This window comes from Sphingopyxis sp. (assembly GCF_025869345.1).
Classification (GTDB): Bacteria; Pseudomonadota; Alphaproteobacteria; order Sphingomonadales; family Sphingomonadaceae; genus Sphingopyxis.
Genome location: NZ_JAOZVW010000064.1, coordinates 1 through 49,358, shown reverse-complemented (window position 1 = coordinate 49,358; position 49,358 = coordinate 1). Strand labels below are relative to the sequence as shown.

The following is a 49,358-nucleotide window of genomic DNA, read 5'->3' as shown; positions in this document are numbered from 1 at the left end:
GTCACCGTCGCTGAGCGGGACCCCGGAGCAAGTCCGGGGTGACGAATAAAGCAAGGTCATCCCTTTCCTTTCACCTGATCGGCCTCCCCTCCTCGACACTCGCCCATTGGCGTCCGTCGTGGCCGAAGAGGATATGGGCGCCGGCGCGGCGGCGGCGGTCTAGGAACTCCATCGTCTTGAGGCCCGCCTCGCGGTCGACCACCGCCTTTTGCAGCACCATCAAATCGAGGTTGCGCTCGGTGTAGCAGCAGTCGGCGGCGAGCAATATCTCGCGCCCGCTCGGCAGCGTGACGATGACGCTCTGGTGGCCCGGCGTATGGCCGTATGTGGGGACGATCCGCACGCTGCCGTCGCCGAACAGGTCGAGTTCGCCGTCGATCGCGCGCACCGGCTGGCCGGTGGCATAATCCTCCGCCTCGTAAAGCCCCGGCTCCTCGACCGCCTGCGCCGCCGCCAGTTCGCGCGACTGGACGATCATCGTCGCATTGGGCAGGCTGGCGTTGCCGCCGCAATGGTCGATGTGGAGATGCGAGTTGATCACCCAGTCGATGCTCGCCGGATCGACGTCGATGCTCTTCAGCCGCGCCGCGATCTCCTGCCCCTCGAACCATTGCAGCCCGAACTTGTTCGGCGGCAGCGCATCGGCGAGCGTGCGGCGGTAGCGCGCGCCCATGCCGCTGTCGAACAGCGCCCGCCCCCCGGGATGATCGATCAGATAGGACGGAACCGGCCCCTTGAGATAATCGCCCTCCTCGCCCTCGATGAAATAGCCCGGCCGGCACTGGAACCAGCCGGTGTTGAAGGCATAGAGGGTGAGCGTGCCGGTCACCGCTCGCGATAGTCCGGCGGCCGCTTGCCGAGGAAGGCGGCGAGCGCTTCCTTATGATCCTCGGTCGCGGACAGGATCACCTGCTGCCGATCCTCGATCGCCATCGCGGCGTCGAGGCTTTGCGCGTCGATGTTGAGGTTCAGCGCCTGCTTCGACAGGCGCAGCCCCCACGGGCTGGTCGCGAGCATCTCGTCGGCGAGCGCGAGACCGCGGCCCAGCAGCGCCTCCTCCTCGACGATCTCGCTGACCAGCCCGGCGGAGAGCGCGCGCTCGGCATCGACGAAGCGGCCGGTCAGGATCATCTCCGACGCGAGGCTGGCGCCGACGAGGCGCGGCAGGAAATAGCTCGACGCCATGTCGCAGCCGCCGAGCCCGATGCGGATATAGGCGGCGTTGCAACGAAAGCTGGGCGAGGCATAGCGCACATCGGACGCGAGCAGCAGCGACAGCCCGCCGCCCGCCGCGGCGCCATGGCCGAGCGCGATGATCGGCTGCGGGCAGGCGCGCATCTTGCGGTAGATATTGCCGATGTTCGTCTGGGTGCGCAGCGTGCGCAGCACCGGCGTTTCGTCGGTCGTGCGGTCCTCCTGAATGTCGAGTCCGGCGCAGAAGCCGCGTCCCGCGCCGCGCAGGATGACGACGCGGACGTCCTTGCGCCCGGCGAGCCCGCCGAAATAATCATTGAGCTCGTCGACCAGCCCTTCGCTCAGCGCATTCAGTCGCTCGGGCCGGTTGAGCGTCGCGATCTCGACCTGCCCGCGCGCCTCGACGAGCAGTTCGCCGCTCACAGCGTCTGCCCGTCGTCGACGGTAATCACGCTGCCGGTGATCCCCTGCGCGGCGTCCGAGCAGAGCAGCAGCAGCGGGGCGTGGAGGTCGCTCGGCGGGCGCAGGCGTTGGCGCGGGAAAGTCGCGACGAACTTCTTGCCCGCCTCGCTATTGAACAGGTCGGCGGTCATCTCGGATTCGAAATAGCCGGGCTGGATGACGTTGACGCTGATCCCGCGCCGCGCCCATTCGCGCGCGAGCGCCTTGCCCAAGTGGCGCACCGCCGCCTTGCTCGCACCATAGACCGAAGTCGCGGGAAAGACCTTTTCGGCGGTGATCGAGCCGATGAGGACGACGCGGCCGTTTTGCCTGTCGCGGCTGCCCGCCGCCTCGAGGCGGCGCGCGCCTTCGGTCGCGGTCAGGAAGACGCCGCGCACGTTCGCGGCGAACAGCCCGTCGACCTCTTCGACGCTTAGCGCCGTCGCCACCTTCTCGGTCGCGACCCCGGCGTTGGCGACGATCGTGTCGACGGTGCCGAATGCCGCCTCGGCGGCGTCATAGGCGGCTTTGGTCGAGGCTTCGTCGGTGACGTCGAGGCTGACCGCGATCGCCTGGCCGCCCGCCGCCTCGATCGCCGCGACCTGTTCGGCGAGCTTGTCGGCGCGCCGTGCCGCAAGCACGACCTTCGCGCCCGCCGCCGCGAGCGCGTGCGCGAAACCGGCGCCGAGTCCCGACGATGCGCCCGTCACGAGCGCGACGCGCCCGGTCAGATCAAAGCGGGGCTGCTCGGCCATTTCCTGTTCCTTTCGCTGTTTCCCTTATCGGCTCTGGCTTGGCTTTGGCGTCAATTGACGTTTACGTCAACCGGCCCGCGCCCGATGCAAAAGAGGGTTGACGATCGATATTTGTTCTCTTATTGTTCTTCTCGTGCACACACAACCTGTTCCCCCGTCGCGGCCACCGAGTGTGGCGGACGGGGGATAAAGGCTCCTCTTTCCCGACATTATCCGGACGGCGTGGATGCGGGTCGCCCGCGTGGCGGCGGCGTCTGATTCTGGATTCCTGACCCTAGATAAGGTTCGCGCGCGCGATCGCGGCGAAATGAAAAGCGCTCGGGCGCGGCGTGCGCTTGAAGCTCTGCCGGTCGACCGCGGCGAGGCCGAAGGGAACCGCATAACCCGACGTCCATTCGAAATTGTCGAGAAGCGACCAATAGATATAGCTGTGTACCGATATGCCTTCGTCTAGGCATTCGCGCACCCCGTCGAGCGCGCGGTCGTTGAAGGCGATGCGGCGGGCGTCATCGGCCACCGCCACGCCGCTTTCGGTGACATAGATCGGCTTGCCGATCGTCCGGTGCGCCCAGCGGATCGTATTCGCCAGCGCCTGCGGATAAAATTCATAGCCCGACAAGGTCAGTTCGGCGCCCTCCGGCGGCGCGACCATGCCATGCTCGTCGAAGCGGAGGCGGGTATAGCATTGCACGCCGAAGAAATCGGCGTGGCTGCGCGCGACGTCGATCCAGTCGCCATAGAGCCGCCGCTCATAGTCGGCGACGAGCGACGGCGCCCCCGCCGACTGGATGTCTTGCGTCGTCAGCGTGATCCCGACCGGCAGTTCGGGCCGTGCCGCCTTGATCGCCGCATAGGCGAGCCGGTGCGCCTGCTGCATGATCGGCGTCGTGGCCGCGGGATCGGCGAAGGCGAGGCGCGAGAATTTCGGCGCGCCGGTCGCCGCGACCAGCGCCGCCTGCGCTTCGCGCTGCAACGCCGCGCCCGCTTCCGATTGCGGGAACAGCGCGACGAGCAGGCCGATATTCGCTTCGTTGAACGTCGTCACCAGATGCATCAGCCCGCCGAGCCGTTCGGCGACGGTGCGGCAATAGCGCGCAAAAAGCTGCGGCGCGTCGCTTGCCTCGAACCCGCCGCGCTTCGCGAACCACAAAGGCACGGTGAAATGGCTGAGCGTGACGACCGGCGCGAGCCCGCGCTTGCGGCACGCGGTCAGCACCCGCGCATAATGGTCGAGCTCGGCGTTGGAGAAATGTCCCTCGCTCGGTTCGATCCGCGCCCATTCGATCCCGAGCCGGTAGCAGTTGAGCCCGAGAGTTTCGGCCAGCGCGAAATCCTCGTCATAGCGATGATAGCTGTCGCACGCGTCGCCCGAGCGCTCCTTGAACAGGGTCGGCCGGATATTTTCGGCGAGCCACGCATCGCTGTTCGTGTTGTTGCCTTCGCTCTGATGCGCCGAGATCGCGGCGCCCCAGAGGAAACCCCCGGGCGCGGGCTTGCGCTGCGTCGCGGCGGATGTGTTCGCCAGCAGCGCGGGCGCGGCCGCCACGCCCGCCGCCGCCTGGATCAGTGCGCGGCGGCCGATCGCGCCATCCCCGCTCATGCCTCGATGTCCCGCTTGTAGGTTTCGGGCAGGAACAGGATGCCGACGACCGCGGTGACCGCGGCGATCACGACCGCATACCAGAGCCCCTGATAGATATTCCCCGTCGCGGCGACCATCGCGAAGCCGATCGTCGGCATGAAGCCGCCGATCCAGCCGTTGCCGATATGATAGGGCAGCGACAGCGAGCTGTAGCGGATGCGCGCCGGAAACAGCTCGACGAGCAGCGCCGCGAGCGGGCCGTAGACCATCGTCGCGAGCAGCCCGAAGGTACAGAGGATCAGGAGCACCCGGCCCTTGTTCACCCGCGCCGGATCGGCCTTGTCGGGATAGCCCGCCGCGTCGAGTTCGGCCTTCGCGGCGGCGTCGAAGGATGCGACCGCGGCGGCGCGGCCTGCCTTGTCGAGCCCCGCCGGGTCGGGAACCGCGAGCGTCCGCGCGCCGATCCGTACCGAGGCGACCGTTCCCGCCGGCGCCGCGACATTGGCATAGTTGATGCCGTTCTTCGCGAGATAGGATTTGGCGATGTCGCAGCTCGTCGCATCGAAGCTGTTGCGGCCGATCGGATCGAACTGGAACGAGCATTCGCCGGCATAGGCCGCGACCTGCACCGGCGCGCGCTCGACCGCCGCCGCCATCGCGGGATTGGCCGCGACGACCAGCGCCTTGTAGAGCGGAAAATAGACGAAGACCGCGATGACGCAGGCGGTCATCATGATCGGCTTGCGCCCGATTTTGTCGCTGAGCCAGCCGAAGAAGATGAAGCTGGGGATGATGATCGTCAGCGCGGCGGCGACGAGGAAATTCGCCGTCGCCCCGTCGACCCGCGCGATGCGTTCGAGATAGAAGAGCGGATAGAGGTGCGCGGCAAAGCCGATCACCGCCTGCCCCGCGACCGCCCCGAACAGCGCGATCAGCACGATCTTGAGGTTGCGCCACTCGCCGAACGCTTCCCTGAGCGGCGCTTTCGAGGTCGCGCCGGCCTCCTTCATGCGCTGGAAGACCGGGCTTTCCTCGAGCTGGAGGCGAATCCACAGCGCGACCGACAAGAGGACGATCGAAAAGAGGAAGGGAAGCCGCCAGCCCCAGTCGTTGAAGCTGTCCTCGTCCATGAACAGGCGCAGCGTGACGACGAAGGTCGAGGCGAGGATCAGCCCGATCATCGCGGTCGTCTGGATGAAGCTGGTGTAGAAGCCGCGCTTTCCGGGCGGCGCATGTTCGGCGATATAAACCGCCGCGCCGCCATATTCGCCGCCGATCGCCAGGCCCTGGAGCAGGCGCAGCAGCATCAGGACGATCGGCGCCGCGACCCCGATCGTGTCGTAGGAGGGCAGGAAGCCGACCGCGAAGGTCGACAGCCCCATGATCGCCATGGTGACGAGGAAGGTGTTCTTGCGCCCGACGACGTCGCCGACGCGCCCGAACACCAGCGCCCCGAACGGCCGCACCGCAAAGCCCGCGGCAAACGCCATCAGCGCGAGGATGAAACCCGTGGTTTCGTTGACCCCCGAAAAGAAATGGTGCGAAAGCACGCTGGCGAGCAGGCCATAGAGATAGAAATCATACCATTCGAACACCGTCCCCAATGACGAGGCGGTGATGACGAGAGTCTCGTTCTGGCGCTTGCCCTCGGCGGGCAGCATTTCGCTGTCGGTTACCATCTTCCTCTCCCTTCAGCCCGGCAGCGGCGGCGGGCTCTTGACCGGCCCGTCCGCCACGCTCCCGGGGAATATCAGCGTTGGACCGCCATCGTCGGCGCGGTGACGCCCGCGCTCGCGAGCTCACGCTCAGCCTGCGTGAAGCCATAGGCCGGCACGCTCTCGCCGCGCCGGTCGGCGATGCGATCCCATTCGGCGGCGACCCGCGTCGCGGCGTCGTCGCCGCGCCCGATGAAGGCGCCGTCCGTCAGCGTGACGTTCGCGGCCGCGAAATGGCCGGCGCCCGCGCACAGGATCGCGCGCGTCGGCGCATCCTCGCCGACGAGCGCGAGCAGGCCCGGGCTCACCGCCTCGGGCGCGAGATACGCGAGCGCTTCGGGCGCGAGCACGCCGTCGGTCATCGCGGTCGCCGCGGTCGGCGCGAGGCAGTTGACGCGGATGCCGTATTTCTCGCCCTCGAGCGCGAGGGTCTGCATCAGCCCGACGAGCGCCATCTTGGCCGCGCCATAATTGGCCTGCCCGAAATTGCCGTAGAGCCCCGACGAGGAGGTCGTCATCACGATACGGCCGAAACGCCGCTCGCGCATCTGGTCCCACACCGCCTTCGAGCAGATTGCGGCGCCCATCAGATGAACCTCGACGACGAGGCGGAAGTCGGCGAGGTCCATCTTCGCGAAGCTCCTGTCGCGCAGGATGCCGGCATTGTTGACCAATATGTCGATGCCGCCCCAGGCGAGCGTCGCCGAATGGACCATCGCCGCGACTTCGGCCTCGTCGGTGACCGACGCGCGGACCGCCAGCGCTTCGCCGCCCGCCGCCGCGATCTCGTCCGCGACGCGCTCGGCCGCGTCGGCCTGCATGTCGTTGACGACGACGCGCGCGCCGTGCCGCGCGAGCATCAGCGCGTGTGCGCGGCCCAGGCCGCCGCCCGCTCCGGTCACGATCGCGACCCGCCCATTCAGTTGCATAGCGTTCCTTCCTCGTCGCATATGATAGTAACTCACTTGTGAGTGAACAAAAACCCGAAAGCGCCGTCCCCCCGCAGGTCCGGCGGCCTGCGTCCGCGGTCAGCCGGCCCTGGCGTCCTTCCTCTGTTCGCAGATCTCGCGGAAGCCCGCCGCCATGAAGCGCGCCATGCGCTGCTTCACCGCCTCATAATCGTCCGAATGGCACAGCCCCTGCGACAATTTGTCGATGCGCCCCGTCCGCGCGAGCGTCAGCATCAGCGCGCCGGTGACAAAATGATAGCCCCAGAAAATATCCTCCGCGTCGGATTCGGGCAGCGCCTTTTTCAATATGTCGATCAGGCGCAGCACCACCGGGTCGAAATATTTGTCCATGAACTCGGCGCCCTCGGGGCTATTCGACGCCTGCGCGCCGAAGGCGCCGTAATTCTTCCAGCCCTCGCCGCCTTGGATGTAAAGGTCGAGGTCGGTATCGAGGAAGGCGTGGAGCGCGCCCTCGACGGTCGGCTTGCCGCCGGCCGCGCGGTCATAATCGTCGAGCGCCTGCATCCGCTTGTCGATCGTCACCACCGCGCGCCGCGCGAACACCGCGTCGAACAGCGTCCGCTTGTCGTCGAAATAATAGTTGAGCAGCGTGTGGTGGACGCCGACCTGCTTGGCGACGTCCTTCAGCGTCACGCCGTGAAAGCCGTGCTTCGAAAACAGGAGTTCGGCGGTGTCGAGAATCTGCTCCATCATTTCGGCGCGCTGTTCCGCCTTCGATGGCCGTTTCACCGCGCTCTTTGCATTCGACGCCAAATTCTCTTCCTTCCGCACCTTCTCAGGCGGCCGCAATCTTAACCTTAAAGCGCCTACACCTGTCCATATTCCGCCCGCAATTGCATTTTGTCGATCTTGCCCGTCGGCGCGAGCGGCATCGCGTCGAGCCGCACGACCGCGTCGGGAATCCACCATGAGGCGACCCGCCCGGCGAGCGGCGCGAGCAGTTCGGCGTCGCTGACTGCGGGCTCGCTGGTTTCGACGAGCAGGATCGGGCGCTCGCCCCATTTGGGGTCGGACCGCCCGATCACCGCGGCAAGCGACACCTGCGGCAACGCGCCGACCAGCGCCTCGATCTCGGCGGGATTGATCCATTCGCCGCCCGATTTGATCAGATCCTTGGCGCGGCCGGTGATGACGAGATTGCCCGCCCCATCGATCCGCGCCAGGTCGCCGGTGTCGAACCAGCCGTCGGCGTCGGTCGCAGGCTCCGCTTGCCCGAAATAGCGTTCGACGACCGACCCGCCGCGCACGCGCAAATGCCCCTCGGCGCCGCGCTGTTCGGGAAGCGCGCGGCCTTCGGCGTCGGTGAGGAGCAGGTCGATGCCCATCGCCGGACGGCCCGAAAGCGACGGCCGCCGCGCGGGGTCGCCCGGCAATGCGGCGGTGCCGAGCGGCGACAGCTCGGTCATTCCCCAGCTCGTCTGCACCTCCACCCCCAGGCATCGCTCGATCCGGTCCATCAGCGCGGGCGGCATCGACGATCCGCCGACGAGGATGCGTTCGAGCGTCGGCACCTCGCCCCCCTCGGCCTCCAGATGTTCGACGAGCCCCAGCCAGACGGTCGGCACACCGACGGCGGCGGTCACGCCCTCGGCCCGGATCAGCCGCGCCAGATGCGCGCCGTCGCTGTGGCGGCCCGGCAGCACCAGCTTCGCGCCGACCGCCGGGGCGGTGAAGGGAATGCCCCACGCATTGGCGTGGAACATCGGGACGACCGGCATCACCGCGTCGCGCGCCGTGATGCCGAGCACATCGGCCTGAAGCTGGCGCATCGTGTGGAGGAAGCAGCCGCGATGGGTATAGGTGACGCCCTTCGGCGCGCCGGTGCTGCCCGAGGTGAAGCAGAGCCCCGACGGGCTGGTCTCGTCGAAATCGCCCCATACGGCATCGGCCGGGGCGGCGGCGACCAGCGGCTCGATCGCGCCCTCGCCCTCTGCGGTATCGAGCAGCAAGATATGGCGCACCGTGCCCAGATTGCGCACCGCATCCTGTGCCAGCGGCAGCAGGTCGGGGCTGGCGAGCAGCACCGGCGCCTCGGACTGGGCGAGCATCGAGCCGAGCTGCGCCGGGGTCAGGCGCGGATTGAGCGTGTGGCAGATCGCCCCCATGCCCATGATGCCGTACCAGGCCTCGACATGCCCCTGCGTGTTCCAGGCAAGCGTCGCGACACGGTCGCCCTTCGCGATCCCGAGGGCCGCGAGCGCCCCCGACACGCGCAGCGCCCGCTCGCGCAGCGCGGCATAGCCGATGCGCCGGACCCGACCCTCCGCCCCGGCCGAAACCACTTCGGCGCCGGGGTGCCATTTCGCGGCATGGGAGAGGAATTTGTCGAGCGTCAACGCATAGGTCTGCATCGATCCGTCGATCATTGGCACCCCGCGGCTTTGGGGGGCAAGGGCGGCGAAATCACGCCGACATTCCAGTTCCAGGCAATATTGCCGGCGGCGCGGCGGCGGCAGACCACCGCTTCGTGGAGGGCAGCGGTGCCGGGGAGGAGATTATGCCCGGCGCGCGGCACGTCGGCGATATGCAGGAAACCGCGATTGTCGGCATAGGCCGGCCAGTCGGGCCAGCCCTTCGCGCGCGGCCAGCCCGCCCTGGCAAAGCTGGCCCAATAATCGCCCATCGCCTCGCTCAGCTTCCGCTCGGCGAGATTGTCCGGAATCTTCGGCCACAGCGGCGGCGTCCGCGTCGCGGTGCCGAACACATAGGGCAATTCGGCGGCGTGAAAGCCATGGAGATTCCATTCCTCGGTCGCCGGATAGCCATGGTCGAAGAAATAGAGATAGGCGCCCTGCCCCAGCGCCGCCTGATCCGACGCCAGCCGCTCCGACGTCCAGCCGTACATCGCGTCGCGGGTCGCGGCGAGCATGCTCTGCTCGATCGCCTTCGCCGGGTAGCGCGCGAGGAACAGGTCGGCGAATTCGCCATAGCCGGCGCGGATCGCGGCCTCATAGGCGGCGGCGTCGGCAGGCGGCTTGGGCAGGAGGAAGCGGAGCGAGCGGATTTCGCCGCTGTTGAAGCCCGCGAGCATCGGCACCGGCGCCTGCTCGCCCTTGTCGAACGTGTCGACGAGCTGGCGCGGCACGACCTTGCCGTCGACATTCGGGAACGGGAAATAGCCGGTCGCGCGCGCCTTTTCGGCGATGTCCGCCGCGGGCAGCGCGCGCAGCGCGGCAAGGTCCGCGACGCCGAGCCTGGCGGCGAGGTCGACGCCCTGCGCCTCGGCGGGGACCATACCGTTGATCGCCTCGCGGAGCGCGGGCGCCGAAACCATATAGCCGCTTTCGGCGATCGCCTTGTGGAACAGACCGCGCGCCGGGGGCGCCGCCATCAGATACATGACGCTGAGCGCGCCCGCCGATTCCCCGGCGATCGTCACATTGCCGGCATCGCCGCCGAACGCGGCGATGTTGCGTTTGACCCATTCGAGCGCCGCAACCTGGTCGAGCAGGCCGTAATTGCCCGAAACATGATCGGGCGCCTCGGCGCTGAGCGCCGGGTGCGCGAACCAGCCGAACATGCCGAGCCGGTAGTTGATCGTCACCACGATCATCCCGCGCCGCGCAAGCGCGCTGCCGTCATAGAGCGGGTCGGCGCCCGACCCCGACGACAGGGCGCCGCCGTGAATCCAGACGAAGACCGGCGCGCCCTTCGCATTCTGCGGCGCCCAGACGTTGAGCGACAGGCAATCCTCGCTCATCGCCGGAAGGTCCCAGGCATAGATGCTGGGCCCGCGCGGCTTCGGCTGCATACAGGCGGCGCCGAACTTCGTCGTATCGCGCGTGCCGTCCCAGCGCGGCAGCGCCGCCGGCGCGCGCCAGCGGCGCTCGCCGACGGGCGGCTGGGCATAGGGGATGCCGCGAAACACCCGCATATCGCGCTCCTGCACCCCGCGCACCGCTCCATCGGGCGCATCGACCACCGGATCGGCGGCCGCGACCGGCGCGGAAAGCAGGGCCGCGAGCAGAAGTGCGAAGGGGCTGAAGCGAGCGATCATCGGCCGGTCCCTCGTCATCCGTCAGAAGCGATAGTCGGCGCGCACGCCCACCGTCCGCGGCCGCATCCGGGCATAGCGCCCGTCGAGAAAGGCTTCGGGGTGGACATAGGTGATCGACTTGTCGTCGAAGAGATTCTCGACATAGGCGGTCAGGTTGAGCGCCCCCAGCTTCGTGCCCGCATAGAGGTTCACGTTGGTCCACGCCTCGGTATAGTCATAGGTCGGGCTGACCGCGTCGGGATTGCCCGGCACGTTGGGGAACTGGTTCGGGAACGACCCCGCGTGCGATACATTGACCGCCGCGAACGCGGTCTCGCTATCGCCGACGGGGAAGTCATAGCGCAGCGTCGCCGAGCCCTGGAAATGCGGCGACGCAAGCCGGGTGCCCACTTCGGCGCCCGAGATCGCTGCCTCGATCGCCGACAGCTTGGTCACCTTCGCTTCGTTGAACGAGCCGTTGAGCGCGAGGCTGAGCCCCGCGAGCGGCCGCGCCATGAACTCGAATTCCAGACCATAGCTTTCGGCCGCGCCGATATTGGTCGCGAACTGGATCGAATCCGACACGCGGTTCGCCTGGACCTGGATATTCTTCCAGTCGATATAATAGCCGGCCAGATTGGCGGTCAGGTCGCCGCCGAACCAGCGCCCTTTCAGTCCCACCTCGTAATTGGTCACGCTGTCCGATTTGGCGCCGTCGGGGATGACGATGTCATTGGGGTTGATCGTGCTGACCAGACCGGCGCGCGCGTTGACCACCGGGGTGCGGAACCCGGTCGAGACGGTGGCATAGGTGGTCAGGCTGTCGACCGGCTTCCACGACGCGCTGGCCTTCCACGACAGGCGGTCGTCGGACACCTTCAGCCCTGCGGCATAGGGGATGGGCGTCGTGCCGCTGAACGGCGGGATGAAACCGAGGCAAAGCTGGGTGAAGGCGCGGCAATAAGCGACGGTCAGATAATTGCTGTTGTAGCCGCCGCCGCGCGTGAAGCTCTGCACCTCGGTATTGCCGTAGCGCAGCCCGCCGGTGATCCAGAATTTGTCGCTGAAGCGGAAGGTCAGCTCGCCGAAACCGGCGATCTCGCTCTGATCGGTATAGCTGTTGAAGCGCTGATAATATTCGTCGGGAAGCCCGACGATATTGTTCGCCGCCAGATATTCGGGCGTCGAGCGATAGGCGAAATCGACCGTCCGGCGCTTGTCGTAATAAAAGAAGCCCGCGACCCATTGCAGGGGGCCATCGTGGCGCGACACCAGCCGCGTCTCCTGCACGAACAGGTCGTCATAGCCATAGGCGTCGAGCGCGAAGGGAAAGGCCTGCGCATAGGTGCCGGCCAGATCGACATAGAAGGAGGCGTCGTAATTCGACAGCGTCGTCGAACTGATCAGCTCGGCGAAGTCGAACTCGTAATTGACCGTGAGGTTGTAGTTGGTGAGCTTGCCCTGGAACAAGTCAGGGCGATCCGAATTGCGGACGAATTTGCCGAGCAGCGGATTGGTCAGGCCCGAATCCGCGGGCTTGCTGTTTTCATAGGAGACGAGCAGCTTCACTTTCATCCGGTCGCTCGGCTGGAGGAGCAGGGCCGCGCGGCCGCCATAGGCCTCCAGACTGTTCGAATCCTTGATGCCGGTGCCGATATTGTCGATCCAGCCGTCTTCGTTGCGATAATAGCCCGAGACGCGAAGCCCGATCTCGTCCTTCATGATCGGCAGGTTGATCATCGCATTATAGCGCTGGCGTAGCGAATCCGAGCCGGTGAGGCCGAGGTCGACGCTCGCCGACGCTTGGAATTCGTCGAGGTCAGGGCTCTTGGTGATGATCCGCATCGCGCCCGCGAGCGAGTTCGACCCGAACAGCGTCCCCTGCGGCCCGCGCAGGAACTCGACGCGCTCGACGTCATAGAGATTGGGGTCGAGGATCGTCGAATTGCCGTTCGCCGAGATCGGCAGCTCGTCGACATAGATGGCGACCGCGCTTTGCAGCCCGGCCGAATAGCCGTTGGTGTTGATGCCGCGCGCGGTGAAATTGTTGAAATTCTGGGTCGGCCGGTTGACGACCACGCCGGGGGTATTCTGCGCGATCCCCTCATAGCCGACGATCCCCAGGTCATCGAGTTCCTTCTGACCAAAGGCGGTGACGCTGAGCGGAACATCCTGAAGCCGCTCGGTGCGGCGCGTCGCGGTGACGATGATGTCCTTGCTGTCGTGGGTGTCGGCGCGGACGCCGGTATCGGCGGGTGCGTCGCCATCAGTGGATTGGGCCATCGCCGAAACGGGTAGCGCGAACAAGGCGGCCGCCGATGCGGACGCGAAAAGCTGAGCCTTCATACAAACTCTCCCTCCCGTCGGCGGTCGTTGCCACCGATCTGGGAGGTTTATCCGTCACATTCACGGAGGAGTCAATATTCACTATCGTGTGTGTGAATAAAATTCCTAATGGCCATCGAGCAGCGATGCGCCCGTCGCGCGTGGCCGCAGAAATCGCGGAAAACTTGGGCCGTTAGCCCGGAAAAGCGGGGGCCCGGCTCACCATCGCGGGCAGCGGGCGCGCCATCACACCGCCGAGCCAGCCCGCCGCCTCGACCGCCCGCGGCAGGTCCAGCCCGGTCGCCACGCCGCTGCGTTCGAGCAGGTAGACGACGTCCTCGGTCGCGACATTGCCCGCCGCGCCCGGCGCGAAGGGACAGCCGCCGAGGCCGCCGAGCGAGGCGTCGACCGTCGCCGCGCCCTCGTTCACCGCCGCCCAGACATTGGCGAGCCCGCTGCCGCGCGTATTGTGAAAATGCACCCGCACCGGCAGCGCGCCGACCGCCGCGCGCACGCGCCCCACCGTTTCGGCGACCTCCGCCGGGGTGCCGGCGCCAATCGTGTCGGCGAGCGCGATCTCGCGCGGGTCGGCGTCGGCCGCGCGCTTCGCCATTTCGACGACACGGTCGATCGCGACCTCGCCCTCGAACGGGCAACCGAAGGCAGTGGCGACGGTGATCTGCCCGCTGCGCCCCGCCGCCTTCGCCAGACCGACGATCTCGATCGCCGCGGCGAGCGATTCGTCGGAGCTCTGCCCCTGATTGCGGATGCCGAACGAATCGCTCGTCACGCACACCGCGCCAAGCTCGTCGATTCGCCCCGTCGCCAGTGCGCGCTCGGCGCCGCGGCGGTTGAGCACGAGCCCGATATAGGTGACGTCGTCGCGCTCAGGCAGCATCGCCACCAGGGACTCGGCATCGGCCAGTTGCGGCACCTTCTTGGGATTGACGAAGCTCGTCACCTCGATCCGCCGCGCGCCATAAGCTATGGCGCGGCGGATCAGTTCGGCCTTGTCGGCGGTCGAGACGATCGCCGATTCATTCTGCAGGCCGTCGCGCGGCCCGACCTCGACCATTTCCACGCTGCGATTTTTCACCATATCGGTCCCGAACTTTTCCCGAGTCATTTAGCAGGTTGAAAATTACATAGCATTCTAAGTATACAATGGCCATGGGCGGCTTGAGCCTGTTTCTATCAGGCCCCGACCCGAAAGGAACGACATGACGAACGCAAGCGGCGGGGGAGCGCTGGACGGAATCAAGGTGGTCGAGATGGGACAGCTTATTGCCGGCCCCTTCTGCGGCCAGTTGCTCGGCGACATGGGGGCCGAGATCGTCAAGCTCGAACCGCCCGAGACCGGCGACCAGATGCGCCACTGGGGTCAGGGCGACCGCCCAAGCTGGTGGCGCGTCATCGCGCGCAACAAATATTCGGTCGCGGTCGACCTGAGGTCGGAAGAAGGCCAGGCGCTCGCGCGCGAACTGATCGCCAAGGCCGATATATTGATCGAGAATTTCCGCCCCGGCACGCTCGAAAAATGGAATCTCGATCCCGTCGAGCTGCGCAAGGCCAATCCGGGGCTGATCGTCGTGCGCGTGTCGGGCTATGGTCAGACCGGCCCTTATTCGAAGCGCGCCGGCTTCGGCGGCATCGGCGAGGCGATGGGCGGCTGGCGCGGCATCGTCGGCTATCCCGACCTGCCGCCCGCGCGCATGGGGGTGTCGATCGGCGACACACTCGCCGCCACCTATGGTTGTCTCGGCGCGCTCGCGGCGCTCCATCACCGCAGCAAGACCGGCGAAGGCCAGATCGTCGATTCGGCGCTCTACGAAGCGGTCCTGCAGGTCATGGAATCGACTGTCGCCGATTATTCGGCGAGCGGAGTGAAGCGGCGCCGCACCGGGTCGACGCTGCCCGGCATCGCACCGTCGAACGTCTATCCGTGCAGCGACGGCGAATATCTGATCGGCGCGAACCAGGACGGGGTCTTCGCGCGGCTGGCCGAAGCGATGGGGCGCCCCGAACTCGCCACGGACGAACGCTATGCCACGCATCGCGCGCGCGGAGCGCGGCAGGAGGAGCTCGACGCGCTGATCGGCGACTGGACGAAGACGATGACGATCGAGGAGCTCGAAGCGAAGATGATCGCGGCGGGCGTCCCGGCAGGCCGCGTCTACGACGCCGAAGATATGCTCGCCGACCCGCATTTCGCCGCGCGCGAGGCGCTGGTGACGGTCGCTGACGAGGAACTGGGCGAAATTCGGATGCAGGGCGTCTTCCCCAAGCTGTCGGCGACACCCGGCGGCGTCCGTCGCCCCGCCCCGCTCACCGTCGGCCAGGACGGCGCCGAGGTGCTGAAGCGCTGGCTCGGCCGCGAGGCGTGACGCGATGATCACCCTCTATGGCGGCCCCACCCCGAACGCGCGCAAGATCGCGATCGCGCTGCTCGAAATGGAGCTCGCGTGGCGGCTCGAGCCCGTCGACATCCTGGCAGGCGAACAGCTCACGCCCGAATTTCTCGCGCTCAATCCGAACAACAAGACGCCGGTGATCGTCGACGACGACGGGCCGGAGGGGCCGGGCTTCATACTGTGGGAGACGGGGGCGATCCTCCTCTATCTGGCGCAGAAGACCGGCCGCTTCCTTCCCGAGAATCCGGTGAAGCGCGCGATCTGCTGGCAATGGCTGATGTTCCAGGTGTCGGGCGTCGGCCCGATGTTCGGGCAGGAGGCGCATTTCACCCATTATGCCAAGGACCGGCACCCCTATGCGATCGAACGCTATGCCCGCGAGGTCGACCGGCTGATGATGGTGCTCGACAAAAGATTGGGCGAGGCCGAGTGGCTGGCGGGCGACGCCTATACGATCGCCGACATGGCGACCCTGCCCTATCTCCGCCGCCAGTTCATCGACAAGGCGGGCCGCTTTCCGAACGTCGAGCGCTGGGGCGCCGCGATGCTCGCGCGCCCGGCGGTCGCCGAAGGGATGCAGGTCGGCGTCGCGCGCGCCGAGACGATCGAGGGCGGCCTCACCGGCTTCACCGACGAACATCGCGCGATCCTGTGGGGCGACCGGCAGCATGTGAAGCGGTAGAGGACGGCTGACGAATGGCTGCGTTGGGATGGGAAGCAGCCCTTCCCCACCTTTGTCATTCCCGCGAAAGCGGGAACCCAGGGTGGGGTTAGCCGACGCACGCTCTGGGTCCCCGCTTTCGCGGGGATGACAAAGTCAGGAGAGGCCGGGCGTCCGCAATCGGTCGCAACCGCCCTCTCCCTCAATCCCCCTTCACCGCGGCATGGTTCGCATCGCCGAACATATTCGACCATTCGCGCGCGTCGAGCGTCTGGTGCCGCCCGATATATTTCGCCGGAGCCTTCAGATCCTCACGCCCCATCGCGCGCGCGACCGCGGGCCGCGCGCGGATGCGCTCGAACCAGTCGTGCATCGCCGGCCAGTCGTCCAACACCATCCCCATGACGAAGGCCGAGGCGCGGCCGGGCCAGATCGCCATGTCGGCGATCGTATAGTCGTCGCCCGCGACATAGGCGCTCTTTTCCAGCCGCCGTTCGAGGACGGTGAGCAGGCGCGTCACCTCCTTCGTGTAGCGTTCGACCGCATAATCCTGCCCCGCCGGGGCGTAGCGCAGGAAATGGCTCGCCTGCCCGCCCATCGGGCCGAGCCCCGCGACCTGCCAGGTCAGCCACGACAGGGTCGCGGCACGCGCGGCGCCCGATGCGGGGAGGAAGCGCCCGCTCTTCTCCGCCAGATACTGAAGGATCGCCCCCGATTCGAAGACGGTCACCGGCTCGCCGCCGCCCGCCGGATTCTGGTCGACGATGGCGGGCAGCTTGTGGTTCGGATTGATGCGCCCGAACGCCTCGGTCAACTGATCACCGTTGAAGATGTCATAGGAAAGGACGCGATAGGGCGCGCCGATCTCCTCGAGCATGATCGCGATCTTCTGCCCGTTGGGGGTCGCCGAATAATGAAGGTCGATCATCGTCAGAGAATCTCGTGGATCACATGGCGGACCCCGAAGTCGGTGCGCTCGCCGACGCCGACCGCGAGCAGGCCGTTCAGCCAGCCATATTCGACGCTCGCGGTTTCGAACACCGGCGCGATTCGCAGATAGTAGCGCGACGAGTCGGCATCGGGCACCGCGGGATCGGCAAAGGTCGCGCGAACATCGTCGGGAATGACGCTGCGGCCGGTGTAGCTCAGATAGATGAGAGCGCCGTCGTCGGTCTGCCACACCGCGCGCGCGTCGAAGGTGCCGGCCGAGGCGACTTCGCCGAGGCGCCCGCCGCGCGACCAGTTGCCGCCGCCGGGCAAGACGATGCCGTTGATTCGCGGCCCGAAAAATCGCCCGCCGGTGATGTAGCCGAGCCGCCGGTCACCGAAGGGCGAAGCGCCGATCGCGATCAGCCCGCCCCCGACCTCGAACTCGACGGTACACAGAGGACGGCTCGCGAGGGCCGCCGGAGCGGGGTGCTGATTTTCTTCGGTCATATATGCGAATCCTCTTTTCCAGCCTATGGACAAGCATAAAACAATTAGTATACTAAGGGTCAATCAAATTGACGGATCGAAACCGCTTTTCGATACCGCGGCATACACTCAATGGGAGGGTGACCATGAAGACTCATAATCAGATTCTGCTGTCCAGCGTCGCGGCGATCGCAACGCTCGCTTTCGCCGCCCCGGCGATCGCGCAGGACGAGGGCGCTTCGGAAGGCAGCGGATCGGACGACATCGTCGTCACCGCGCGTTTCCGCAACGAAACGATCCAAAATGTTCCGCAGGCGATTTCGGCATTCGACGAGCGGAGCCTGACCGCCGCCGCCGCGCGCGACATCACCGACCTGGCGCCCTCGACCCCGAACATCAGCATCCAGCCGGTCGCGACATTTTCCAATTCGGCGGCGATCTTCATCCGCGGCCTCGGCGCGCAGGGCATCGAATCGACCGAGGAAAGCCCGGTCGGCGTCTCGATCGACGGCGTCTACATCACCCGCCCGGTGGCGACGATGCTCGACACCTTCGACCTCGACCGGATCGAGGTGCTGCGCGGGCCGCAGGGCACTTCGTTCGGCAAGAATTCGCTCGCGGGCGGCATCGCCGCCTATACCAAGAATCCCGGCCGCGACTGGGGCGTGCAGGCCGAGGTGACCGTCGGCAACTATGGGCGGATGGACGCGCGCGCCGCGGTCGACATGCCGCTGATCCAGGACAAGCTCGCGGCACGGCTCGTCCTCAACAAGGAAACCTATGACGGCTATTTCACCAACCGTCTGAACGGCAAGAAGGTCGGCGGCCAGGACCGGCTGACGCTGCGCGGCACGATCGTCTTCACGCCCACCGACAATCTCGACATCAACCTCAAGGCCTTCCTCGTCCGCGACCGGTCGAGCGCGCCGGGCGGCGATGCGGCACCCAACCGGAGCCAGCTGCTCTATACGATATTCGGGTTCGAGGAACCCGACGACGGTGCCTTCACCATCGGCCGCGACTTCCCCACCAACCACGACACCGACCAGCTCGGCTTCATCGGCAATGTCGGGCTCGACCTCGGCTCGTGGCAGGTCAAGTCGATCACCGGCTATATCGAGACCGACGATTTCAACGACAGCGACTATGACCAGTCAGAAATCTTCTTCTTCCCGACCTTCCGCCTGCAGTCGCACCGACAGTTCAGCCAGGAGCTGCGCCTGCAGTCCGATTTTTCGGACCGCAGCGACGCGCTTGCCCGGCTCAACCTCGTCTTCGGCGGCTATTATCTGAAGCAGAGCTTCGAACTGGCGCAGGCGTTTCCGACGCTGCCGGTGTTGCTCAACCCGGCGCTGAAGTTCGGCAGTCAGGATTTCGTGTCGCAGGACAACAGCTCCAAGGCGCTGTTCGCGCAGGCGATCTATGGCATCACCGACCGGCTGAACATCACGCTGGGCGTCCGGCAGAGCTGGGAATCGAAGGATTATTTCCGCGACCCCGTCGGCACCCTGCTGTCGCCGGCCTATTTCACCTCGCGTTCGGTGGTGAAATCGCTCGCCGATATGGAAGAGATCGCCAATGCCAATCTGGCGACCGGCGCGGCTTTCAAACTCGGCTACAAGCGCGACCGCGCGACCTTCAAGGCCGGGATCGACTATCGCCTGACCGACGATGTGATGGTCTATGCAGGCTATAGCCAGGGTTACAAGGGCGGCGGCTTCGGCGCCCGCTCGGCGACGCCGACGACTGCCGGTCCGACGCAGGACAACACGTCCGAACTGTTCGAGGCCGGGCTGAAGGGCGATTTCTTCGACCGGCTGCTCCGCCTCAACCTCACCGGCTTCATCACCAAGTTCAAGCAGCTCGAATTCGGCGTCTTCTTCTCCAATCCCAACGTCGCCTCGGGCCAGGAAACCGCGCAGCAGAATATCGGTGCGGCGACGAGCAAGGGGATCGAACTGGAGGCGACGCTGCGTCCGACGCAGAATTTCCGCCTGTCGGCCAATGTCGGCTATCTCGACGCCAAATATACCGATTTCTGCGCCGACCTCGACGGCCCCGCCAGCTATTCGACAACGCCGACCTCGACCTGCGGCGACGTGACGGCGCTGCCGGGCGGCAAATATCTGGTGGATGAGGATTATACGAGCCTCAAGCTGGTGCGCGCGCCGAAATGGCAGACGCAGGCGAGCGCCGACTACACGGTTCCGATGGGCAGCGCGGGCAATCTGACCTTCCGGGCGGCGATGCTGTATCGCAGCCATTTCGAATCGACCGTGGTCAACGATCCCTTTGGCAAGACCGGGGATTTCATCCTCGTCGACGGCTCGCTCGGCTGGGAAAGCGAGGACGGACGCTTCCGCGCGATGCTGTGGGGCAAGAATCTGACCAACAAGACCTATGTGTCGGCACTGACCCCCACGTCGAACTATTTCACCCAGCGCTTTTACGGCGCGCCGCGCACCTTCGGGCTGACCCTCGGCGCCTCCTTCTGATCGCCCGCAAGGCAGTCCCGCGCCCTCGCTCCGCAAGGAGCGGGGGCGTTTTCGTGCGCGCCTGCGAACCGTAAATCTGTTTGACAGTTAAACTTAAATACCTAAGTATTTTCGACCGATAAGACTCGCGCATTCGGGGAGAGACATGACCGAGGCCACCACTCTCCGTCGCGCCGACGCCGCGCCCGGCAGCGGGCTCGCGCTGCGCCGCAACGTCGCGCTGGCGATGCTGTTCGTGGTCGGCACGATCAACTTCGTCGACCGCCAGCTGCTCGCGATGCTGATCGAACCGATCCGCGCCGATATCGCGCTGAGCGATACCCAGTTCGGGTTGCTGACCGGGCTGGCCTTTGCCCTGTTCTATGCGGGAATGGGTGTCCCGGTCGCCATCCTCGCCGACCGCTGGAATCGCATCAGGCTGATCGGCATCGCCTGCATCCTGTGGAGCGGCTTCACCGCGGCGTGCGGGCTGGTGTCCAATTTCTGGCAGTTGGCGCTGATGCGCTTCGGGGTCGGAGCCGGCGAGGCGGGCGGCACCGCGCCGTCGGTGTCGGTCCTGGCCGACTATTATCCGCCGGACCGGCGCCCCGTCGCGATGGCGCTGTTCACCTGCAACGGTCCCTTCGGCGTATTCGTCGGCGCCGCCTTCGGCGCCTGGGCCGCGGCGACGATCGGCTGGCGGAACGCCTTTCTGACGATCGGCGCGGTCGGCATCCTCGTGGGGCCGTTGCTGATCTGGCTGGTGCACGAGCCGGCGCGCGGCCAGATGGACGAAAGCGCAAACGACGATCCGGTCCCCTTCGCCCGGGCGCTGGGGCTGTTCCGCGAACGCCGCTCGCTGATGCTGGTCCTGCCCGCGACCGCCTTTGCCGCCTTCGTGAGCTATGGGATGCTCAACTGGATTCCGGCCTATCTGATGCGCGTCCAGGCCATGCCGCTCGCCGCGATGGGAACATGGTTCGCGCCGGTCGCCGGCATCACCTTCGCCGCTGGAACGCTCGGCGGCGGATGGCTGGTGGCGCGCCTGTCGCGACACTCGCCGCGCGCCTATGGCCGCGTCCCCGCGATCGCCACCGCGATCCTGATCCCGTCGCTGATCGCCGCGCTGACGGTCGACGGCTGGCCCGCGGCGCTGGCGTTGATGATCGTGCCGCTGACCGCCTGCACCTTCTACATCGCCCCGTCGCTGGCGCTGGTGCAAAATCTGACCCCGCCGCGCGCGCGCGCCACCGCGACCGCGATCCTGATGCTGATGTTCAACATCGTCGGCCTGGGTTTCGGCCCGCTGTTCGTGGGCTTCGTCAGCGACATGCTGAAACCCGGTCACGGCATCGAAAGCCTGCGCTGGGGATTGATGGCGCTCATTCCCTTCGCGGTCGCGGCCTGTGCCGTCCAGATCGCGATGACGCGCCACCTCGACCGCGATTTCGCGGCATGACCGCAAGGAGACCATGATGGCAGAACAGGATGATATCCGCGCGATGGCGCAGCGCTTCTTCGACGCGATCGAGGCGGGCGACATTGCGACGATGCAAAGCAGCTTCACGCCCGACGCCGAAATCTGGCACAATACCGACGAAGCGATCGTCACCCCGGCGCAGACCGCCGAGACGCTGACCGGCATGGTCGCGCGCATCAAGGATCGCGAATATGCCGACCGCCGGCTCACCGCCTTTCCCGGCGGCTTCGTCCAGCAGCATGTGCTGAAGGGCCGCCGCGTCCACGATAACGGCGAGGTCCGCCTGCCCTGCGCGATCGTCTGCAAGGTCGAGAACGGGAAGATCACGCGGCTCGACGAATATTTCGACAGCGCGCATGTCGCCGAGTTCCGCAAATTTGCCAACGCCTGAGGAGTAACCCTATGCCCGTCCTGCGCCAGGTTTCCCGTTCGGAAGTCACCGACGAGATCGTCACCGCTTATTACGACCGTCTGTTCGGCGACCGCGACCCGGTCGCCGAGCCGGGCACCGCGACCGGGACGCCGGGCGACTGGTGGACCGTCTTCGCGCTCGCGCCCGATATCTTCAAACACGCCGTCGACGGCTTCGCAGTCTATCGCCACCCGGCGCGCAAGATCGATCCGGTGCTGCGCGAACTCGGCCAGACCCGCGCCGGCTGGGTGAAGGGCAGCCAGTTCGTCTTTTCGCAGCATTGCAAGTCGCTGCGCGGCCTCGGCGTCAGCGAGGAGAAGATCGCGGGCATCGCCTATTGGCAGGTCGCCGATTGCTATGACGAGCAGGAACGCGCCGTCCTCGCCTATGCCGACTGCCTGAGCCAGGCCGGCGGCCGCGTCCCGCTCGAGATATTCGAAAAGCTCAAGAGCTTCTGGGACGACGAACAGATTTTCGAGTTCACCTACATCACCTGCCTTTACGACATGCACGCCGTCATCACCCGCGCGCTGCGCATGGAATATGACGCGCGCGAGGACCCGATCGTCGAGGTCGCGGCGCCCGAGGGCTTCAGCGCCGCCGACTTCCTCAGCCCCGCGCGTCCGGCAAACCGATGAGCGGGTTCGGCCAGCCCGAGGTCGTCGCGAGCGGCCTTCGCTTTCCCGAAGGTCCTGTGCCGATGCCCGACGGGTCGGTGCTGCTCGTCGAGATCGCGCGCGGCACGCTGACGCGTGTCGCGGCGGACGGCGCCGTTTCGGTCGTCGCCGAACTCGGCGGCGGTCCCAACGGGCTGGCGATCGGCCCCGACGGCGCCGCCTATGTCTGCAACAATGGCGGGTTCCAGTGGGTCGAGGCCGGCCCCCTGCTCTTTCCCGGCCACGCCGCGAACGCCGCGGCGTGCGGTTCGATCCAGCGCGTCGACCTTGTCACCGGCGCGGTCACGACGCTCTACGACAGCTTCGAAGGCGAGCGGCTGAAGGGACCGAACGACATCGTCTTCGACGCGCACGGCGGCTTCTGGTTCACCGACCACGGCCAGGTCCGCGCGAGCGGCCGCGACCATGGCGCGATCTATTACGCCAGGGCCGACGGGTCGGCGATCACGCGCCAGCGCGCCGACATGATGGGGCCGAACGGCATCGGCCTCTCGCCCGGCGGCAACACCCTTTACGTCAGCGAGACGATGACCGCGCGCGTCTGGGCAATGGACGTCGTCGCGGCGGGCGAACTCGCCCCGCCCCTGCCCTGGGCGCCGGGCCGCTTCGTCGGCACCCCGCCCGCTTTTCGCCTGCTCGATAGCCTCGCGATCGAGGAGGATGGCCGCATCTGCGTCGGCACCATGGTCGAGGGCGGGATCACCATCTTCGATCCCGCAGGGGGCGGATCGGAATATCTGCCGCTGCCCGATGTCGGCATCACCAACATCGCGTTCGGCGGCGCCGACCGGCGCGATGCCTATATCACGGCATCGACGACGGGCATCCTCTACCGCGTCCGCTGGCCGCGCCCCGGCCTAACGCTTCAATCGTCAATTTAGTTGACGATTTCGTCAAAATGCCCTAAAAGGCTCGAGGTGAGAGAAGAGACATGAAATTCTATAATAGTGTCGGCCCCAACCCGCGCGTCGTGACCCTGTTCATGGCGGAAAAGGGCATCGAGCTTCCCGAGGTCACGGTCGATCTTCGCGGCGGCGAGAACCGGCGTGCGCCCTATGCCGTCGATGTGAACCCGGCCGGACAGACCCCGGCGCTCGCGCTCGACGACGGTTCGGTGCTGACCGAGATCACCGCGATCTGCGAATATCTGGAAGAGCGCTTCCCCGAACCCGCGCTGATCGGCACCACGGCCGAGGAACGCGCGAACACCCGCATGTGGACGCGCCGCGTCGACCTCAAGATTTGCGAACCGCTCACCAACGGCTTCCGCTTCGCCGAGGGCCTGCCGCTGTTCGAATCGCGGATGCGCTGCTTGCCCGAAGCGGCGGCGGGGCTGAAGGCGGTCGCGCAGGACGGCATCCGCTGGCTCGACCCGCTGATCGCGGGACGCGACTTCATCGCCGGCGACGCGCTGACCCTCGCCGACCTGATGCTCTTCGCCTTTCTCGATTTCGGCGCGGGCGTCGGCCAGCCGATCGATCCCGCGGCCACCAATGTTACGGCCTGGTACGACCGCATGAAGGCGCGCCCGAGCGCCAATTCCAATTGAACTGCGACAAAGGAGACGGATCATGACTGCATCCAACAAGGAGTTCGAGTTCCTCGGCGTCAATCATCTGGCGCTCGTGTGCAAGGATATGGCGAAGACGGTCGAATTCTATCGCGATGTCCTTGGCATGCCGCTCACCAAGACGATCGACCTGCCCGGCGGGCGCGGCCAGCATTTCTTCTTCGACATCGGCAACGGCGACAGCCTCGCCTTCTTCTGGTTCCCGAACGCGCCCAAAGCGGTCCCCGGCATCTCGGCCCCCGCCGCGCTACCGACGAAGGGCAGCTTCGTGTCGGCGCACGGATCGATGAACCATATCGCGATCAATGTCCGCGCCGAAAAATTCGACGAATATTACCAGCGCCTCGTCGCCAAGGGGGTCGAGGTCACGCCGATCCTCAACCACGACAATTCGCCGACCCAGTCGTCGGCCGAGCTCAACGACGACGTCTATGTCCGCTCGGTCTATTTCTTCGACCCCGACGGCGTCTGCCTCGAATTCGCGGCCTGGACGCGCGCGCTCGACGAACGCGACATCACGCATGATCCGGTGCAGGCGGACGGCACCAAGCGCGAGGGCATGATCATGGGCCGGACGCCGGTGCCGGCCGAATAGACATTCCCAAGGGTACCACTGGGAACTCCTCTTGGCCCGGCCCTGCGCCGGGCCATTTTTTTGACGGTCGGCTGGAAGACGACAAGCTGATTCTCCCCGGCACGGGGAGGGGGACCATGCGAAGCATGGTGGAGGGGCACCCTCGGTTTACGCTTCGATCCAGAAAAGGCGCGCCATGACGCACCTGCCCCTCCACCACCTTCGGTGGTCCCCCTCCCCGTGCCGGGGAGGAGCGGCTACGTCCGCCCCCTATCCCACCGCCCTGTCGCGGCCTTCCCAATAGGGCGCGCGCAATTCGCGGCGGAGCACCTTGCCCGACGGATTGCGCGGCAGCGCGTCGATGACGTCGATGCTCTTCGGCGCCTTGTAGGCGGCGATGCGTTCGCGCGCCCAGCCGATGACGGCGGCGGCATCGATCTCGGCGCCCGGCGCGGGCACGACCAGCGCCTTCACCGCTTCGCCCCATTTGTCGTCGGGGACGCCGATCACCGCGACGTCGGCGATGCCGGGGCAGCCCATGATCGCGCTCTCGACCTCGGCCGGATAGACATTCTCGCCCCCCGACACGATCATATCCTTGATCCGATCGTGGACGAAATAATAGCCGTCGGCGTCGCGGTAGCCGACGTCGCCGGTGCGCAGCCAGCCGTCCACCACCGTCTCGGCGGTCGCTTCGGGGCGATGCCAATATTCCTTCATCACGATGTCGCCGCGGATCGCGATCTCGCCGATCTCGCCGTCGCCGAGCGGCTGGCCGCCGCCGCCCAGGATCGCCATTTCGGTCTGCGGCCACGGCTGACCGCACGAGGTGAGCTTGCCCGGCAGGTCGTGCGCCGCGGGTGAAAGGTAGGAGCCGCCGCCCGAACTTTCGGTCATCCCATAGAATTGCACGAAGTCGCAGCCGAAGACCGCGCGCGCGCGGCGCAGCACGTCCTCGGCGATCGGCGAGGCGCCATAGGCGATCGAACGGAGTTCGGAATAGTCGCCCGCCTCCGCGCCCGGCTGCTGGAGCATCATCTGGATCATCGCCGGGGCGAGGAAAGCGTGCGCGACGCGTTCCTCGGTCATCATCCGAATCGCATCGGCGGCAGCGAAATCCTTGACCAGCACGAGCCGCCCGCCCTGCGCGAGGCCCGAGAAGCTGACGTTCGTGCCCGCGACGTGGAACAGGGGCATGACGATCATCACCGTCTCGTCCTCGCCATAAGCGAAGCCGTCGACCTCGGTCGCCATTTCGAGGAAGCGGCGGTAATTCTTGTTCGCAAGCACGACGCCCTTCGGCCGCCCCGTCGTGCCGCTGGTGTAGAGTTGGAGGACGTCGTCGCTTAGCTGCGGTTCGTCGGCGGGCGCGGTCGCCGCCGCATCGCCAAGCCACGCATCGAGGCTCTCGAACGCCGGATGGTCGCCATAGAGCGCGACCAGCCGCGGCGGCGCGGCGAGGTCGGCGACCGCCGCGAGCGCGAGGTCGAAGAAATCCTCGCCGACGAACAGCAGTTTTGGCGCGGCATCGCCGAGAATGAAGGCGATCTCCCCGGCCGCGAGCCGGCAGTTGACCGGGGCGAGGCAGGCGCGCGCCCGCGCGGTGCCGAAGAAGAGCGGATACCAGCCATCGTGATTCTTGGTCAGCGCCGACACGCGGTCGCCCGGCGCGACCCCGGCGGCGAGCAGCGCGTTCGCGACGCGATTCGACCGGGCGTCGAGTTCGGCGAAGCTCGTTTCGCGCTCCCCGAATTTCACCGCGACCGCATCGCCGCGCTTCCGGGCCTGCGCCGCGGGTATGTCCGCCAAGGTCCGGATCGCGTCCAGATCGATCATTTCGCTCTCCTTCGCTGCTGTTTCGCTTGAATTAGATAGAATACTAAGTAAAAACGGACCAGCCCTAAAATCGAGAGGATTGGCCTTGTTCGACCACCCCATATTGCCCACGACGATCGTCGGAAGCTACCCCCAGCCCGACTGGCTGATCGACCGCGAGCGATTGAAGGCCAGCCTGCCCCCGCGCGTCCGCGCCGAGACGCTGTGGCGCATCCCCGAACCGTGGCTCGCCGAGGCGCAGGAGGCCGCGACGCTGATGGCGATCCGCGATCAGGAAGAGATCGGCATCGACATCGTCGGTGACGGCGAGATGCGCCGCGAAAGCTATTCGAACCGGCTCGCGACCGCCTTGTCGGGGATCGACACCGAAAAGCACGGCACCGCGATCGACCGCACCGGCAACGCCAATCCCGTGCCGCTCGTCTCGGGCCCGATCCGCCGCGTCGCGCCGATCGAGGCGCAGGACGCCGCTTTCCTGCGCCGCCATGCGACCAGGCCGGTGAAGCTCACCCTGCCGGGCCCCTTCACCATGACGCAGCAGGCGGAGAACGGCTATTATCCCGATGCGCGGTCGCTCGCGATGGACTATGCCGACGCGGTCAATGCCGAGGTCAAGGATCTGTTCGCGGCCGGGGTCGACGTCGTCCAGCTCGACGAGCCCTATCTGCAAGCGCGCGCGGGTGAGGCGGGCGCCTATGCGATCGAGGCGATCAACCGCGCGCTCGACGGCGTGGGCGGCACCACCGCGCTGCACATCTGCTTCGGCTATGCGATGGTCCACCACGGCGCGGGCGCGACGGGGCCGAAGCCCAAGGCCTATGACTTCCTCGCCGAGCTTGAGGCGTCGGACATCGACGTGATCTCGATCGAGGCGGCGCAGCCGGGGCTCGACCCCGCGATCCTCGCCGAACTGCCGAGCAAGACGATCATGTACGGCGTGCTCGACCTGTCGATCCCAGAGGTCGAGACTCCCGAGGTGGTCGCGGGCCGCATCCGCGAGGCGCTGCGCTATATCGACGCCGAACGCCTGTGGATCGCGCCCGACTGCGGGATGAAATACCACAGCCGCGCGCATTCGCAGGCCAAGCTGAAAGCGATGGTCGACGGGGCGGCGCTGGTGCGGGCGGAGTTGAAATAGCCGTCATCCCCTCCCTGAAAGGGAGGGGTGCGAAGACTTGGCAGCTTGCTGCCTAGTCGTAGCGGGGTGGGTCTGCGTTTCAGGAAGAACGCCTGCGGCCACCCGCCCCCAGCCCCTCCCTTTCAGGGAGGGGAGCTATCGATCGATAAAGTCCGTCAGCAACGGCACCACCACCTCCGGCGTCTCGACCGTCGGCAGATGCCCGGCCCCCGGCACGACCTCCAGCCGCGCGCCGGGGATCGCCTCCGCGATCTCGTCATGGTGCGCGCGGCTGGTGATGCCGTCCCTTTCGCCCCAGATCAGCAGCACCGGCACCGCGATCTCGCCGAGCCGCGGGCGGCTGTCGATGCGCGCCATGATCGCGCGCTGCTGCGCAAGGAAAGTGTCGGCGCCGGTGTCGGCCGCCATCCGCCGCGCGATGCCGAGCAGCCGCGCGTCGCCGCGCTTCTCCTCGGGGAAGAGGATCGGGATGCGTTCCTCGACGACCTGGTCGAAGCGGCCGCTTTCGACGAGGTCTATATAGCCCTGCCGCCGCGCGGTCTGCGCCGGACCATCGGCCGAGGCGAGCGTCGATATCAGCACCAGTTTCGCGACGCGCTCGGGCGCGCGGCGCATCACCTCGAAAGCGACGAAGCCGCCCATCGCATGGGCGATCAGCACGAATTTCGGCGGCGCGTTGTCGAGCAAGCGCTGCGCGAAGCCTTCGATGCTGTCGTCGCTGCGATTGTCGGCGACGATTACGTCGCGGCCAGCCCATGCGTCGAGCAAAGGCTGCCACACGGCGTCGGTCAGAAGCTGGCCGGTGATGAGGACGATGGGGAGAGTCATGATTCAAATTCCTGGCCATCGTCATTGCGAGCGAAGCGAAGCAATCCAGAGCGGTTTATGCACACTCTGGATTGCTTCGCTTCGCTCGCAATGACGGAGGGAGATTCATACGACCCGATGCAGCAGCGCTTCGCCCGCCCCAAGCCGACGGCAATTTTCCTGCGCCACCGACAGGCTGCGTGCTAGCGTTTCGGGGGTCAGCCACGCGATATGCGGTGCGAGCACGGCGTTCGGCAGGCCGAGCAGCGGGTTGCTGCGCGGCAGCGGCTCCTCGGCGAACACGTCGAGCCCGGCGCCGCGCAGATGCCCCGACGCCAGCGCCTCGACCAGCCGCCCCTGATCGACGAGTTCGCCGCGCGCGGTGTTCACCAGCACCGCACCCTTCTTCATCGCAAAGGGATCGACGATGCCACGCGTCTCGTCGGTGAGCGGAATGTGGAGCGACACCACATCGCTCCCCGCCAGCAGGCGGTCGAGCGGCCAAAATTCGTAGGGAACCTCGCGCGCGCTCCGCGCGGTATAGACGACCCTTGCCCCCAGCGCGGCAAGCACCGGCGCCAGCAACTGCGCCGAATGACCGAAACCGACGAGCCCGACGGTGCGCCCCGCCACCTCTCCCACACTGTCGAGTTCGGACGGGTCGGCGGTCCATCCCTCCCCGGCCCGCGTCCGCGCGTCGAAGAAGCAGGTCCGGCGGAGTACCGCCATCGTCAGCGACAGCGCCATTTCGGCGACCGCCTGGCTGTTGGTGCCGGGCATGTTGCAGACGGCGGCCCCGTGCTCCCGCGCCGCATCAAGCGCGATCGTGTTGACCCCGACACCGAGCTTCTGGATCAGCTTGAGCTTCGGCGCCGACGCGATGAAGTCGGCCGTGACCGGCGTCAGCACATGGAGCAGCGCGGTGATTTCGTCCGCGACGTCATCGAGCGGCGCGGCCTCGTCGACATGGACGACGACGCCGGGACCGAAGATCGCATCGACGGCTTCACGGAAACCGGGGCTCGGGCGGGCGTGGAGAACGATCATGCCGTGACCCGGCCGATCGATCCGGCGAAGGCCGAAAAGCCGGCGAACTCCGCACCGGCTCCCATCGCCTCTTCGATCCGCAGCATCTCGTTCCACTTCGCCATCCGCTCGGAGCGGGTGAAGCTGCCGACCTTCAACTGCCCCGCGTCCCAGCCTGTCGCGAGGTGCGCGATGGTGACATCCTCGCTCTCGCCCGAGCGCGCCGAGACGATCGCGCCCCAACCGCGCGCGACCGCGGCGTCGAGCGCGGCCTTCGCCTCGGTGACCGTGCCGACCTGGTTGACCTTGATCAGCGCCGCGTTGCACACTGACGCTTCGCCTGCCCGCTCGACGCGCTCGGCGCTGGTGACGAGCACATCGTCGCCGATGATCTGTACCCGCTCGCCGATCGCTGCGGTCACCGCCGCCATCGCCGTCCAGTCGTCCTGCCCCGCCGGATCCTCGATCGACAGGATCGGATAGCGCTTTGCCCATTCGACAATGCGCGCCGCCATCTCTTCGCTGGTCAGGCGGCCGTCGTCGAGCGCGAGGCTGTAGCCCGAGGCGTCGCCGAGCTCGTTCGCCGCAATGTCGAGCGAGATGAACACCTCCTCGCCCGCGCGGTGCCCGCTCGCCTCGATCGCTTTGGTCAGCGTGTCCAGCGCATCCTCGTTCGACGCGAAATTCGGCCACCAGCCGCCCTCGTCGGCGACCCCCGACAGCGGCCCCTTCGCTTCCATCAATTTGCCCGCGGCGCGATAGACATCGTCGGTGATTTCGAGCGCGCGGCGAAAACTGCCCGCCTTCGGGCACATGATCATGAAATCCTGCACGTCGGTGCGCCGCCCGGCGTGCGCGCCGCCGCCGAAAATCTGGATTTCGGGGAGCGGCACGCGCACTTTGCGTCCCCCCGCGAGATAGCGCCACAGCGGCTCGCGCGCGTCCGCAGCGGCGGCGTGGAGAACCGCCATCGACACCGCGACGACCGCGTTCGCGCCGAGCCGCGCCTTGTTCGGCGTATTGTCGAGCGCACAGAGCGCCGCGTCGACCGCCGCCTGCTCGCGCGCATCCATCCCGGCGATCGCGCTCGCGATCTCCGACCCGATCCCGGCGACCGCGCGATTGACGCCATAGCCGCCGAAGGCCTCGCCGCCGTCGCGCAGGTCGATCGCCTCATGCGCACCGCGCGACGCGCCCGCAGGCGCGATGGCGCGGCCCACCGCGCCCGATTCGAGCACGACCTCGGCCTCGACGGTGGGCCGACCGCGCGAATCCCAGAGCTGGCGGCCGGTGACGGAGGCGATGCGCGACATCATGGAAGAGTCCTTTGCCAATGGGAAACGAGCGCGTCGAGCGGCGTCGGCGCCCGCAGCAATGCGCGCGCCTGGTCGCGCACGATGCGTCGATGATCGGGGTCGGTCAGATAGGGGGCGGGCGACTTGCCCTCGACGCGCGCGAGCAGCAGCGCGGCGGTCAGCTTGCCCGCGCGGAGCAGCAGGCCGGCGGGTTCTTCCCAATCGATGCCGGCACGATAGGCTTCGACAAGCGCCGCCGCCGACTGTCCGAGCCGTTCGTCGTCCAGCCACACCGCCTTGAGCAGCAGATGGGTCGTGCAAAAGGCCAGGTCGAAAGCGGGGTCGCCGTAAACCGCGCATTCGGCATCGAGGAACACCGGCCCCTCGGCACTGACGAGGATATTCTTGGGGCTGACGTCGCCGTGGACGAGCGCGACCTTGCGCGACGTGAGGTCGTCGGCGAGCGCATAAATCGCGGGGGCGAGCTCGGCATCCTTCTGCGCCACGAACAGCAGGAAGGGATCGACGCGCAGCGCGCGGAACATCGCGTCGGTGGGAAAGGCGTCGCGGTCGGCGGCGCTGTTCGCGGTCGCGGCGTGCACCGCGGCGATCGACCGGCCGACCGCGCCCGCGAAATCGACATCGACGCGCCCCGCGATCAACTCGTCCTTCCACACCGGGCAGCCGGGCACGAAGCGCATCGCGAAAGCGTGCCCGACCGGCAGCTCGGCGAGCACCTCGGGCGCGATGCGCGCATCGACGCCGCGCGCACGCCGCAGCCAGCGCACTTCGCTCTGCCCGCGCTCGACCGGCGCGTGCCATTCGGCGGCGACGCGCAATTGTTCGAGCGGCCGCTTGACGACGATCGGCCCGGTCGGCGTCTCGACCTTCCAGACATCGCACGACACGCCGCCGGTCAGCGGCTCGAGGACGACATCGCCCTCACCGACCAGACCGGCGTCGCGCAGTCCCGCAACAATCTCGGCGTCCGCCGTCACGTCAGAGCTTCTCCCGGATCCACGCGCCGACCAGATCGGCGGCATTTTGGCGCTCTTCGATCGAATCCTCGAAATAATGCGCGCCCTTGATCAGTTCGAGTTTCTTGTCGCTGGACCCGAGGAAGTCGAATATTTTCCGCGCGTCGCTGGGAAAGACGCCGGTATCGGCCGTCCCCTGCACGACCAGCGCGGGTGTGTCGTGCTTGGCGAGATGCGGCTGACCCTGGCACGGCGAGGTTTCGAGGCTCCACATGTTGAGCCACGTCTTGATCGTATTGGCGCGCCCGATGCTGGGCGTGCGGTTCGCGATCTTGGGGTCGCCGCGATAGCACCAGTTGGGCTTGCGGTCGGACGGGTCGATCGCCGGATCGACGCAGCGGATGTCGCCCCAGCAGCGGAACATCGGGAAGATGCGGTCGGGAATGCCCGCCGCGTTCAGGCGCGCGAGCTCGGCCTTCGCCCAGTCGGTGATGCGCTGGTTGCGGGCGCGCTGGCCGGCGCGATATCTGGCGATAAAGTCTTCCGAATAGGGCGGGCCGTTGTCGGGGTTGAACGGGTCGAGTTCGGGGTCGGTCAAAGTCGGATCATTCTCGTCGATCACCGAGGCGTCCATCCAGTCGGTCAGCACTTCGGGGCGTCCCTGATGCGCGTTGAAGCTGATATAGAGATCGCCCTTCACCAACTGCGCCAGCGCATCCTGCCCCACCGAAGGCAGCCGGTCGGTCAGCGTCGGCGCGATCGCCTCAGCCTGATAGGCGCCCATCAAGGAGCCGCCGCCCGAATTGCCGAGAATGACGATCTGCTCGACCCCGGCCTCTTCCTTCAGCCATTTCATGCCGACGCCGATGTCGAGCACCGCATGTTCGAGCAGGAACTGATCCTCGACCCCGCGATAACGCGTGTTCCAGCCGAGGAAGCCGAAGCCCTGGCGCGCGAAATAGGGCGCGATATAATGTTCGGAGAAGTCGACATTGTAATGGGTGGCGATGATCGCGACCTTCGGCCGCTTGCCCGCCTCGGTCCAGTAAATGCCCTGGCACGGATGCCCGCCCGCCTGGATGCGCGGCGCCGTCGGCGACACGCGTCCGATGAATTGCACATCCAGTCCTTCGATCCCGTTCGGGTCCATTAGCTTCTCTCCTGCTGGCTATCTCTCACCATCGTCATCCCGGACTTGATCCGGGATCCATATTTTCGACGCTGGTTGAATGGATCCCGGATCAAGTCCGGGATGACGAAAATGGGGAACATATTAACGGCTGACCTCAAAGGGCAGCTTATAGCCCTCCAGCCCGGCGCGGATCGCCTTCTTGTCGATCTTGCCCGTGGGGCCGAGCGGAATGCTGTCCACGAACAGCACGTCGTCGGGCATCCACCATTTGGCGATCTTGCCGTCGAGATACGCCTTGAGATCGTCGGCGGACGCGCTCGCGCCGGGTTTCAGCTCGCAGAGCAGGATCGGGCGCTCGTCCCATTTGGGATGCGCGATGCCGACGACCGCCGCGTTGGCGACCGCGTCATGCCCCATCGCGATATTCTCGATCTCGATCGAGCTGATCCACTCGCCGCCCGATTTGACCACATCCTTGGCGCGGTCGGTGATCTGCATATAGCCCTCGGCGTCGATCGTGCTGACATCGCCGGTGTCGAAAAAACCTTCGGCGTCGAGCACGTCGCCGCCATCGCCGCCATAATAGGCGCCCGCGATCGTCGGCCCCTTGATCATCAGCCGGCCCGGGGTCTTGCCGTCGTGCGGCAGGCGATTGCCCGCATCGTCGACCAGCTTCATCTCCAGCCCGCAGAGTAGGCGACCCTGCTTGAGCTTATAGGCCATCTGCTCGTCGTCGCCCTTCGCCGCGACCGGCGCATTGGGCACCGACACCGTGCCGAGCGGCGAGGTTTCGGTCATGCCCCAGCCCTGGATGACGTCGACGCCATAATCGTCGCGGAAGGTACGGATCAGCGATTCGGGGCACGCCGAGCCGCCGATGGTGACACGTTCCAGCGTCGTGAAGCGCTTGCCGTTTTCCTGCATATAGGTGAGCAGCATCTGCCATACCGTCGGGACCGCGGCCGAGTAAGTGACGCCCTCCGCCTCGATCAGATCATAGATCGATTCGCCGTCCATCCGCTGCCCCGGCAGCACCAGTTTCGCGCCGACCGCGGGCGCCGAATAGACGACGCCCCAGGCATTGGCATGATACATCGGCACGACGAGCAGCACCGTATCGCGCGCCGACAGCGCCAGCGCGTCGCGCTGCAAGGTCATCAGCGCATGGATGTAATTGGAGCGGTGCGAATAGAGCACGCCCTTGGGATTGCCCGTCGTCCCGCTGGTATAGCAGAGCCCGCAGGCGGCATTTTCGTCGAAGCCCCCCCACGCATATTCGATGGGCTGGTCCGCGACCCAGTCGTCGAAGGCGATCGCCGCGAAACTGGTCTTCGGCATCGAGGCCGCGTCGCAGAAGAGGATCACCGTCTCGATCGACGGCACCTGCGGCAGCAGCTCCTCGACCAGATCGACGGTCGCGGGGTCGGCGATCAATAGCCGGTCACCGGCATGATTGGCGATATAGGCAATCTGCTCCAGGAACAGCCGCGGGTTGAGCGTGTGAAGCACGACCCCCATTCCCGCCGCGCCGTACCAGGCGGCCAGATGCCGCGCGCTGTTCCAGCCCATCGTCGCGACGCGGTCGCCAGGCTTCATTCCCGCCGCCGCGAGCGCGTTGGAGACGCGCTTCGCATCCTTGCGGACATCGGCATAGGTCGTGCGGGTGACGCGCCCTTCGGCATCACGCGACACGATCTCGCGCGCGCCATGCCAGTTCGCGGCATGGTCGATGATCCGATCGACCGTCAGTGGCACATTCTGCATCAAACCGTCCATGCGGTGCTTCTCTCCCTCGGCTCTAAAAAGATAGTATACTAAGTATTTTGCTTTGGCAACGCCGCCCTGCCTTGCCTCGCGTCTCCTGCTCTTCTAGCGTGACCCTGCCGGCGCCCGCCGGCGACAGGGGTATATCGTCAGCATCCCATGCGCACCAATCAGCTTATCATCGCTCTGTTCCAGCGCTTCTGCTGGCTCGACGAAGGCCTTCAGTCGCGGCTTCACGATCGCGGCTGGCCCGATATCAGCCGGCCGCAATCGATGGTCATGACCAATATCGTCAGCGGCATCGTGCGCCCATCGGACATCGCGCGCAATCTGGGCGTATCGCGCCAGGCGATCCACAGCACGATCAACCAGATGGTGCGGCTCGGCATGGTCGAACTCACCCCCGACCCCGGCGACCGGCGGCACATGATCGTGTCGCTGACCCCGACCGGCGCGCGGATGCGGCAGGATGCGCAGCACGCGATGGACGCGCTGTCCGATCAGCTCGCCGAGCGGCTCGGCCACGACCGGTTCGACGCATTGCTCGCGGCGCTCGAGGCCGACTGGGGCGACAATATCGAGCGCAAGAGCTAAGCAGCGAGAGCCTTTGCCACCGTGACGAGCCGCGCTGCAGTCATGCCGACCAGCGTCGCGGGCAGCGCTTCGACGAGGTTGCCGTCGGCGTCGAAGGCGGCATGGGCGTTCGGCACCAGCACCTGCTCGGGAATGACCAATGTCTGGATCGTCGACAGAATCTGGCGCAGATGCATCAGGCCGCGCAGCCCGCCGAACGGGCTGATCGACGCCGCCATGACCGCACTCGCTTTTCCGCGATAGGCGCTGAGCGCAACGAGCGATTCGCCGCCGGTCGGGCGCGACGCCCAGTCGATGGCGTTCTTGAGCAAGGGCGATACCGAGCCATTATATTCGGGCGATACGAACAGCAGGCCATCCTGTTCCGCGAACAGCTGCTTCAGCCGTTCGGCATCGGCGGGGAAATCCCCGGCTTCGCGCGCCGCCGAATAAAGCGGCAGATCGAAATCGGCGAGATCGACGTCGGCGACGGCGGCGCCTTCCGCCTCCAGCGCCCCGACAGCGAGCTTTCCGAGCATCCGGTTGAACGACCCCTCGCGCGTGCTTCCCACGACAACCGCAATCCTGGTCAATTTTCCCTCCCGATAAAATGATTAGAATACTAATCTATTTCGGGAAGGCACCGCAACCGCTTTTGACGCCGCGGTCAGGCCTTGATGTCCGACAGCGTCGACAGCTTGGCGGTTTCGTCGGCCAGATTCTCGACGACGCGCCGCATCAGAAGCCGGAGCGTCTCGACCTCCTCGTCGGTCATGCCGCGGGTCGCGACCTTGTGCACTTCGGCATTCAGCGGCGCGAGGATCAGTTCGAGCTTCTTGGCGTGCGGCGTCAGATAGATGAAGGTCTTGCGCCGATCCTCCGCCGTCTTCTTGCGCGTGATGAAACCCGCCTTTTCGAGCCCCTTCAGCGCCACCACCGTCGTCGGCTCGCGCATCCCCACCCGTTCACTGAGTTCGCGCTGGGTGATGCCGTCCTCGCGCCAAAGCTGGCGCAGGAAACGCCATTGCCCCGCCGACACGTCATGGGCCAGCGTGCTGCGTTCGAGCAGGCGCGAAAAGGACCGGAAAACGATGCGCGCGAGATAGCCGATGCTGTTTTCCGGGTTGGTGTAATATTCCGCCGGATACCGGAAAGACTGGTTCTTCTTCGTCAAGGACTGTCCCCTTTGCGCGAACCTTAAGGGTCTATGATTCGCGCGGCAATAGCCACAGCGCACCGATAATATTGGACAGGGGCGCTCTTGCCATATACTTAGAATACTAAGTTATAGAAAGAGATTCGTGGAAAAATTCACCCGGCTGACGGCGGCGGCCGCGCCGCTGCCGCTCGCCAATGTCGATACCGACATGATCATTCCCGCGCGCTTCATGAAGGCGCTGTCGCGCAGCGGCCTCGGCAGGCACGCTTTTCAGGAACTTCGCTATGCGCCGGACGGCACCGAGCGCGCGGCCTTCGTCCTGAACGCCGCCCCATGCCGGAATGCCCAAATCCTGATCGCCGACCGGAATTTCGGCTGCGGATCGTCGCGCGAACATGCGGTGTGGGCGCTCGCCGATTTCGGCATCCGCTGCATTATCGCGCCAAGCTTTGGCGACATCTTCTCGAACAATGCGCGCAAGAACGGACTGCTGCTGATCCGGCTGCCCGACGAGGTTTGCGAACGGCTTCGCGAAGCGGTCGCGCTCGCGCAATTCGCGCCGCTGACCATCGACCTGATCGACCTGCGGATCACGCTCGCATCGGGCGAAGACATTGCGTTCGACGTCGACCCCGACGACCGGCGTACGCTGATCGAGGGGCTCGACGACATCGCGCGGACGATGCGGCACGAGGCCGCGATCGCGCGGTTCGAGCGGATAGCCTAATCGAGGCTCGCCGGGTCGGCGATGCACCCCGCGATCGCGCTGGCGGCGGCGAGCGCCGGGCTCATCAGGTGGGTGCGCCCGCCGCGTCCCTGGCGGTTCTCGAAATTGCGGTTCGAGGTCGCGGCGCAGCGTTCGCCGGGCTGCAATCGGTCGGGGTTCATGCCGACGCACATCGAGCATCCGGGCTCGCGCCAGTCGAAGCCCGCCGCGCGCAGCACGGCATCGATCCCTTCCGCCTCGGCCGCCCGCTTGACCAGCCCCGACCCCGGCACGACCATCGCGCGGACATGCGGCGCGACGCGGCGTCCGCGCACGATGTTCGCGACGACGCGCAGATCCTCGATCCGGCTGTTGGTGCAGCTGCCGATGAACACCCGGTCGAGCCGCGTCCCGGCGATCGGCTGCCCCGGCGCCAGCGCCATATAGGCGAGCGCGCGCCCGGCGGCGTCGCGGGCATCGCCGTTCGGTAGCCCGGCGGGGTCGGGAATCCGCCCGTCGATGCCGATCACCTGCGACGGGTTCGTGCCCCAGCTCACCATCGGCACCACATCGGCGGCATCGACGCGTATCTCGCGATCGAAAACGGCCGCTGCGTCGCTGGGCAGCGCCCGCCAGCGCGCCAGCGCCGCCGTCCACGCATCGCCCGCCGGCGCCGCCGCCCGGCCTTCGAGATAGGCGAAGGTCGTCGCGTCGGGCGCGACCAGCCCGGCTCGCGCGCCCATCTCGATGCTGAGATTGCACAGCGTCATCCGGCCTTCCATCGACAGTCCGCGCACCGCGCTTCCCGCATATTCGATGACATGCCCGGTCGCCCCGTCGACTCCGACCAGCCCGAGCAGGTGCAGCGCCAGATCCTTGGCATGGACGTGCGGCGCGAGGCGCCCCTCGACGCTGATCCGCATATTGCGCGACTTGCGCTGGCGGATCGTCTGCGTCGCGAGCACATGCTCGACCTCCGACGTGCCGATTCCGAAGGCGAGCGCCCCGAACGCGCCGTGGGTCGAGGTGTGGCTGTCGCCGCAGACGATCGTCATGCCCGGCTGCGAGCGCCCCTGTTCGGGGCCCACGACATGGACGATGCCGCCGCGCGGATCGCCCATCGGAAAATTCTCGATCCCGAAGCGGCGCGTGTTGGCGACGAGCGCCTCGAGCTGCGCCCGCGCCGCGGCGTCGGCGACGCCCGCCGGGCCCGCCGCCTGTCCCGCCGTCGGGACATTGTGATCGGACAGCCCCAGCGCGCGCTCCGGCCGCCGCACCGTCCGCCCCGCCGCCGCAAGCCCCGCGAAGGCCTGCGGCGAGGTCACTTCGTGGAGCAGGTGCAGGTCGATGTAGAGCAGGGTCTCGCCATCGTCCTCGGCGACGGCATGGGCATCCCACAGCTTGTCGTAGAGCGTGCGGGGGCCGGACGGCCGCATCGCCCGGCCCGCCTTCCCGTTCGCCGCGTCATCCGCCGGCTCCATATTGCCCTTTCCAATTTTCGATCGCATTTGCACCGTTGCGCCCCGACCGCTATTTACTTAGAATACTAATTATATAGGCCGAACGCAGGGTGCGGGGCAAGAGGCGCGAGGGGAGACGCACGATTTTAGACAGAGGACCGCTTCCGGCGACGCGCACCGCGGGCTTCGCGGCATGAACCCGATCTGGCTTCCCGCCTCGCTGTTCGGGGGCCTGTTCCAGGCGTGGCGCACCGCGCTCCAGCAGCGGCTGCGCGCAGAGCTCAGCGTCAGCGGCGCCGGTCTCGTGCGCTATCTTTATGGCCTGCCCTTTGCGGCGCTCTTCGCGGCCATCTGGCTCTGGGCGCACCCCGTCGCGATTCCCGCGCTCGGCCCCGCCTTTCTGGGCTTCGCGCTGGTCGGCGCGGTCGCGCAAATGGCGGGAACGATCCTGCTGATCCTCGCTTTCGGGCATCGCGGCTTCGTGGTCGGCACCGCCTTTTCCAAGACCGAGGCGATTCAGGTGGCGCTGGTGACCGCGCTCTTCTTCGGCGAGCGGCTGCCGCTGCTCGCCTGGGTGGGGATTGTCGCCGGCGTCGCGGGCGTGCTGACGCTCGCGCTGGCCGGACGCGGGATCACCGCGCGCGAGATACTGGGGTCGCTCGGGCAGCCCGCCGCGCTCCACGGCCTGGGGGCCGGGTCGATGTTCGCCTTCGCGGCGGTCGCGATCAAGTTCGCGACCGCCGAACTGCCCGGCCTCGACCTCGTCGCGTCGGCGCTCGTCACGCTGGTCGTCGTGATGGCGATGCAAAGCGCGCTTCATCTCGCGTGGATCGTCGCGCGCGATCGCGACACGCTCCGCGCCGTTGGGCGGACATGGCGCTCGTCGAGCCAGGTCGGCCTGTTGTCGGCGCTCGGTTCGGCCTGCTGGTATACCGGCTTCGCCGCCGCCCCCGCCGCGCTGGTGCGGATCGTCGGGCAGGTCGAAGTCGTCTTCACCATCGGCTTCGCGCATTTCTATCTGCGCGAACCCGTCCGCTGGCAGGAGGCCGCGGGGCTGTTCCTGGTCGTCATCGGCGTGGTCCTGGCGCTCGTCGCCACCCATTGACGGGCAAAGGGCAACTCAAGCCGCGGCGATATTTCCCCTGATCCCGTCGAAGCAGGCGGCGACGTGGCGAGCGTAAGGCAAGCCGCAATCGCGGATCACCAGCGCCTCCCCGTCCCATTCGATCACGCCCTTCTGCTCGAAATCCGACAGGGCGCCGCGGGCCGAAGCGATCTCAGCGGCGTCCAGATGCGCCCGCCCGTTGCACAGCAGGTCGCGGATATGCGCGGCCCGGCGCTGCTCCCGCGCATCGACGCGGACGCCTCGCGCCGCCGCGAGCCGGCCTTCGCCGACAAGGTCGCGATAGGGGCCCGATTTCTTCTCGTTCTGGACGATCAGGTCGGGGAATTTGCTGATCGCGCTGGCGCCGAAGCCGATGAGGACGGGGGCGTCGTCCTCGGTAAAGCCCTGGAAATTGCGGTTCACCCGCCCCTCGCGCGCCGCCACGGCGAGCGAATCGTCGGGACGCGCGAAATGGTCGAAGCCAACGGGGACATAGCCGGCGGCGGTCAGGCGCCGGTAACCGAGTTCGGCCTGCTCGAAACGCAGCCGCTGGCCGGGTAGCCGGCTCGCGTCGATCCGCCGCTGGCGCGCGATCATCTGCGGCAGATGGGCATAGCCGAAAAAGGCGATGCGGCTCGGCGCCAGCGCCAGCGCCTCGTCGATCGTCGCGTCGACATCGGCGAGCTCCTGCCCCGGCAGCCCGTACATCAGGTCGAAGTTGATCGCGTCGATGTCGCGCAGGCGCAGCGCCGCGACGGCGCGCTCGATATGCGACAGCGGCTGGATGCGCCCGATCGCCTGCTGGACGTGCGGCGCGAAGGTCTGGACGCCCAGGCTGACGCGCGTCACATGCGCCGCCGCGAGCACCAGCGCCCATTCGGACGAGAAACCGCGCGGGTCGAGCTCGATCGAGACGTCGGGGCGGTGCGCGTCGAAGACGGTGAGCAGCAGGTCGAGCAGCCGCACCAGCTCGACCGGCGCGATCGCGTTCGGGCTGCCGCCGCCGAAGGCGATGCGGCGAATGCGCCCGCGCCCGCCGAGCCGCTTCGCGACGAGCGCGATCTCTGCCCGGAGCGCCGTCAGATAATCGTCGAGCCGCTGCTTGCGTCCGGCGGCGCCAGTGTTGCAGCCGCAATACCAGCAGATATTCTCGCAAAAGGGGATGTGGACATAGAGCGAGACCGGCGTCGCCGAGTCCACCGCATCGAGCGCGCGCGCATAATCGTCGGCGCCGACGTCTTCGACGAACTCCATCGCGGTCGGATAGCTGGTGTAACGCGGCACCGGCTTTGCGAGCAGATCGGGATGATAGGTCCACATGTGGGCATCCTATGGGCAAACGTCCGCCGCGACATTGACCGGGATCAATCCTTGTTCGTCATTGCGAGCGAAGCGAAGCAATCCAGAGTAGGCGCAAACCGCTCTGGATTGCTTCGCTTCGCTCGCAATGACGATGCCAACCCAAATCCCCAACTCTGGGGCGCGGCCCTAGCAGCAGCCCTTCGGCCCCGCCCGTTTGCCCCGCCGGTCGCCAATCGCGTGGCAGGCCTTGGCGCAGTCGCGGCGCTGTTCGGGGTCGGCGGGATCGCCGGGGACGATCATCCGGTGCGTCCGGCCGCCGCACGCCGGGATCGTCAGCACATGCGCGTCGGCCACAGGCGGCTGCATCAGCGCCGCCGCGCCCAGCATCAGGACGATAGACCGCACGGTCATGGCGTATCATCCTCTTCCTCTTCTTCGACAAAGATGCGGAGCGCGGCGCCGTCGAGATCGTCGAACTGCCCGCCGCGCAGCGACCAGAAGAAGGCGGCAAGACCGATGAGGCCGAGGCCGAGCGCGACCGGGATCAGGACGAGCAGCCCGTTCACCGCGCCGCGCCCTTCAGCCGCAGCGCGTTGCCGACGACGATCAGCGACGATCCCGACATGGCGATGGCGGCGACCAGCGGCGTCACATAGCCCATGAAGGCAAGCGGCACGGCGATGACGTTATAGCCGATCGCGAGCGTGAAATTCTGCCGTACGATCGCCTGCGTCCGCCGCGCGACGCGGATCGCCTGCACCACCGGCATCAGCCGGTCGCCGAGGAAGATGCAGTCGGCGGCATTCTTGCCCGCGTCGCTCGCCGAGCCCGGCGCGATCGAGGCGTGGCCCGCGGCGAGCGCGGGACCGTCGTTGAGCCCGTCGCCGATCATCAGCACCTTGTGCCCCGCCACCGCCTGCCGCGCGATGGCGGCGAGCTTGTCCTGCGGACTCATGCCGGTCTGGGCGGTGAGGCCGAGCGCGCGCGCGACCGGCGCGACGGCGGCAGCGCGGTCGCCCGACAATATGGTCGGCGCGACGCCCGCCTGTTCCAGCGCGGCGATCGTTTCGGCGGCATCGGGACGCAGCGCGTCGGCGAAGCGGACAGTGATCGCCGGAACGCCGTCGACCGCCAGCTCGGTCGCGAGCGCGCTGTCGTCGGCGGGCTGCGCCGGGCGGCCGAGCGTCACCCGCTGCCCTTCCCACAAGGCCTCAACCCCAAAGCCGGGGGTCTCGCGGATCGCCTCGACCGCCACCGGCATGACGTCCATCACCGTCAGGTCGCGGGTCAGGGCCTCGCTGAGCGGATGGCGGCTGGCGCGTGCGAGCGCGAGCAACAATCCACGCGCGGTCGTATCGGCTTCGTCGAGGTTCGTCGCGACCGGGCGGCCAAGCGTCAGCGTTCCCGTCTTGTCGATCATCGCGCGGTCGACCTCGGCCAGCCGTTCGAGCGCCGATCCGTCCTTCACCAGCACCCCGACGCGCATCAGCGTGCCCGCCGCGACGATCTGCGCCGCCGGCACTGCGAGGCCGAGCGCGCAGGGACAGGTGATGATCAGCACCGCGACCGCGATCAGCAGGCTGTGATGCCAGCCCGCGCCCGCGATCATCCAGCCGGCGAAGGCAAGCAGCGCCAGCGTGTGGACGGCGGGCGCATAGTAACGCGCCGCGCGGTCGGCGATGCGAACATAACGCGACTTGCCCTGCGCCGCCTCGCCCATCAGCCGCGCGATGTCGGCGATCGCGGTGTCGGCGCCCGCCGCGGTCACCCGGACGCGGATCGGCGCCTCGACGTTCAGCGTCCCGGCGTGGACCGGATCGCCGAGCCGCACCTCCTGCGGCGCGCTCTCGCCGGTCAGCAGCGACAGGTCGATCCGGCTGGCGCCGCCGGTGATGACGCCGTCCGCCGACAGGCGCTCGCCCGCCGCGACGAGCATCACCATGCCGGGCTGGAGCGCGGTGGCGTCGACCCAGCGGCTCGTCTCGTCGGCGCCGACGACCATCGCGCCGGTGCCCATGTTGCGGAGCAGCGCGGTCACCCCGCCGCGCGCGCGGTCGCGCATCACGCTGTCGAGCCAGCGGCCGCAGAGCAGGAAGAAAAGCAGCATCACCACGCCGTCGAAATAGGCGTGGGGGCCGTGCGTCGCGGTTTCGTAGAGGCTGAGCGCGGTCGCGATCAGCACTCCGATGCTGATCGGCACGTCCATGTTAGTCCGGCCGTGGCGCACCGCGCGCCACGCCGAGCGGAAGAAGCTGCGCCCGGCATAGGCCACGGTAGGCAGCGCGATCGCCGCCGAGAGCCAGTGGAACAGATCGCGCGTCGCGCCGCTCGCGCCCGACCAGACCGACACCGACAGCAGCATGATGTTCATCATCGCGAAGCCCGCGACCGCGACCGCGCGCAGCAGCGCCCGGCTGTCGGACGCGCCGCCGTCGACCTCGGCCGGGCCGTCGCCGATCGGATGCGCTTCGAACCCGAGCAGCGAGAAGGCGCCGATCAGCTCGGGCGTTTCGGCGTCGGGGGTGCAGGAGATATGCACGCGCTTTTCGGTGAAATTAACGCGCGCCGCCGCGATCCGCCGGTCGCGCACCAGCCCCTGTTCCAGCTTGGCGATGCAGCCCGCGCAGCGGATGTCGGGCACCGCGAAATCGCGCTCGATGAGCGAGGCGGCGGCTTCGGTCATTTGAGGTCGATCCGGTAGCGCGCCTCGTCGGTGCCGCGATGCACCGACAGGTCGAGCTGCCAGCGCCCGGCGGGCAGCGCATCGAGCGAGCGCAGCGTGCCGTCCGCCGCGGGCGCGAAGCGCATCGCGCGCGCGGGCGTCTGGCCGAGTGGGTGGCGAAGGGTCGCAACGATGCGCAACCCCTCCACCGCCGCGCCGTCCTTACGGACGGTCAGCCGGACGTGGCGGTCCGCATCGACCGTGACGCTCCTGTCCCAGCCGAGCCGGTCCTGCGCGTCGGCGCGCGCAAGCCATTCGTTGTAATGCTGGCTCGCGACATAGCTGTTGTCGACGACAGTGCCGCCGAAGGTCGACAGCGCGAAGCTGGCCATCACGATATTGACGCTGATGACGACGCCGAAGAAGGCGACGAGGATCATCGCCGCATGGCGCCCGGTGAAGGGCTTGCGTTCGGGCTCGTCGGTCATGGCTCGGTCCCCGGGCGGTCGAACTGGATCGTCTCGCGGTCGCCGCGCGGATCGTCGTCGAGCGCGCGCACCGCGATGGTGAAATCCTGCCGCGCCGGGCCCGCACCGGGGGCGACGACGAACAGCTTCGCGCTCGTCACGCTGTCGGGCGCGAGCGGCATCCGCAGGCTCTGCCCCGCGGTTTCGCGCGCGCCGTCCTCGGTCCACAGCCGCGCGCCGGGCAGGCCGCTCAGCGTCACCTCGACGTCACGCGGGCGAAGCTCCATGTTGCGCAGCTTCAGCGTATAATTGTTGCGGATCGCGCCGTCGGACAGCTGGACATAGAGCGGGCTGCGCTCGTGCTGGACGGCGAGGTCGAGCCTGGTGCGCTGGCCGAGGGTGAAGAGCATCGCGAGGCCGATCGCGCCCCACAGGCCGAAATAGATCAGGGTGCGCGGGCGGAACAGCGTCTTGCGGATCGGCGGCGCGATCCCGCCCGCCTTTTCGGTCGCGGCGTCGTCGAGGGTGCAATAATCGATCAGCCCGCGCGGCCGCCCGACCTGCGCCATCACGCTGTCGCAGGCGTCGATGCAGAGGGCGCAGGTGATGCAGCCGATCTGCGGCCCCTCGCGGATATCGATGCCGGTCGGGCAGACCGCAACGCACTGGTTGCAATCGACGCAGTCGCCGAAGGCGCCGGGGTTCTTCTCGGCCTTCTTGACGCTGCCGCGCGGTTCGCCGCGCCAGTCCTTATAGGTCACGAGCAGCGACTTCTCGTCCATCATCGCGGTCTGGATGCGCGGCCAGGGGCACATATAGATGCACACCTGCTCGCGCAGGAAGCCGCCGAGGACGAAGGTCGTCGCGGTGAGCACCGCCACGGTGACATAGGCGACCGGCGCCGCCTGCCCCGCCCAGAAATCGTGCGTCAACGTCGGCGCGTCGGCGAAATACATGATCCACGCGCCGCCGGTCCAGAAGGCGACGGTCAGATAAATCGCATATTTGACCGTCCGCTTCGCGATCTTCTCCGCCGTCCACGGCCCGTTCGCGAGGCGGATCTGCGCGTTGCGGTCGCCGTCGATCAGCCGGTCGACATACTGGAACAGGTCGGTCCACACCGTTTGCGGGCAGGCATAGCCGCACCAGGCGCGCCCGACCGCGCTGGTGACGAGGAACAGCCCGATCCCCGCCATGATGAGCAGGCCCGCGACATAATAGAATTCATGCGGCCAGATCTCGATCTGGAACATATAGAATCGCCGGTTGGCAAGGTCGACGAGCACCGCCTGATCGGGCGCGTGCGGGCCGCGATCCCAGCGAATCCACGGCGTTCCGTAATAGATCGCCAGCGTGACCGCCATGATCGCCCATTTGAAGCGCCGGAACGGGCCGTCCACCTTCTTGGGGTAGACGCCCTTGCGCGCCGCATAGAGCGAGCCATGCTCGCCGGTCAGGTCTTCAGGGCTGGCCATCGGCTCCCCGTCCTTCCGCCGTCGCGGCCGCCGGGGCCGGCGCCGGCGCCTTTTCGCCGCCGCCGAGCGAATAGACATAGGCGGCGAGCATCTTGATCGTCACCGGGTCGAGCCGCGCGCCCCAGCGCGGCATCACGCCGTTGCGCGGCTGGGTCACCGTCGCGGTGATGCTCGCGCGGTCGCCGCCATAGAGCCAGATGGCGTCGGTCAGCTTCGGCGCGCCGACCTCGCGCCCGCCGTCGCCGGCGGGGCCATGGCACACCGCGCAATTCGCCTCGAACAGCACGGCGCCGCGCGCCGACGACGCACTCGGCTTTTCCTGATGGCTGATGACGCGGACGTGGCTGACGACGTCGGCGATCTGCGCGGGTTCGAGGATGCCGTCGCGCCCGAAAGCGGGCATCTGGCTGGTCCGCGTCGCCGCATGATCGGGATTCCGGATGCCGTGGGTGATCGTATATTCGATCGTGGAAAGGTCGCCGCCCCACAGCCAGTCGTCGTCGGTCAGGCTGGGATAGAGTTTCTTGACCCCCGCGCCGCCCGCGCCGTGGCACTGGACGCAATGGACGCGAAAGGCGGCCGCCCCGCCCTGCACCGCCGCCTGCATCAGCGCGGGCTTCGCGGGCAGGTCGGCGATCGCGGTCGCGGCGATCGCGTTCATCACCGGGGCGCGGCGCTGCGCGTCGGCCTGCATCTCCTGTTCGAGCTGGCCGCGGCTGCTCCAGCCGAGCACGCCCTCGGTCGCGCCATGGATCATCGGCCAGGCGGGATAGAGGATGACATAGACGATGCCCCAGACGATCGTCGCATAGAGCGACCACAGCCACCAGCGCGGCATCGGCGTGTCGAGTTCCTCGATGCCGTCCCATTCGTGACCCGACGTCGCCGTCCCCGTCACGTCGTCGATGCGCTTATGATCGGCCATTGTCGTCTTCCTTGAAGATCATGTTCGCGGCTTCGTCATGGTGACGGCGGGCGCCCTTGCGGAACGGCCAGGCGATGAAGAGGAGGAACATCGCCACCATGACGATCAGGCCCCAGCTATCGGCGAAATGCCGGACTTCGTCATAGCTCATCGCGCCGCTCCGGGGGTCGTGTCGGGCACATGCGCCTGTTCCTGCGGCGCCGCCTTCTCGACATCGACGAGCGTGCCGAGCATCTGGAGATAGGCGATCAGCGCGTCCATCTCGGTCACCCGCGACGGGTCGCCGTCGAAATCGCGCACCTGCGCCTTGGGGTAGCGCTTGACGAGATCGCCGGCGCCCGCATTCGGATCGGCCTGCGCGCGGATGTCCTCGTTCGCCTTCGCGATGTCGGCCTTGGTATAGGGAACGCCGACGCGGTAGAGCGCGGTCAGGTCGCGCGCCATGTCGCCCGCGCCCAGATCGCGATCGGCGAGGAAGGCATAGCCGGGCATGATCGATTCGGGGACGACGCTGCGCGGGTCGATCAGATGCGCCTTGTGCCATTCGTCCGAATAGCGTCCACCGACGCGCGCGAGGTCGGGCCCGGTGCGCTTCGACCCCCATTGGAACGGATGGTCGTACATGCTCTCCGCCGCCAGGCTGTAGTGGCCATAGCGTTCGACCTCGTCGCGGAACGGACGGATCATCTGGCTGTGGCAGGTATAGCAGCCCTCGCGGATATAGATGTTGCGCCCCGCGAGTTCGAGCGGCGTGTAGGGCCGCATCCCGTCGACCTTCTCGATCGTGTTGTCGATCCAGAACAGGGGTGCGATCTCGACGATGCCGCCGATCGCGACGGCGATCAGCGAGAAGAAGCCGAGCAGGCTGACATTGCGTTCGAGCTTCTTGTGGCTGAAGCGCTTTTCGGCAGGTTGGGTCGCCATTTGCCTTGGCTCCTTATTCGGCGGGAACGGGCGCGAGCGGACGGTCCGCGGCGGCGTTGTAGGGAGTCTCGGTCATCGGCTTTTCCGCGCGGACCTTGCCCGCGAGCGTCGCCCAGACATTGTAGACGAGCAGCAGGAAGCCGGCGAGATACATCGCCCCGCCCGCGGCGCGGATCAGATACATCGGATGCATCGCCGCGACGGTCTCGGCAAAGCTGTAGACGAGGTAGCCGTCGGCGCCATATTCGCGCCACATCAGCCCCTGCATGATCCCCGCGACCCACATCGAGGCGGCGTAGAAAACGATCCCCAGCGTCGCGAGCCAGAAGTGCCAGTTGACCATGCGCAGCGAATAGAGCCGCGGACGCCCCCACAGGCGCGGCACCAGATAATAGACGGCGGCAAAGGTGATCATGCCGTTCCAGCCGAGCGCCCCGGCATGGACGTGCGCGATCGTCCATTCGGTATAGTGGCTGAGGCTGTTGAACGCCTTCACCGACAGCATCGGACCCTCGAAGGTCGCCATGCCATAGAAAGCCAGCGCGACGACCATCATGCGGATGATCGGGTCGGTACGAATCTTGTCCCATGCGCCGTTGAGCGTCATCAGCCCGTTGATCATGCCGCCCCAGCTCGGCATCCACAGCACGACCGAAAACACCATGCCCAGCGTCTGCGCCCAGTCGGGCAGCGCCGTATAATGCAGGTGGTGCGGTCCGGCCCAGATGTAGAGGAAGATCAGCGACCAGAAGTGAAGGATCGACAGGCGATAGCTGTAGATCGGCCGCTCCGCCTGCTTGGGCACGAAATAATACATCATCGCGAGGAAGGGCACGGTCAGGAAGAAGGCGACCGCATTATGCCCATACCACCATTGCGTCAGCGCATCCTGCACCCCGGCAAAGGCCGAATAGCTCTTCGACCCGAAGATCGTCGCCGGAACCGACAGATTGTTGACGATGTGGAGCATCGCGATGGTGACGATGAAGCTGAGGTAAAACCAGTTGGCGACATAGATATGCGGCTCGCGGCGTTTGACGATCGTGCCGACGAAGACGATGAAATAGACAACCCAGACGATCGTCAGCCACAGGTCGACATACCATTCGGGCTCGGCATATTCGCGCGCCTCGGTGACCCCCATGACGTAGCCGGTGGCCGCGAGCACCAGAAAGAGCTGATAGCCCCAGAAGACGAAACGCGCGGCGCCCGGAAAGGCGAGCCGCGCGCGGCAGGTGCGCTGGACGACGTAGAAGCTCGTCGCGATCAGCGCATTGCCGCCGAAGGCGAAGACCACGGCCGACGTGTGCAGCGGGCGCAGCCGCCCGAAGCTGGTATATTCGATGCCGAGATTGAGCGCCGGAAAGGCGAGCTGCAACGCGATATAGAGGCCGACCGCAAGCCCCGCGACGCCCCAGAAGATGGTGGCGATGACGCCCCAGCGCACCGGGTCGTCGTCATAAGCGCCCTCGTCGGGCGGCATCTTCAAAAGGCCGCGCGCCATCCCGCCATAATCGGCGGCCGAGAGGCGGCTCCACAGGACGATCAGGCAGGCGACCGCGACGATGACCATATGCACGGCAAAGGGCGTGTCGACCGCCAGCGCCGCAAAGACAAGCGCCAGCAGGGCCAGCCCCATCCAGCCGCCCGCCTTGAAAACCAGATCGTCCATCATCGCGAATCCCCGTTCGGTGCGGCTCCATCGGCCAGCCCATCGAAGTCCATGGCCGCGCGCGCGGCCCGGAACATTGACCTGGATCAATGAAAAATGTTGCGGCGCGTCAATGGGACGATTTGTCCCAGGCGGCGGAAGAAAAACGCCGCGTGGAAGGCCCACGCGTTTAACCGGCGCCACCTCTCTCCCGTTCGTGTCGAGCCCTTCGCCTGCCTAGGGATTGTGGGGATTCAGCTTTCAGCCGTTCGATTATGGAAAAGCCGTGTTCCCCCGCGAAGGCGGGGGTCCAGAGCAGCCCTGCGCCAGCCCGCTCTGG

At 67.0% G+C, this 49,358-nt stretch carries 46 protein-coding genes; 13 read left to right on the top strand and 33 right to left on the bottom strand.

Annotation, left to right across the window (positions count from 1 at the left end):
* Positions 1–70: 70 nt before the first annotated feature.
* The 11 genes from OJI97_RS07240 to OJI97_RS07190 all read right to left on the bottom strand — a co-directional run bounded on the left by OJI97_RS07240 (position 71) and on the right by OJI97_RS07190 (position 14,055).
* Positions 71–829, bottom strand: a complete 759-nt coding sequence (locus tag OJI97_RS07240; RefSeq protein WP_297662387.1) for an N-acyl homoserine lactonase family protein — start codon at positions 827–829, stop codon at positions 71–73.
* Complete coding sequence (locus OJI97_RS07235; RefSeq protein ID WP_297662386.1) at positions 826–1,617, bottom strand: enoyl-CoA hydratase-related protein; 792 nt, start codon at positions 1,615–1,617, stop codon at positions 826–828. The genes OJI97_RS07240 and OJI97_RS07235 overlap by 4 nt, the downstream gene beginning before the upstream one ends.
* The gene (locus OJI97_RS07230; RefSeq protein WP_297662385.1) at positions 1,614–2,390 is read right to left on the bottom strand and encodes an SDR family NAD(P)-dependent oxidoreductase; all 777 of its coding nucleotides are present in this window, start codon (positions 2,388–2,390) and stop codon (positions 1,614–1,616) included. The genes OJI97_RS07235 and OJI97_RS07230 overlap by 4 nt, the downstream gene beginning before the upstream one ends.
* Before the next feature lie 274 nt (positions 2,391–2,664).
* Positions 2,665–3,990: a glycoside hydrolase family 1 protein gene (locus OJI97_RS07225; protein WP_297662384.1), complete on the bottom strand. Its 1,326-nt coding sequence runs from the start codon at positions 3,988–3,990 to the stop codon at positions 2,665–2,667.
* Complete coding sequence (locus OJI97_RS07220) at positions 3,987–5,651, bottom strand: MFS transporter (protein WP_297662383.1); 1,665 nt, start codon at positions 5,649–5,651, stop codon at positions 3,987–3,989. Before OJI97_RS07220 ends, OJI97_RS07225 begins: the two co-directional genes overlap by 4 nt.
* A gap of 71 nt (positions 5,652–5,722) precedes the next feature.
* The gene (locus OJI97_RS07215; RefSeq protein ID WP_297662382.1) at positions 5,723–6,616 is read right to left on the bottom strand and encodes an SDR family NAD(P)-dependent oxidoreductase; all 894 of its coding nucleotides are present in this window, start codon (positions 6,614–6,616) and stop codon (positions 5,723–5,725) included.
* A gap of 99 nt (positions 6,617–6,715) precedes the next feature.
* Positions 6,716–7,411: a TetR/AcrR family transcriptional regulator gene (locus OJI97_RS07210; RefSeq protein WP_297662381.1), complete on the bottom strand. Its 696-nt coding sequence runs from the start codon at positions 7,409–7,411 to the stop codon at positions 6,716–6,718.
* A gap of 53 nt (positions 7,412–7,464) precedes the next feature.
* Entirely contained in the window at positions 7,465–9,024 is a 1,560-nt protein-coding gene (locus OJI97_RS07205) for an AMP-binding protein (RefSeq protein ID WP_297662380.1), read from the bottom strand.
* The gene (locus OJI97_RS07200; RefSeq protein ID WP_297662379.1) at positions 9,021–10,655 is read right to left on the bottom strand and encodes a carboxylesterase family protein; all 1,635 of its coding nucleotides are present in this window, start codon (positions 10,653–10,655) and stop codon (positions 9,021–9,023) included. The genes OJI97_RS07205 and OJI97_RS07200 overlap by 4 nt, the downstream gene beginning before the upstream one ends.
* Positions 10,656–10,676: 21 nt before the next feature.
* Positions 10,677–12,980: a TonB-dependent receptor gene (locus OJI97_RS07195; protein WP_297662378.1), complete on the bottom strand. Its 2,304-nt coding sequence runs from the start codon at positions 12,978–12,980 to the stop codon at positions 10,677–10,679.
* A gap of 172 nt (positions 12,981–13,152) precedes the next feature.
* Positions 13,153–14,055, bottom strand: a complete 903-nt coding sequence (locus tag OJI97_RS07190) for a hydroxymethylglutaryl-CoA lyase (RefSeq protein ID WP_297662377.1) — start codon at positions 14,053–14,055, stop codon at positions 13,153–13,155.
* A 124-nt stretch (positions 14,056–14,179) separates the two neighbouring features.
* On the opposite strand from OJI97_RS07190, the gene OJI97_RS07185 reads away from it, so the two are divergent.
* Both OJI97_RS07185 and OJI97_RS07180 read left to right on the top strand, forming a co-directional pair.
* Complete coding sequence (locus tag OJI97_RS07185) at positions 14,180–15,343, top strand: CoA transferase (protein ID WP_297662376.1); 1,164 nt, start codon at positions 14,180–14,182, stop codon at positions 15,341–15,343.
* Between the two features lie 4 nt (positions 15,344–15,347).
* Entirely contained in the window at positions 15,348–16,052 is a 705-nt protein-coding gene (locus OJI97_RS07180) for a glutathione S-transferase N-terminal domain-containing protein (protein WP_297662375.1), read from the top strand.
* A gap of 181 nt (positions 16,053–16,233) precedes the next feature.
* On the opposite strand, the gene OJI97_RS07175 is transcribed toward OJI97_RS07180, so the two are convergent.
* Together OJI97_RS07175 and OJI97_RS07170 are read right to left on the bottom strand one after the other, a co-directional pair.
* Positions 16,234–16,959, bottom strand: a complete 726-nt coding sequence (locus tag OJI97_RS07175) for a glutathione binding-like protein (RefSeq protein ID WP_297662374.1) — start codon at positions 16,957–16,959, stop codon at positions 16,234–16,236.
* Between the two features lie 2 nt (positions 16,960–16,961).
* Complete coding sequence (locus tag OJI97_RS07170; protein WP_297662373.1) at positions 16,962–17,468, bottom strand: DUF3237 domain-containing protein; 507 nt, start codon at positions 17,466–17,468, stop codon at positions 16,962–16,964.
* 125 nt (positions 17,469–17,593) lie between these two features.
* Between OJI97_RS07170 and OJI97_RS07165 the strand changes: the two genes are divergently transcribed.
* The 7 genes from OJI97_RS07165 to OJI97_RS07135 all read left to right on the top strand — a co-directional run bounded on the left by OJI97_RS07165 (position 17,594) and on the right by OJI97_RS07135 (position 24,655).
* Positions 17,594–19,942 (top strand): TonB-dependent receptor, encoded by a 2,349-nt coding sequence (locus OJI97_RS07165; RefSeq protein ID WP_297662372.1) that lies wholly within the window; start codon positions 17,594–17,596, stop codon positions 19,940–19,942.
* Between the two features lie 145 nt (positions 19,943–20,087).
* Positions 20,088–21,380 carry an MFS transporter gene (locus OJI97_RS07160; protein WP_297662371.1) on the top strand — a complete coding sequence of 431 codons (1,293 nt, stop codon included), beginning with the start codon at positions 20,088–20,090 and terminating at the stop codon, positions 21,378–21,380.
* Positions 21,381–21,396: 16 nt separating this feature from the next.
* Entirely contained in the window at positions 21,397–21,792 is a 396-nt protein-coding gene (locus OJI97_RS07155; RefSeq protein WP_297662370.1) for a nuclear transport factor 2 family protein, read from the top strand.
* An 11-nt stretch (positions 21,793–21,803) separates the two neighbouring features.
* The gene (locus OJI97_RS07150; protein WP_297662369.1) at positions 21,804–22,451 is read left to right on the top strand and encodes a carboxymuconolactone decarboxylase family protein; all 648 of its coding nucleotides are present in this window, start codon (positions 21,804–21,806) and stop codon (positions 22,449–22,451) included.
* Positions 22,448–23,371, top strand: coding sequence for an SMP-30/gluconolactonase/LRE family protein (locus tag OJI97_RS07145; protein WP_297662368.1), 924 nt, complete (start codon positions 22,448–22,450; stop codon positions 23,369–23,371). Before OJI97_RS07150 ends, OJI97_RS07145 begins: the two co-directional genes overlap by 4 nt.
* Before the next feature lie 50 nt (positions 23,372–23,421).
* Entirely contained in the window at positions 23,422–24,039 is a 618-nt protein-coding gene (locus tag OJI97_RS07140) for a glutathione S-transferase (RefSeq protein ID WP_297662367.1), read from the top strand.
* Positions 24,040–24,061: 22 nt separating this feature from the next.
* Positions 24,062–24,655: a VOC family protein gene (locus OJI97_RS07135; RefSeq protein ID WP_297662366.1), complete on the top strand. Its 594-nt coding sequence runs from the start codon at positions 24,062–24,064 to the stop codon at positions 24,653–24,655.
* A gap of 249 nt (positions 24,656–24,904) precedes the next feature.
* Here the strand turns inward: OJI97_RS07135 and OJI97_RS07130 are convergent, their stop codons facing one another.
* Complete coding sequence (locus OJI97_RS07130) at positions 24,905–26,470, bottom strand: long-chain-fatty-acid--CoA ligase (RefSeq protein ID WP_297662365.1); 1,566 nt, start codon at positions 26,468–26,470, stop codon at positions 24,905–24,907.
* 85 nt (positions 26,471–26,555) lie between these two features.
* On the opposite strand from OJI97_RS07130, the gene OJI97_RS07125 reads away from it, so the two are divergent.
* Positions 26,556–27,608, top strand: coding sequence for a cobalamin-independent methionine synthase II family protein (locus OJI97_RS07125; RefSeq protein ID WP_297662364.1), 1,053 nt, complete (start codon positions 26,556–26,558; stop codon positions 27,606–27,608).
* A 135-nt stretch (positions 27,609–27,743) separates the two neighbouring features.
* On the opposite strand, the gene OJI97_RS07120 is transcribed toward OJI97_RS07125, so the two are convergent.
* From OJI97_RS07120 to OJI97_RS07095, 6 genes are all read right to left on the bottom strand, one after another.
* Positions 27,744–28,436, bottom strand: coding sequence for an alpha/beta fold hydrolase (locus OJI97_RS07120; protein WP_297662363.1), 693 nt, complete (start codon positions 28,434–28,436; stop codon positions 27,744–27,746).
* A 105-nt stretch (positions 28,437–28,541) separates the two neighbouring features.
* Positions 28,542–29,462, bottom strand: coding sequence for an NAD(P)-dependent oxidoreductase (locus tag OJI97_RS07115; protein ID WP_297662362.1), 921 nt, complete (start codon positions 29,460–29,462; stop codon positions 28,542–28,544).
* Positions 29,459–30,757, bottom strand: a complete 1,299-nt coding sequence (eno, locus tag OJI97_RS07110) for a phosphopyruvate hydratase (protein ID WP_297662361.1) — start codon at positions 30,755–30,757, stop codon at positions 29,459–29,461. The genes OJI97_RS07115 and eno overlap by 4 nt, the downstream gene beginning before the upstream one ends.
* Positions 30,754–31,734 carry an aminoglycoside phosphotransferase family protein gene (locus tag OJI97_RS07105; protein WP_297662360.1) on the bottom strand — a complete coding sequence of 327 codons (981 nt, stop codon included), beginning with the start codon at positions 31,732–31,734 and terminating at the stop codon, positions 30,754–30,756. The genes eno and OJI97_RS07105 overlap by 4 nt, the downstream gene beginning before the upstream one ends.
* Position 31,735: 1 nt before the next feature.
* Positions 31,736–32,833 carry an alpha/beta hydrolase gene (locus OJI97_RS07100; protein ID WP_297662359.1) on the bottom strand — a complete coding sequence of 366 codons (1,098 nt, stop codon included), beginning with the start codon at positions 32,831–32,833 and terminating at the stop codon, positions 31,736–31,738.
* Between the two features lie 153 nt (positions 32,834–32,986).
* Positions 32,987–34,621, bottom strand: a complete 1,635-nt coding sequence (locus OJI97_RS07095) for a long-chain-fatty-acid--CoA ligase (RefSeq protein WP_297662358.1) — start codon at positions 34,619–34,621, stop codon at positions 32,987–32,989.
* A gap of 147 nt (positions 34,622–34,768) precedes the next feature.
* Here OJI97_RS07095 and OJI97_RS07090 point away from each other — a divergent pair, with 147 nt between their 5' ends.
* Positions 34,769–35,203: a MarR family winged helix-turn-helix transcriptional regulator gene (locus OJI97_RS07090; RefSeq protein WP_297662357.1), complete on the top strand. Its 435-nt coding sequence runs from the start codon at positions 34,769–34,771 to the stop codon at positions 35,201–35,203.
* On the opposite strand, the gene OJI97_RS07085 is transcribed toward OJI97_RS07090, so the two are convergent.
* Positions 35,200–35,775, bottom strand: coding sequence for an NADPH-dependent FMN reductase (locus OJI97_RS07085; RefSeq protein ID WP_297662356.1), 576 nt, complete (start codon positions 35,773–35,775; stop codon positions 35,200–35,202). The two genes, OJI97_RS07090 and OJI97_RS07085, sit on opposite strands and share 4 nt — an antisense overlap.
* A gap of 74 nt (positions 35,776–35,849) precedes the next feature.
* Complete coding sequence (locus tag OJI97_RS07080) at positions 35,850–36,356, bottom strand: MarR family winged helix-turn-helix transcriptional regulator (protein ID WP_297662355.1); 507 nt, start codon at positions 36,354–36,356, stop codon at positions 35,850–35,852.
* A gap of 127 nt (positions 36,357–36,483) precedes the next feature.
* Between OJI97_RS07080 and leuD the strand changes: the two genes are divergently transcribed.
* Complete coding sequence (gene leuD / locus OJI97_RS07075; protein WP_297662354.1) at positions 36,484–37,068, top strand: 3-isopropylmalate dehydratase small subunit; 585 nt, start codon at positions 36,484–36,486, stop codon at positions 37,066–37,068.
* Here the strand turns inward: leuD and leuC are convergent.
* The gene (gene leuC, locus OJI97_RS07070; protein ID WP_297662353.1) at positions 37,065–38,528 is read right to left on the bottom strand and encodes a 3-isopropylmalate dehydratase large subunit; all 1,464 of its coding nucleotides are present in this window, start codon (positions 38,526–38,528) and stop codon (positions 37,065–37,067) included. The genes leuD and leuC overlap by 4 nt on opposite strands.
* A gap of 172 nt (positions 38,529–38,700) precedes the next feature.
* Here leuC and OJI97_RS07065 point away from each other — a divergent pair, with 172 nt between their 5' ends.
* On the top strand, positions 38,701–39,612 hold the full coding sequence (locus tag OJI97_RS07065) for a DMT family transporter (protein WP_297662352.1): 912 nt from the start codon (positions 38,701–38,703) through the stop codon (positions 39,610–39,612).
* A gap of 15 nt (positions 39,613–39,627) precedes the next feature.
* On the opposite strand, the gene hemN is transcribed toward OJI97_RS07065, so the two are convergent.
* From hemN to ccoN, 10 genes are all read right to left on the bottom strand, one after another.
* Complete coding sequence (gene hemN, locus OJI97_RS07060) at positions 39,628–40,932, bottom strand: oxygen-independent coproporphyrinogen III oxidase (protein ID WP_297662351.1); 1,305 nt, start codon at positions 40,930–40,932, stop codon at positions 39,628–39,630.
* A 168-nt stretch (positions 40,933–41,100) separates the two neighbouring features.
* The gene (locus tag OJI97_RS07055) at positions 41,101–41,325 is read right to left on the bottom strand and encodes a hypothetical protein (RefSeq protein WP_297662350.1); all 225 of its coding nucleotides are present in this window, start codon (positions 41,323–41,325) and stop codon (positions 41,101–41,103) included.
* The gene (gene ccoS / locus OJI97_RS07050; RefSeq protein ID WP_297662349.1) at positions 41,322–41,480 is read right to left on the bottom strand and encodes a cbb3-type cytochrome oxidase assembly protein CcoS; all 159 of its coding nucleotides are present in this window, start codon (positions 41,478–41,480) and stop codon (positions 41,322–41,324) included. The genes OJI97_RS07055 and ccoS overlap by 4 nt, the downstream gene beginning before the upstream one ends.
* Positions 41,477–43,597: a heavy metal translocating P-type ATPase gene (locus OJI97_RS07045; protein WP_297662348.1), complete on the bottom strand. Its 2,121-nt coding sequence runs from the start codon at positions 43,595–43,597 to the stop codon at positions 41,477–41,479. Before OJI97_RS07045 ends, ccoS begins: the two co-directional genes overlap by 4 nt.
* Complete coding sequence (locus OJI97_RS07040) at positions 43,594–44,064, bottom strand: FixH family protein (RefSeq protein WP_297662347.1); 471 nt, start codon at positions 44,062–44,064, stop codon at positions 43,594–43,596. The genes OJI97_RS07045 and OJI97_RS07040 overlap by 4 nt, the downstream gene beginning before the upstream one ends.
* Positions 44,061–45,518: a cytochrome c oxidase accessory protein CcoG gene (ccoG, locus tag OJI97_RS07035; protein ID WP_297662346.1), complete on the bottom strand. Its 1,458-nt coding sequence runs from the start codon at positions 45,516–45,518 to the stop codon at positions 44,061–44,063. The genes OJI97_RS07040 and ccoG overlap by 4 nt, the downstream gene beginning before the upstream one ends.
* A complete protein-coding gene (ccoP, locus tag OJI97_RS07030) occupies positions 45,505–46,443 on the bottom strand; it encodes a cytochrome-c oxidase, cbb3-type subunit III (RefSeq protein ID WP_297662345.1) in 939 nt (312 codons plus the stop codon). Before ccoP ends, ccoG begins: the two co-directional genes overlap by 14 nt.
* The gene (locus OJI97_RS07025; RefSeq protein WP_095386793.1) at positions 46,430–46,594 is read right to left on the bottom strand and encodes a cbb3-type cytochrome c oxidase subunit 3; all 165 of its coding nucleotides are present in this window, start codon (positions 46,592–46,594) and stop codon (positions 46,430–46,432) included. Before OJI97_RS07025 ends, ccoP begins: the two co-directional genes overlap by 14 nt.
* Positions 46,591–47,367: a cytochrome-c oxidase, cbb3-type subunit II gene (gene ccoO / locus OJI97_RS07020; protein WP_297662344.1), complete on the bottom strand. Its 777-nt coding sequence runs from the start codon at positions 47,365–47,367 to the stop codon at positions 46,591–46,593. Before ccoO ends, OJI97_RS07025 begins: the two co-directional genes overlap by 4 nt.
* Positions 47,368–47,380: 13 nt before the next feature.
* Positions 47,381–49,039, bottom strand: coding sequence for a cytochrome-c oxidase, cbb3-type subunit I (ccoN, locus tag OJI97_RS07015; protein WP_297662343.1), 1,659 nt, complete (start codon positions 49,037–49,039; stop codon positions 47,381–47,383).
* Between the last annotated feature and the right edge of the window lie 319 nt (positions 49,040–49,358).

Coding starts and splice junctions, on each gene's coding strand:
- ccoN (WP_297662343.1), bottom strand. CDS start 49,039: ATGGACGATCTGGTTTTCAAGGCGGGCGGCTGGATGGGGCTGGCCCTG.
- OJI97_RS07045 (WP_297662348.1), bottom strand. CDS start 43,597: ATGACCGAAGCCGCCGCCTCGCTCATCGAGCGCGATTTCGCGGTGCCC.
- OJI97_RS07065 (WP_297662352.1), top strand. CDS start 38,701: ATGAACCCGATCTGGCTTCCCGCCTCGCTGTTCGGGGGCCTGTTCCAG.
- ccoP (WP_297662345.1), bottom strand. CDS start 46,443: ATGGCCGATCATAAGCGCATCGACGACGTGACGGGGACGGCGACGTCG.
- OJI97_RS07145 (WP_297662368.1), top strand. CDS start 22,448: ATGAGCGGGTTCGGCCAGCCCGAGGTCGTCGCGAGCGGCCTTCGCTTT.
- OJI97_RS07225 (WP_297662384.1), bottom strand. CDS start 3,990: ATGAGCGGGGATGGCGCGATCGGCCGCCGCGCACTGATCCAGGCGGCG.
- eno (WP_297662361.1), bottom strand. CDS start 30,757: ATGATGTCGCGCATCGCCTCCGTCACCGGCCGCCAGCTCTGGGATTCG.
- OJI97_RS07175 (WP_297662374.1), bottom strand. CDS start 16,959: ATGATCGACCTTCATTATTCGGCGACCCCCAACGGGCAGAAGATCGCG.
- OJI97_RS07220 (WP_297662383.1), bottom strand. CDS start 5,651: ATGGTAACCGACAGCGAAATGCTGCCCGCCGAGGGCAAGCGCCAGAAC.
- OJI97_RS07135 (WP_297662366.1), top strand. CDS start 24,062: ATGACTGCATCCAACAAGGAGTTCGAGTTCCTCGGCGTCAATCATCTG.
- OJI97_RS07170 (WP_297662373.1), bottom strand. CDS start 17,468: ATGACCGAAGAAAATCAGCACCCCGCTCCGGCGGCCCTCGCGAGCCGT.
- OJI97_RS07130 (WP_297662365.1), bottom strand. CDS start 26,470: ATGATCGATCTGGACGCGATCCGGACCTTGGCGGACATACCCGCGGCG.
- OJI97_RS07150 (WP_297662369.1), top strand. CDS start 21,804: ATGCCCGTCCTGCGCCAGGTTTCCCGTTCGGAAGTCACCGACGAGATC.
- OJI97_RS07140 (WP_297662367.1), top strand. CDS start 23,422: ATGAAATTCTATAATAGTGTCGGCCCCAACCCGCGCGTCGTGACCCTG.
- OJI97_RS07230 (WP_297662385.1), bottom strand. CDS start 2,390: ATGGCCGAGCAGCCCCGCTTTGATCTGACCGGGCGCGTCGCGCTCGTG.
- OJI97_RS07160 (WP_297662371.1), top strand. CDS start 20,088: ATGACCGAGGCCACCACTCTCCGTCGCGCCGACGCCGCGCCCGGCAGC.
- OJI97_RS07195 (WP_297662378.1), bottom strand. CDS start 12,980: ATGAAGGCTCAGCTTTTCGCGTCCGCATCGGCGGCCGCCTTGTTCGCG.
- OJI97_RS07095 (WP_297662358.1), bottom strand. CDS start 34,621: ATGGACGGTTTGATGCAGAATGTGCCACTGACGGTCGATCGGATCATC.
- OJI97_RS07165 (WP_297662372.1), top strand. CDS start 17,594: ATGAAGACTCATAATCAGATTCTGCTGTCCAGCGTCGCGGCGATCGCA.
- OJI97_RS07205 (WP_297662380.1), bottom strand. CDS start 9,024: ATGATCGACGGATCGATGCAGACCTATGCGTTGACGCTCGACAAATTC.
- OJI97_RS07215 (WP_297662382.1), bottom strand. CDS start 6,616: ATGCAACTGAATGGGCGGGTCGCGATCGTGACCGGAGCGGGCGGCGGC.
- OJI97_RS07055 (WP_297662350.1), bottom strand. CDS start 41,325: ATGACCGTGCGGTCTATCGTCCTGATGCTGGGCGCGGCGGCGCTGATG.
- OJI97_RS07180 (WP_297662375.1), top strand. CDS start 15,348: ATGATCACCCTCTATGGCGGCCCCACCCCGAACGCGCGCAAGATCGCG.
- OJI97_RS07185 (WP_297662376.1), top strand. CDS start 14,180: ATGACGAACGCAAGCGGCGGGGGAGCGCTGGACGGAATCAAGGTGGTC.
- OJI97_RS07200 (WP_297662379.1), bottom strand. CDS start 10,655: ATGATCGCTCGCTTCAGCCCCTTCGCACTTCTGCTCGCGGCCCTGCTT.
- hemN (WP_297662351.1), bottom strand. CDS start 40,932: ATGTGGACCTATCATCCCGATCTGCTCGCAAAGCCGGTGCCGCGTTAC.
- OJI97_RS07120 (WP_297662363.1), bottom strand. CDS start 28,436: ATGACTCTCCCCATCGTCCTCATCACCGGCCAGCTTCTGACCGACGCC.
- OJI97_RS07155 (WP_297662370.1), top strand. CDS start 21,397: ATGGCAGAACAGGATGATATCCGCGCGATGGCGCAGCGCTTCTTCGAC.
- ccoO (WP_297662344.1), bottom strand. CDS start 47,367: ATGGCGACCCAACCTGCCGAAAAGCGCTTCAGCCACAAGAAGCTCGAA.
- OJI97_RS07115 (WP_297662362.1), bottom strand. CDS start 29,462: ATGATCGTTCTCCACGCCCGCCCGAGCCCCGGTTTCCGTGAAGCCGTC.
- OJI97_RS07090 (WP_297662357.1), top strand. CDS start 34,769: ATGCGCACCAATCAGCTTATCATCGCTCTGTTCCAGCGCTTCTGCTGG.
- OJI97_RS07040 (WP_297662347.1), bottom strand. CDS start 44,064: ATGACCGACGAGCCCGAACGCAAGCCCTTCACCGGGCGCCATGCGGCG.
- ccoG (WP_297662346.1), bottom strand. CDS start 45,518: ATGGCCAGCCCTGAAGACCTGACCGGCGAGCATGGCTCGCTCTATGCG.
- OJI97_RS07025 (WP_095386793.1), bottom strand. CDS start 46,594: ATGAGCTATGACGAAGTCCGGCATTTCGCCGATAGCTGGGGCCTGATC.
- leuC (WP_297662353.1), bottom strand. CDS start 38,528: ATGGAGCCGGCGGATGACGCGGCGAACGGGAAGGCGGGCCGGGCGATG.